The 57,671-nt window shown below is 63.9% G+C and carries 46 protein-coding genes (2 of these 46 only partly in view); 10 read left to right on the top strand and 36 right to left on the bottom strand.

The window, feature by feature from the left end; translation table 11 throughout:
• From KHO27_RS00770 to KHO27_RS00755, 4 genes are all read right to left on the bottom strand, one after another.
• Positions 1–101 carry the 5' portion of an amino acid ABC transporter ATP-binding protein gene (locus KHO27_RS00770; RefSeq protein ID WP_023629378.1) on the bottom strand. It extends 664 nt beyond the left edge of the window, so only the first 101 of its 765 coding nucleotides appear in the window; its start codon is at positions 99–101; its stop codon lies off the left edge, out of view.
• A 10-nt stretch (positions 102–111) separates the two neighbouring features.
• Positions 112–1,209 carry an amino acid ABC transporter permease gene (locus KHO27_RS00765; protein ID WP_110700506.1) on the bottom strand — a complete coding sequence of 366 codons (1,098 nt, stop codon included), beginning with the start codon at positions 1,207–1,209 and terminating at the stop codon, positions 112–114.
• Positions 1,210–1,219: 10 nt separating this feature from the next.
• Positions 1,220–2,398, bottom strand: a complete 1,179-nt coding sequence (locus KHO27_RS00760) for an amino acid ABC transporter permease (RefSeq protein WP_110700508.1) — start codon at positions 2,396–2,398, stop codon at positions 1,220–1,222.
• A gap of 67 nt (positions 2,399–2,465) precedes the next feature.
• Positions 2,466–3,494, bottom strand: a complete 1,029-nt coding sequence (locus tag KHO27_RS00755) for an amino acid ABC transporter substrate-binding protein (protein ID WP_023629381.1) — start codon at positions 3,492–3,494, stop codon at positions 2,466–2,468.
• A gap of 335 nt (positions 3,495–3,829) precedes the next feature.
• On the opposite strand from KHO27_RS00755, the gene KHO27_RS00750 reads away from it, so the two are divergent.
• Together KHO27_RS00750 and rhlB are read left to right on the top strand one after the other, a co-directional pair.
• Positions 3,830–4,486 (top strand): alpha/beta hydrolase, encoded by a 657-nt coding sequence (locus tag KHO27_RS00750; protein WP_110700510.1) that lies wholly within the window; start codon positions 3,830–3,832, stop codon positions 4,484–4,486.
• Between the two features lie 92 nt (positions 4,487–4,578).
• On the top strand, positions 4,579–6,051 hold the full coding sequence (gene rhlB, locus KHO27_RS00745; RefSeq protein WP_110700512.1) for an ATP-dependent RNA helicase RhlB: 1,473 nt from the start codon (positions 4,579–4,581) through the stop codon (positions 6,049–6,051).
• A 124-nt stretch (positions 6,052–6,175) separates the two neighbouring features.
• Here the strand turns inward: rhlB and moaE are convergent, their stop codons facing one another.
• The 8 genes from moaE to KHO27_RS00705 all read right to left on the bottom strand — a co-directional run bounded on the left by moaE (position 6,176) and on the right by KHO27_RS00705 (position 12,381).
• Positions 6,176–6,622, bottom strand: a complete 447-nt coding sequence (gene moaE / locus KHO27_RS00740) for a molybdopterin synthase catalytic subunit MoaE (protein ID WP_139668757.1) — start codon at positions 6,620–6,622, stop codon at positions 6,176–6,178.
• A gap of 2 nt (positions 6,623–6,624) precedes the next feature.
• Positions 6,625–6,870 (bottom strand): molybdopterin converting factor subunit 1, encoded by a 246-nt coding sequence (gene moaD / locus KHO27_RS00735; RefSeq protein ID WP_023629385.1) that lies wholly within the window; start codon positions 6,868–6,870, stop codon positions 6,625–6,627.
• Entirely contained in the window at positions 6,870–7,340 is a 471-nt protein-coding gene (gene moaC / locus KHO27_RS00730) for a cyclic pyranopterin monophosphate synthase MoaC (RefSeq protein WP_046857035.1), read from the bottom strand. Before moaC ends, moaD begins: the two co-directional genes overlap by 1 nt.
• Positions 7,341–7,463: 123 nt before the next feature.
• Positions 7,464–8,858, bottom strand: coding sequence for a PhoH family protein (locus KHO27_RS00725; RefSeq protein WP_102685458.1), 1,395 nt, complete (start codon positions 8,856–8,858; stop codon positions 7,464–7,466).
• A gap of 292 nt (positions 8,859–9,150) precedes the next feature.
• Complete coding sequence (gene phnE, locus KHO27_RS00720) at positions 9,151–9,918, bottom strand: phosphonate ABC transporter, permease protein PhnE (RefSeq protein ID WP_110700515.1); 768 nt, start codon at positions 9,916–9,918, stop codon at positions 9,151–9,153.
• Entirely contained in the window at positions 9,915–10,742 is an 828-nt protein-coding gene (locus tag KHO27_RS00715; RefSeq protein ID WP_214501022.1) for a PhnE/PtxC family ABC transporter permease, read from the bottom strand. The genes phnE and KHO27_RS00715 overlap by 4 nt, the downstream gene beginning before the upstream one ends.
• A complete protein-coding gene (locus KHO27_RS00710; RefSeq protein WP_110700519.1) occupies positions 10,736–11,530 on the bottom strand; it encodes a phosphonate ABC transporter ATP-binding protein in 795 nt (264 codons plus the stop codon). Before KHO27_RS00710 ends, KHO27_RS00715 begins: the two co-directional genes overlap by 7 nt.
• Complete coding sequence (locus KHO27_RS00705) at positions 11,527–12,381, bottom strand: putative selenate ABC transporter substrate-binding protein (RefSeq protein ID WP_214501021.1); 855 nt, start codon at positions 12,379–12,381, stop codon at positions 11,527–11,529. The genes KHO27_RS00710 and KHO27_RS00705 overlap by 4 nt, the downstream gene beginning before the upstream one ends.
• Positions 12,382–12,500: 119 nt before the next feature.
• On the opposite strand from KHO27_RS00705, the gene selD reads away from it, so the two are divergent.
• Positions 12,501–13,535, top strand: coding sequence for a selenide, water dikinase SelD (gene selD / locus KHO27_RS00700; RefSeq protein ID WP_110700523.1), 1,035 nt, complete (start codon positions 12,501–12,503; stop codon positions 13,533–13,535).
• A complete protein-coding gene (gene mnmH, locus KHO27_RS00695) occupies positions 13,535–14,647 on the top strand; it encodes a tRNA 2-selenouridine(34) synthase MnmH (protein WP_214501020.1) in 1,113 nt (370 codons plus the stop codon). Before selD ends, mnmH begins: the two co-directional genes overlap by 1 nt.
• 73 nt (positions 14,648–14,720) lie before the next feature.
• Here the strand turns inward: mnmH and KHO27_RS00690 are convergent, their stop codons facing one another.
• The 4 genes from KHO27_RS00690 to KHO27_RS00675 all read right to left on the bottom strand — a co-directional run bounded on the left by KHO27_RS00690 (position 14,721) and on the right by KHO27_RS00675 (position 17,040).
• The gene (locus tag KHO27_RS00690) at positions 14,721–15,077 is read right to left on the bottom strand and encodes a hypothetical protein (RefSeq protein WP_146603125.1); all 357 of its coding nucleotides are present in this window, start codon (positions 15,075–15,077) and stop codon (positions 14,721–14,723) included.
• Between the two features lie 63 nt (positions 15,078–15,140).
• On the bottom strand, positions 15,141–15,581 hold the full coding sequence (locus tag KHO27_RS00685; RefSeq protein WP_110700527.1) for a Panacea domain-containing protein: 441 nt from the start codon (positions 15,579–15,581) through the stop codon (positions 15,141–15,143).
• A 117-nt stretch (positions 15,582–15,698) separates the two neighbouring features.
• Positions 15,699–16,085 (bottom strand): lysozyme inhibitor LprI family protein, encoded by a 387-nt coding sequence (locus KHO27_RS00680; RefSeq protein ID WP_110700528.1) that lies wholly within the window; start codon positions 16,083–16,085, stop codon positions 15,699–15,701.
• A 34-nt stretch (positions 16,086–16,119) separates the two neighbouring features.
• Positions 16,120–17,040 (bottom strand): LysR family transcriptional regulator, encoded by a 921-nt coding sequence (locus KHO27_RS00675; protein WP_214501019.1) that lies wholly within the window; start codon positions 17,038–17,040, stop codon positions 16,120–16,122.
• Between the two features lie 91 nt (positions 17,041–17,131).
• On the opposite strand from KHO27_RS00675, the gene KHO27_RS00670 reads away from it, so the two are divergent.
• Positions 17,132–17,599 (top strand): DMT family transporter, encoded by a 468-nt coding sequence (locus KHO27_RS00670; RefSeq protein WP_214501018.1) that lies wholly within the window; start codon positions 17,132–17,134, stop codon positions 17,597–17,599.
• 5 nt (positions 17,600–17,604) lie between these two features.
• On the opposite strand, the gene KHO27_RS00665 is transcribed toward KHO27_RS00670, so the two are convergent.
• From KHO27_RS00665 to KHO27_RS00655, 3 genes are all read right to left on the bottom strand, one after another.
• Complete coding sequence (locus KHO27_RS00665) at positions 17,605–18,144, bottom strand: hypothetical protein (RefSeq protein WP_110700535.1); 540 nt, start codon at positions 18,142–18,144, stop codon at positions 17,605–17,607.
• A 117-nt stretch (positions 18,145–18,261) separates the two neighbouring features.
• Positions 18,262–18,801 (bottom strand): hypothetical protein, encoded by a 540-nt coding sequence (locus KHO27_RS00660; protein ID WP_110700537.1) that lies wholly within the window; start codon positions 18,799–18,801, stop codon positions 18,262–18,264.
• A gap of 50 nt (positions 18,802–18,851) precedes the next feature.
• Positions 18,852–19,415: a GNAT family N-acetyltransferase gene (locus KHO27_RS00655; protein WP_110700539.1), complete on the bottom strand. Its 564-nt coding sequence runs from the start codon at positions 19,413–19,415 to the stop codon at positions 18,852–18,854.
• Between the two features lie 352 nt (positions 19,416–19,767).
• Between KHO27_RS00655 and KHO27_RS00650 the strand changes: the two genes are divergently transcribed.
• Positions 19,768–21,081 (top strand): hypothetical protein, encoded by a 1,314-nt coding sequence (locus tag KHO27_RS00650; RefSeq protein WP_214501017.1) that lies wholly within the window; start codon positions 19,768–19,770, stop codon positions 21,079–21,081.
• Between the two features lie 102 nt (positions 21,082–21,183).
• Here KHO27_RS00650 and KHO27_RS00645 read toward each other — a convergent pair whose 3' ends face one another.
• From KHO27_RS00645 to hmpA, 15 genes are all read right to left on the bottom strand, one after another.
• Positions 21,184–21,435: a DUF3077 domain-containing protein gene (locus KHO27_RS00645; protein WP_110700541.1), complete on the bottom strand. Its 252-nt coding sequence runs from the start codon at positions 21,433–21,435 to the stop codon at positions 21,184–21,186.
• The gene (locus KHO27_RS00640) at positions 21,432–21,677 is read right to left on the bottom strand and encodes a hypothetical protein (RefSeq protein WP_214501016.1); all 246 of its coding nucleotides are present in this window, start codon (positions 21,675–21,677) and stop codon (positions 21,432–21,434) included. The genes KHO27_RS00645 and KHO27_RS00640 overlap by 4 nt, the downstream gene beginning before the upstream one ends.
• A 421-nt stretch (positions 21,678–22,098) precedes the next feature.
• Positions 22,099–37,383, bottom strand: coding sequence for an autotransporter-associated beta strand repeat-containing protein (locus tag KHO27_RS00635; RefSeq protein ID WP_250888396.1), 15,285 nt, complete (start codon positions 37,381–37,383; stop codon positions 22,099–22,101).
• A 291-nt stretch (positions 37,384–37,674) separates the two neighbouring features.
• Complete coding sequence (locus KHO27_RS00630) at positions 37,675–38,058, bottom strand: YkgJ family cysteine cluster protein (protein WP_110700545.1); 384 nt, start codon at positions 38,056–38,058, stop codon at positions 37,675–37,677.
• A gap of 200 nt (positions 38,059–38,258) precedes the next feature.
• Entirely contained in the window at positions 38,259–39,467 is a 1,209-nt protein-coding gene (alaC, locus tag KHO27_RS00625; RefSeq protein WP_110700547.1) for an alanine transaminase, read from the bottom strand.
• A 219-nt stretch (positions 39,468–39,686) separates the two neighbouring features.
• Positions 39,687–41,447 carry an isocyanide synthase family protein gene (locus KHO27_RS00620; RefSeq protein ID WP_110700549.1) on the bottom strand — a complete coding sequence of 587 codons (1,761 nt, stop codon included), beginning with the start codon at positions 41,445–41,447 and terminating at the stop codon, positions 39,687–39,689.
• 22 nt (positions 41,448–41,469) lie between these two features.
• Positions 41,470–42,171 carry an HAD family hydrolase gene (locus KHO27_RS00615; RefSeq protein ID WP_214501015.1) on the bottom strand — a complete coding sequence of 234 codons (702 nt, stop codon included), beginning with the start codon at positions 42,169–42,171 and terminating at the stop codon, positions 41,470–41,472.
• A gap of 11 nt (positions 42,172–42,182) precedes the next feature.
• Positions 42,183–43,175, bottom strand: coding sequence for an isocyanide synthase family protein (locus tag KHO27_RS00610; protein ID WP_111531701.1), 993 nt, complete (start codon positions 43,173–43,175; stop codon positions 42,183–42,185).
• A gap of 186 nt (positions 43,176–43,361) precedes the next feature.
• The gene (cyoE, locus tag KHO27_RS00605) at positions 43,362–44,249 is read right to left on the bottom strand and encodes a heme o synthase (protein WP_023629877.1); all 888 of its coding nucleotides are present in this window, start codon (positions 44,247–44,249) and stop codon (positions 43,362–43,364) included.
• A gap of 11 nt (positions 44,250–44,260) precedes the next feature.
• Entirely contained in the window at positions 44,261–44,593 is a 333-nt protein-coding gene (gene cyoD, locus KHO27_RS00600; protein ID WP_023629876.1) for a cytochrome o ubiquinol oxidase subunit IV, read from the bottom strand.
• A complete protein-coding gene (locus tag KHO27_RS00595) occupies positions 44,593–45,216 on the bottom strand; it encodes a cytochrome o ubiquinol oxidase subunit III (protein WP_023629875.1) in 624 nt (207 codons plus the stop codon). Before KHO27_RS00595 ends, cyoD begins: the two co-directional genes overlap by 1 nt.
• A gap of 3 nt (positions 45,217–45,219) precedes the next feature.
• The gene (cyoB, locus tag KHO27_RS00590) at positions 45,220–47,241 is read right to left on the bottom strand and encodes a cytochrome o ubiquinol oxidase subunit I (RefSeq protein WP_102682485.1); all 2,022 of its coding nucleotides are present in this window, start codon (positions 47,239–47,241) and stop codon (positions 45,220–45,222) included.
• A gap of 3 nt (positions 47,242–47,244) precedes the next feature.
• Positions 47,245–48,189, bottom strand: a complete 945-nt coding sequence (gene cyoA / locus KHO27_RS00585; protein ID WP_102682486.1) for a ubiquinol oxidase subunit II — start codon at positions 48,187–48,189, stop codon at positions 47,245–47,247.
• A gap of 560 nt (positions 48,190–48,749) precedes the next feature.
• Positions 48,750–49,256, bottom strand: coding sequence for a disulfide bond formation protein B (locus tag KHO27_RS00580; RefSeq protein WP_023629873.1), 507 nt, complete (start codon positions 49,254–49,256; stop codon positions 48,750–48,752).
• Positions 49,257–49,776: 520 nt separating this feature from the next.
• The gene (gene hmpA / locus KHO27_RS00575) at positions 49,777–50,955 is read right to left on the bottom strand and encodes an NO-inducible flavohemoprotein (RefSeq protein WP_110700557.1); all 1,179 of its coding nucleotides are present in this window, start codon (positions 50,953–50,955) and stop codon (positions 49,777–49,779) included.
• A gap of 154 nt (positions 50,956–51,109) precedes the next feature.
• On the opposite strand from hmpA, the gene norR reads away from it, so the two are divergent.
• Together norR and KHO27_RS00565 are read left to right on the top strand one after the other, a co-directional pair.
• A complete protein-coding gene (gene norR / locus KHO27_RS00570; protein ID WP_102682489.1) occupies positions 51,110–52,660 on the top strand; it encodes a nitric oxide reductase transcriptional regulator NorR in 1,551 nt (516 codons plus the stop codon).
• Between the two features lie 110 nt (positions 52,661–52,770).
• Positions 52,771–53,670 carry a chemotaxis protein gene (locus KHO27_RS00565; protein WP_102682490.1) on the top strand — a complete coding sequence of 300 codons (900 nt, stop codon included), beginning with the start codon at positions 52,771–52,773 and terminating at the stop codon, positions 53,668–53,670.
• A gap of 382 nt (positions 53,671–54,052) precedes the next feature.
• Here KHO27_RS00565 and KHO27_RS00560 read toward each other — a convergent pair whose 3' ends face one another.
• Positions 54,053–55,780 (bottom strand): anti-phage dCTP deaminase, encoded by a 1,728-nt coding sequence (locus tag KHO27_RS00560; protein ID WP_110700561.1) that lies wholly within the window; start codon positions 55,778–55,780, stop codon positions 54,053–54,055.
• 180 nt (positions 55,781–55,960) lie between these two features.
• Between KHO27_RS00560 and KHO27_RS00555 the strand changes: the two genes are divergently transcribed.
• Both KHO27_RS00555 and KHO27_RS00550 read left to right on the top strand, forming a co-directional pair.
• Positions 55,961–56,272: a hypothetical protein gene (locus KHO27_RS00555; protein WP_110700563.1), complete on the top strand. Its 312-nt coding sequence runs from the start codon at positions 55,961–55,963 to the stop codon at positions 56,270–56,272.
• Positions 56,269–57,003: a YkgJ family cysteine cluster protein gene (locus KHO27_RS00550; protein WP_110700565.1), complete on the top strand. Its 735-nt coding sequence runs from the start codon at positions 56,269–56,271 to the stop codon at positions 57,001–57,003. Before KHO27_RS00555 ends, KHO27_RS00550 begins: the two co-directional genes overlap by 4 nt.
• Before the next feature lie 78 nt (positions 57,004–57,081).
• Here the strand turns inward: KHO27_RS00550 and KHO27_RS00545 are convergent, their stop codons facing one another.
• On the bottom strand, positions 57,082–57,671 hold the 3' portion of the coding sequence (locus tag KHO27_RS00545) for a methyl-accepting chemotaxis protein (RefSeq protein WP_373682090.1). The gene runs 517 nt beyond the window's last position; 590 of the gene's 1,107 nt are visible here — the last part of the coding sequence; its start codon lies off the right edge, out of view; the stop codon is at positions 57,082–57,084.

The raw sequence follows: 57,671 nt of genomic DNA, 5'->3' as shown, positions 1-57,671 counted from the left end.
TTGATGTCCTTGAGCACATGGAACTGGCCGTACCACTTGTTCACGCCCTGCATCTGGATGATGCCTTCGGGGCCGGCAGGCTGCTTGATCGCTTCACTCATTTCGAAACTCCTAACGCTTGTGGCCAGTGTCCAGCTTGCGCTCCAGATGCATGGAGTAGCGGGACATACCGAAACAGAAAATCCAGAACACCAGGGCGGCGAACACATAGCCCTCGGTCGCCATGCCCAGCCAGGCCGGGTCGGCTGCGGCCTGCTTGACGCTGTTGAGCAAGTCGAACAGGCCGATGATGATCACCAGGCTGGTGTCCTTGAACAGGGCAATGAAGGTGTTGACGATGCCGGGGATCACCAGCTTGAGCGCCTGGGGCAGGATCACCAGGCCCATCGCCCGCCAGTAGCCCAGGCCCATGGCCGCGGCGGCTTCGTACTGGCCCTTGGGGATGGCCTGCAGGCCACCGCGCACCACCTCGGCGATGTACGCCGACTGGAACAGGATCACGCCAATCATCGCCCGCAGCAGCTTGTCGAAGCTCATGCCTTCGGGCAGGAACAGCGGCAACATCACCGAGGACATGAACAGTACGGTGATCAGTGGCACGCCGCGCCAGAACTCGATGAAGGTCACGCAGACCACCTTCACCGCCGGCATGTTCGAGCGCCGCCCCAGCGCCAGCAGGATGCCCAGTGGCAACGCGCCGACAATACCGACCGTGGCGATCACCAGGGTCAACATCAGGCCGCCCCATTGGCTGGTGGGCACGGTGTCCAGCCCTAGCGTGCCACCGTGCAGCAGGATGTAGGCCAGGATCGGGTACACCACCAGGAAGCCCAGGCCATACACAGCCTTGCGCGGGAAGCGCTTGATGAACAGCGGGGCCGCGCCGAGCACGGCGAGCCACACGGTCAGGTCGACGCGCCAGCGCAGTTCCGTCGGGTAATAGCCGTACATGAACTGGCCGAAGCGCTGCTGGATGAACACCCAGCAGGCCCCCTCCTTGGTGCAGTCGGCGCGGGTGGTGCCGACCCAGTTGGCGTCGATGAACGCCCACTGCACCAGCGGCGGCACGATCAGCCATACCAGGTACAGGGCGAACAGCGTCAGCAAGGTGTTGAGCCAGCTGGAGAACAGGTTGGCCCGCATCCAGGCGAGCACGCCAACGGTCTTCACCGGTGGCGGCATGTCGGGTTTGAAAACATGGGCTGTCACGGAAGGACCCTCACCGTTCGATCAGCGCAATGCGCTTGTTGTACCAGTTCATCAACAGCGAAATGCTGATGCTGATGGCGAGATAGACGCTCATGGTGATGGCGATCACCTCGATGGCCTGGCCGGTCTGGTTGAGCACGGTACCGGCGAACAGCGAGACCATCTCCGGGTAGCCGATGCCGGCAGCCAGCGACGAGTTCTTCGCCAGGTTCAGGTACTGGCTGGTCAGCGGCGGGATGATCACCCGCAACGCCTGGGGGATGATCACCTTGCGCAGCGTCGGGCCTTCGCGCAGGCCCAGTGAACGGGCCGCCTCGGTCTGGCCGTGGCTGACCGAACGGATACCCGAGCGCACGATCTCGGCGATGAACGCTGCGGTGTAGATGGTCAGCGCCAGGGTCAGCGCCAGCAGCTCGGGGATCAGCACCCAACCGCCGACGAAGTTGAAGCCCTTGAGCTGCGGCACTTCCCAGTGCACCGGGCTGCCGAACAGCAACGCGCACACACCGGGGATGCCGATCAGCAGCAGCAGGCCCACCCAGAACTTGTGGAACGGCTGGCCGGTTTCATCGAAACGCTTGTTGGCCAGGCGCACCATCAACACGATGGCGACGATCGCCAGCACCAATGCGATCACGAACGGCCAGAAGCCCTCGGCCATGGCGGCGCCGGGCATGTTCAGGCCACGGTTGCTGATGAAGAAGGTGTCGTCGATATTGATGCTGCCCCGCGGCCCCGGCAGGGTCAGGAACACGGCGAAGTACCAGAACAGGATCTGCAACAGCGGTGGGATATTGCGGAAGGTCTCCACGTACACCGTCGCCAGCTTGCTGATCATCCAGTTCGGCGACAGCCGCGCCACGCCGATGATGAAGCCCAGCAAGGTAGCCAGGATGATGCCGATGAAGGTCACCAGCAGGGTGTTGAGCAGGCCGATGACGAACACCCGGGCGTAGCTGTCCGATTCCACGTAGGGGATCAGGTGCTGGGCGATGCCGAAGCCGGCACTGCGCTCGAGGAAGTCGAAGCCCGAGGTGATGCCCCGGTGCTGCAGGTTGGTCTGGGTGTTATGGAACAGGTACCAGCCCAGGCCCACCACGAAGACCACCGTGAGGATCTGGAACAGCCACGCGCGCACACGTGGATCACTAAGGGAAAACCCTTTCCGTGCGCCGATTTGATTTTGCATGAAGTGCCCCGAAAAGAAGGGATTCGAACGACCCGCGACGGCAGGATGCCGCCGCGGGGTGCAGCCATCAGCGCACAGGTGGCGCGTACTGGATGCCGCCGTTGTTCCACAGGGCATTCATGCCACGGTCGATCTTCAGGTCGGTGCTCTGGCCCAGGTTCTTCTCGAACACTTCGCCATAGTTGCCGACTTGCTTGACGATCTGCACTACCCAGTCCTTGGGCAGCTTGAGGTCCTTGCCGTACTCGCCATCGGCGCCCAGCAGGCGCGCGACGTCAGGGTTCTTGGTGGACTTGGCCTCGGCCTCGACGTTCTTCGAAGTGACCCCTGCTTCTTCCGCGTTGAGCATGGCGAACAGGGTCCACTTGACGATGCTGAACCATTCCTCGTCGCCCTTGCGCACGACGGGGCCCAGGGGCTCCTTGGAGATGGTTTCCGGCAGCACCACGTACTCGGTCGGCGCGGCCAGCTTGGAGCGCTGGGCGAACAGCTGCGACTTGTCCGAGGTCAGCACGTCGCAACGGCCGGACTCCAGCGACTTGGCGCTCTCGTCGGAGGTGTCGAAGGTGATCGGGGTGTACTTCAAGCCATTGGCACGGAAGTAGTCGGAGACGTTCAGTTCGGTAGTGGTGCCGGCCTGGATACAGATGGTCGCGCCGTCGAGCTCCTTGGCGCTGGAAACACCGAGCTTCTTGTTGGCGAGGAAACCGACGCCGTCGTAGTAGGTGACACCGGCGAACACCAGGCCCATGCCGGCATCGCGCGAGCTGGTCCAGGTGGTGTTGCGCGACAGCACGTCGACTTCGCCGGACTGCAGCGCGGTGAAGCGCTCCTTGGCGTTGAGCTGGCTGAACTTGACCTTGGTCGCATCGCCGAACACGGCGGCAGCCACGGCGCGGCACACATCGGCGTCGATGCCGACGATCTTGCCCTGTGCGTCAGGCACGGAGAAGCCGGGAAGACCATCGCTCACGCCACACTGGACGAAGCCCTTCTTCTTCACCGCGTCGAGGGTGGCGCCGGCCTGGGCGAAGCTGGTGGCGCCCAGCGCGGCGGCGGCGGTCAGGACTGCCAGGGTGGTTTTCAACATCTTCATCAACAACCTCCAAATCGCTCTTGTTGTATGAGCCGGAATTGCACCGCACCCTTATGAGGCGCATCCGACCCCTTGTTGGCTTGTTTTTGGGTCAATTGGCGCAATGGGCTGTTCTATGACAGCCTTCGATCCACACGAGGGGTGTTACCGGGACCGGCCCACCTCTTCGCATGACAAGGACATAGCAAAGGGCGTACCACAGTCCACGGCTTAAGCGATAAAGCGGTAGTCAAGTAGGAAAAGTTGTAGAGTTGCGACATCTTTTTCTGGCATTAACCGCCAATGCCTTCTTTTTACGCACTACATCAGTACGCCAGCACTCTTTCGGAGCAGTCATGACCCAACCGCTGATTCTCGAACCGCAGAAAACCGCCGACGCCTGTGTGATCTGGTTGCACGGCCTGGGGGCCGACCGTTACGACTTCCTACCGGTAGCGGAATTCATGCAGGAACGCCTGCTCAGCACCCGTTTCATCATGCCCCAGGCGCCGACGCGCCCGGTAACCATCAACGGCGGCTACCAGATGCCCAGCTGGTACGACATCAAGGCCATGACCCCGGCGCGAGCCATCGACGAAGCGCAACTGGAAGAGTCGGCCGACCAAGTGATCGCCCTTATCAAGGCCGAACAGGCCAAGGGCATCAACTTGTCGCGCATCTTCCTCGCCGGGTTTTCCCAGGGTGGTGCGGTGGTGCTGCACACTGCCTATATAAAGTGGCAGGAAGCGTTGGGCGGGGTCATCGCCCTCTCCACCTACGCGCCAACCTTCAGCGACGCCCAGCAGTTGAGCGCCTGCCAGCAGCGCACGCCGGCTTTGTGCCTGCACGGTGTGCACGACCCGGTGGTGATCCCCTCGATGGGCCGCACGGCGTTCGAGTACCTCAATACCTGGGGTGTGGCCGCCCAGTGGCATGAGTACCCGATGGAGCACGAAGTGGTGGTCGAGGAACTGACGGACATCCACGACTGGCTGAGCCGCCAGTTGCAGTGATTCTGTAGCCCAGCCCGCATTGCACTACGCCGCGCCCGATTCTTGCATTACACTGCCCGGCGTACATTCCTTAACCAGTTGACGAGACGACCGTGCTCAAGGCACTCAAGAAAATATTCGCCAAAGGTGACGCCGCACCGCCCATCGCCGCGTCCCAACCCGAGCCGGCTCCTCAGCCGGCCGCCGCCCAGGCGCCAGAGCGCCAGGTCGGCAAACCCAGGCCAAAGCCTGCGCCCAAGGCCAAGGCCGAGCCACAAGCCGCCGTCCAGGTCGCCCAACCGCCGCGCGCCGAGTCGCCCGCCAAGGACAAACCACGTCGCGAACGCAAGCCCAAACCCCAGGCCAGCCTGTGGAAGCCCGAGGACTTCGTGGTCGAGCCGCAGGAAGGCAAGACGCGTTTCCACGATTTCAAGCTCTCCAATGAGCTGATGCATGCCATCCACGACCTCGGCTTCCCCTATTGCACGCCGATCCAGGCCCAGGTCCTGGGTTACACCCTGCGCGGCCAGGACGCTATCGGCCGGGCCCAGACCGGCACCGGCAAGACCGCCGCGTTCCTGATCTCGATCATCTCGCAGCTGCAGCAGACCCCACCGCCCAAGGAACGCTACATGGGCGAGCCGCGGGCGCTGATCATCGCCCCGACCCGCGAGCTGGTGGTGCAGATCGCCAAGGATGCCCAGGCACTGACCAAGTACACCGGCCTGAACGTGATGAGCTTTGTCGGCGGCATGGACTTCGACAAGCAGCTCAAGTCGCTGGAAGCGCGCCATTGCGACATCCTGGTAGCCACCCCGGGCCGCCTGCTGGACTTCAACCAGCGCGGCGAGGTGCACCTGGACATGGTCGAGGTAATGGTGCTGGACGAGGCCGACCGCATGCTCGACATGGGCTTCATCCCCCAGGTCCGCCAGATCATCCGCCAGACCCCGCCCAAGAGCGAGCGCCAGACCCTGCTGTTCTCCGCCACCTTCACCGACGATGTGATGAACCTGGCCAAGCAGTGGACCACCAACCCGGCCATCGTCGAGATCGAGCCGGAGAACGTCGCCAGCGAAACCGTCGAACAGCACGTCTACGCCGTGGCCGGCAGCGACAAGTACAAGCTGCTGTACAACCTGGTCACGCAGAACAAGTGGGAACGGGTGATGGTGTTCGCCAACCGTAAGGACGAGGTGCGGCGCATCGAGGAAAAGCTGGTGCGTGACGGCATCAACGCCGCCCAGCTCTCGGGCGACGTGCCGCAGCACAAGCGTATCCGCACCCTGGAGAGCTTCCGTGAAGGGCGCATCACCGTGCTGGTCGCCACCGACGTGGCCGGCCGTGGCATCCACATCGACGGCATCAGCCATGTGATCAACTTCACCCTGCCGGAAGACCCGGACGACTACGTGCACCGCATCGGCCGCACCGGTCGCGCCGGCACCAGCGGCGTGTCGATCAGTTTTGCCGGCGAGGACGATTCGTACCAGTTGCCGGCGATCGAAGAGTTGCTGGGGCGCAAGATCAAGTGCGAGATGCCGCCGGACGAGCTGTTGAAGCCCGTGCCGCGCAAGCATCACTGAATGGCTGGATCGGGGCCGCTACGCTGCCCTATCGCCGGCAAGCCGGCTCCCACAGAGATACGCGCTCCTGTGGGAGCCGGCTTGCCGGCGATCCGGGGCGCAGCCCCGGCCAGCGAATAGAGCATCACCAGCGCCCTGCCGCATCCTGGTCGCTCTGCTTGCCTTCCACCCAGCGCGGTCCTTCCTGGGTATTCTCCTTCTTCCAGAACGGCGCCCGGGTCTTCAGGTAGTCCATGATGAAGTTGCAGGCATCGAACGCCGCCTGCCGATGCGCGCTGGCCACGCCGACAAAGACAATCGGCTCGCCCGGTTCCAGGGCGCCGATTCGGTGCAGTACCTCGACCTTGAGCAGCGGCCAGCGCCCTTCGGCCTCGACCACGATCTTGGCCAGGGCCTTCTCGGTCATGCCCGGATAGTGCTCGAGGAACATCCCCGCCACCTCCCGGCCATCGTTGAAGTCGCGCACATAGCCGACAAACCCGACCACCGCGCCCACGCCGACATTGGCGGCGTGCATGGCGTTGACTTCAGCGCCCGGGTCGAAGGCCGCCTCCTGAACGCGCACGGCCATGGTCAACCTCCGGTCACAGGTGGGAAGAACGCGATCTCGTCACCCTCTTCCAATGGCTCATCGAGCCGGCACAGCTCTTCGTTGCGGGCACACATCAGGTTCTGCTCGGCCAGCACCGCGTAGTGCCCACCCTTGCCCGCCAAGGCCTGGCGCACGTCGTCCAGCACCTTGAAGTCACCTTCCAGGCGCTCGGCGTCGATGCCCAGCAACTCACGGTAGCGGGCGAAATACATGACCTTGACCTTCATCACCCCTCCACCTTGTAGTGCCCGCTCTTGCCACCGGTCTTCTCCAGCAGGCGCACCTGCTCGATGACCATGCCTTTGTCCACTGCCTTGCACATGTCGTAGATCGTCAGCGCGGCAACGCTCGCGGCGGTGAGCGCCTCCATTTCGACGCCGGTCTGCCCGGCCAGCTTGCAGCGGGCGACAATGTGCACCACGTCCTCGCCCTCGGCGGCCAGCTCGACCTTGACGCCGGTGAGCATCAGCGGATGGCACAGCGGGATCAGGTCGCTGGTCTTCTTCGCCGCCTGGATGCCGGCGATGCGCGCCACGGCGAACACGTCACCCTTGGGGTGTTGGCCATCGACGATCATGCGCAGGGTGTCCGGCAACATGCGCACCCGTGCCTCGGCAATCGCCTCGCGGGCGGTCACGGCCTTTTCAGTGACGTCGACCATGTTGGCGCGCCCCTGGGAATCAAGATGAGTCAGCACTGCTCTGCTCCTGGGAAGGGATAACAGAGTGTAAACCTGCCGGTCAGCTTTGAGCAGAGGGCAGAACAGCGCATCGCGGGGCCAGCCCGCTCCCACGGTGGGAACGGGCTGGCCGGCGACAGGTTACAGGTGCGACTCGGCGTACTCGGCCAGTACCGAGCGTGGCACACCCTGCAGGGTGATATGAACGCCGTGGGGGAAGTCCTTGAAGCGCTCGGTGAGGTAGGTCAGCCCGGAACTGGTGGCCGACAGGTAAGGGGTGTCGATCTGCGCCAGGTTGCCCAGGCAGACCACCTTCGAGCCGGTCCCGGCACGGGTGATGATGGTCTTGATCTGGTGTGGCGTGAGGTTCTGGCACTCGTCGATGAGGATCAGGCTCTGCTGGAAGCTGCGCCCACGGATGTAGTTCAGCGACTTGAACTGCAGCGGCACCCGCTCGAGGATGTACTCGACACTGCCGTGGGTGCTCTCGTCATCCATGTGCAAGGCTTCGAGGTTGTCGGTGATCGCGCCCAGCCAAGGCTCCATCTTCTCCGCCTCGGTACCCGGCAGGAAGCCGATCTCCTGGTCCAGCCCCTGCACGCTGCGGGTGGCGATGATGCGCCGGTAACGCTTGCTGACCATGGTCTGCTCGATGGCCGCGGCCAGCGCCAGGATGGTCTTGCCCGAGCCCGCCGCGCCGGTCAGGTTGACCAGGTGGATATCCGGGTCGAGCAAGGCGAACAGCGCCAGGCTCTGGTGGATGTCCCGTGGTTTGAGCCCCCAGGCCTCCTGGTGCAGCAGCGGTTCCTGGTGCAGGTCGAGCAGCAGCAGTTCGTCGTTGCGGATGCCCTTGATCCAGCCGACGAAGCCCTGCTCGTCGATGATGAACTCGTTGACGTGCACGGCGGGCAAGTTGTCCGTCAACTGCACCCGATGCCAGGTACGGCCACGCTCCTGGCGCGTGTCGACCTTGCTCACGCGGTCCCAGAACGATCCTGTGACCGAGTGGTAGCCCTTGGACAGCAAGGACACATCGTCGACCAACTGGTCGGTGCTGTAGTCCTCGGCGGCGATCCCGCAGGCACGCGCCTTCAGGCGCATGTTGATGTCCTTGGTCACCAGCACCACGTCGAGGTCCTTGCGCTTGGCGCGCAGGTCCAGCAGCTGGTTGATGATGATGTTGTCGGCGAGGTTCTCGGGGAGCAGGCGGTTGGGCTCGTTGCGCGTGCTCATGAGGATGGACAGGAAGCCCTTGGGCCCGCTCTTGCCGCGCTGGATCGGCACGCCCTGCTCGACATCGCTGGGCGAGGCGTCGCCGAGGGTCTGGTCGATCAGGCGGATGGCCTGGCGACATTCGGCGGCGATGGTCTGTTTACCGGTCTTGAGCTTGTCGAGTTCCTCCAGCACCGTCATCGGTATGGCGACGTGGTGCTCCTCGAAGTTGAGCAGGGCGTTGGGGTCGTGAATCAGGACGTTGGTATCGAGCACATACAGGATTGGCTGGTTGGAGGAAGGGGTGCGTCCTTGGTCATCCATACTCGTTCACCTTATGTGAAAGCCACACGGCGCGAACGGCTGCGCCGCAGAGTGACTGCCGTTCTCCCCGTATCCGCGTCGTTACGGGCGGGAAGCTCACCTGGCAAGGAGGGCGTGGATGACGCCACCTGTGCTGCAGGGTTCGGCTGTCTGGTTCCTTGATACCGCAAAAACCATGACCGGAAAAAGTCTTTTTACGCTCAGGTGAAGTTTATTTTTCGGATTGACGAACAGGGCTTGGCGTGGGCCCGGAGCAGGACTACAGTCAGGGATCAGGTGCCGCGAATTACACTCAGGCGCGCACGAAACGTTGGCGCAAGACATCGCTCAGGGCGTCCACCAGCAACACCAGCACCAGCATGGCGATGATCACCGTGCTGGCCTGGGCCTCCTGGAACAGGCTCAGGGTCGCGTAGAGCATCTGCCCCAGCCCGCCCGCCCCCACGAAGCCCAGCACGCTGGCCATGCGGATGTTGTTCTCCCAGCGATAGAGGCTGTACGCCAGCAGTTGCGGCCACAGATTGGGCAACGTGCCGAAACAGAACGCCACCACTTGGCTGCCACCTTGCAAGCGGATCGCCGCCGCAGGCTCTGGCGGTGCATTTTCCAGCGCCTCGGCGAACAGCCGCCCCAGCACCCCGGCAGTGTGCAGGGCCAGCGCCAGCGTACCGGCATTCGGCCCCAGGCCTGCGGCCAGCACGGTCAGCGCGGCCCAGACCAGTTCCGGAATCGCCCGCAGCGCGTTGAGCAGCAGGCGCGACGCGCCCTGCAACGACCAGCCAAAACGCCCGGCGGCCGGCAACGCCAGCACCATGCCCAACAGCATCGCCAGCAGCGTACCCATACCCGACATCGCCAGTGTTTCCAAGGCGCCCTGCCCTACCGCGCGCAGGTGTGCCAGCGACAGGTCCGGGTGCAGGAAACGCGCCGCGTATTCGCCCATCTGCGCCGGCCCGCCACTGCCGACGACCGCTGCCAGGTCCAGCTCCAGATAAGCAAAAGACGCCAGCACCGCCGCCAGGACCGCGACGATCACCAGCCCATTGATCACCCGGTTCATGCGAGCCTCCCGCGCAGGAAACGGCTGAGCAAGTCGGCCAGCACGACCAGCAACAGGAAAGTCAGCAGCATGCTCGCCACCTCGGCACCGGCAAACATGCGCATCGACAGATCGATCTGCTGGCCCAGTCCACCGGCACCGACGAAGCCCATCACCACCGAAGCGCGCACCGCGCACTCCCAGCGGTACACGGTGTAGGACACCACTTCGCTCGCGGCCTCGGGCAGAGTGCCGTAGAGAAACGCCGACAGGCGGCTGCTGCCGGCCTGCAGCAAGGCATGGGCGGGACGCTGGTCCACCGACTCGAAGATCTCCGCGTAGACCTTGCCGAGCATGCCGCTGTAGGTGATGGCGATAGCCAGCACACCGGCAGTCGGGCCCAGGCCCACGGCGCGGACGAACAACAGTGCCCAGACGATCTCGGGCACGCTGCGCAGGAAAATCAGCACGCCTCGCACCGGCAGGCGCGCAGCCCGGGACCATGGCCCCAGGCGCCCTGCGCTGGAAGCGGCCCGCAACGACAACGCCCGGCTGGCCAGCAGGCTGGCCGGTACCGCCAGCAGCAGTGCCAGGCTCATGCCTGCGGTGGCCACGGCCAGGGTCTGCACCGTGGCGGTGAGCAGCAAATCGAGAAACCCGGCATCGTGGGCCGGGGGCCAGAACGCGCTGACGAAGCCGGCCATCTGCTGACGGTTCTCGGCCTGCAACAGCACGCCGGGGTCAAGCTCACTCAGGTGCAGGCCCGGCCACAGCAGCGCCAGGCCCAGCAGGGTCAGCAGCAAACGAGGCAAGGCAGCAGGATCGCGCTGGTCAGTGCTCAGCATCGCGGGATCTGCACCTGCAGGCTCGCCGTCGCGGTGACAGGCGATGTCAGTTGCTCATTGGCGTACAAGGCGCCGAGCATCGCTTCGCTGACCGCTTGCGCCGGGCAATCGAACGCCACCTGCCCGGCGCGAATGCCGACGATGCGCGGAAAGTGCGCGAGGGCGAGCTCCACCGCGTGCAGGCTGGCGACCAGCGTCACGCCGTGGGCCTGGGCATGACGATTAAGCAACGCCAGGCTGTGATCGGCGAGCACCGGGTCCATGGCCGAGACCGGCTCGTCGGTCAACAGCACTTCAGGTCGCTGGTACAAGACGCGGGCGATGCCGACCCGTTGCAACTGTCCACCCGACAACTGCCCGCACTGGGCAAACAGCTTGTCAGCCATGCCCAGCTCGGCCAGTGCCGCGCGGGCACCGGGTATATCCCCGGGGTGAATCAGGTTGAGCAGCCCGCGCAAGGTGCCCCACTGCCCCAGGCGCCCCGCCAGCACGGCGGTGACCACCCGCTGGCGCGGCGGCAGGGGCGGCGCCTGGTGCACCAGGCCGACCCGTGCGCGCAAGCGCTGGCGGGCGCCGGCAGACAGTGCCCAGGGCTGCTCGCCCAACAACTCCAACCGCCCGCTACTGGGCGGCACGGCAGTGGCCATCAGGTGCAGAAGGCTGGATTTGCCGGCTCCGGACGGACCGATGATCGCCACCCGCTCGCCCTGGCCGATTTGCAGGTCCAGCGCGCTCAAGGCCTGGACCTGGCCATGGCGCACGCTGGCGCCCTGAACACGGATACTCACTTGAGCAGTTCGGCCTTGCGTGCGGCTTCTTCGATACCCTTGTAGTTCTCGGGTTTGGTCTCGATGAAGCGGCTGGCTGCCTGCAGGTCGAGGACCGCCTTGTCCGCAGGCTTGGCCGGATCCAGGGCGAGGAAGGCTTGCTTGATCTTCTCTTTCAGCGCCGGGTCCATTTTGCCGCGCACGGTCCAGTTGTAGTCGTAATACGTCGGTGTGGTGGCGAATACCTTGACCTTGTAGGTATCGACCTTGCCGGCATCGACCAGTTTCTGCCATACGCTGGCGTTGAGTACGCCTGCATCGACCTTACCCGCCGCCACCCAGGCCACGGTGGCGTCGTGGGCACCGGAATAGGCGACGCGGCTGAAGTAGCTCTCAGGCTTGATGTTGTCTTCCTTGAGCATGAAGTAGCGCGGCATCAGGCTGCCGGAGGTGGACGAAATCGAGCCGAAGGCGAAAGTCTTGCCCTTCAGGTCGGCCAGGCTCTTCACGTCAGGGTTGGCGGTGATGAACTTGGAGGTGAACTGGGCATCCTGCTCCCGCTGCACCAATGGCGTGGCGGTCGGGTCCTTCAGGTGCACTTGAACGAAGGTGAAGCCCCCCAGCCAGGCCAGGTCCAGGCGATCGCTGGCCAGCGACTCGACCACCGCGGGGTAGTCGGCGACCGGCACGAACTGCACCTTCATGCCCAACTGCTGCTCGAGGTATTCACCCAGCGGCTCGAACTTGCGCAGCAGTTCGGTCGGTGCTTCATCGGGGATGGCGCTGACGCGCAGGACGTCGGCGGCCTGGGCGACCACGGCGCAGCAGGACAGCGCGAGACCGGCAAACAGTGCCAGGGGGCGTTTGAGCATGGGGGTTCTCCGGTTCAATAGCGGGGCATGGGTCGGTGTCGAATCGCGGGAAGTATAAGAGCCGCAGGCACAAAGGTCAGCTTTGCTACAATCGCGCATCACGAAAAGTCGAGGTGCACATGAGCGAGCCGATTCGTCTGACACAGTACAGCCACGGCGCTGGCTGTGGCTGCAAGATTTCTCCCAAGGTCCTGGATGTGATCCTCGCCGAGAGCGGCACCCAGGCGCTGGACCCGAACCTCTGGGTCGGCAACGCCTCGCGCGACGACGCTGCCGTCTACGCCCTGGATGACGAGCGTGGCGTGGTGTCGACCACCGACTTCTTCATGCCCATCGTCGACGACCCGTACGACTTCGGTCGCATCGCCGCCACCAACGCCATCAGCGACATCTACGCCATGGGCGGCGACCCGCTGATGGCCATCGCCATCCTCGGCTGGCCGATCAACCTATTGCCGCCGGAGGTCGCCCGCGAAGTGATCCGCGGTGGTCGCGCGGTCTGCGCAGAGGCAGGCATCCCACTGGCCGGTGGCCACTCCATCGACGCCCCGGAACCGATCTTCGGCCTGGCCGTGACCGGCGTGGTGAGCAAGCGCAACCTCAAGCGCAACGACACCGCCAGCGTCGGCTGCCGCCTGTACCTGACCAAGCCGCTGGGCATCGGCATCCTCACCACCGCCGAGAAGAAAGCCAAGCTGCGCGAACAGGACCAGGGCCTGGCCCGCGACTGGATGTGCACCCTCAACACACCGGGAAGTCGCTTCGGCAAGCTCGACGGCGTGCAGGCGATGACCGACGTCACCGGCTTCGGCCTGCTCGGCCACCTGGTCGAAGTCGCCGAGGGCAGCGGCCTCACCGCGCGCCTGCAATTCGCTGCGGTGCCGCGCCTGCCCAGCGTCGAACATTACCTGGCCGAGGGCTGCATCCCAGGCGGCACCTTGCGTAACTTCGACAGCTACGGCCACAAGATCGGCACACTGAGCGACGAGCAGAAGCACCTGCTGTGCGACCCGCAGACCAGCGGTGGCCTGCTGGTGGCAGTCAGCCCGCAGGGCGAGGCCGAATTCCTCGCCGTGGCACGGGAGCTCGGGCTCGAACTGGCGCCGATCGGCGAGCTGGTCGAGCGACAGAGCCACGCAGTCGAGGTGATCTGATGCGCCCCGACTGCACCGAGCTGAAACAGCTGTTCCTCGACGACGTGCCGATGATGGACATGCGCGCGCCGATCGAATTCTCCAAGGGCGCTTTCCCCGGCGCCGTCAACCTGCCGCTGATGAACGACCAGGAGCGGCAGAAAGTCGGTACCTGCTACAAGCAGCAGGGTCAGGCCGCCGCCATTGCCTTGGGCCACCAGTTGGTCAACGGCGCGCTCAAAGAGCAGCGCCTGGAGGCCTGGGCGGCATTCACCCAGGCTCATCCCGACGGCTACCTCTACTGCTTCCGTGGCGGGTTGCGCTCACAGATCGTCCAGGGCTGGCTCAAGGAAGCCGGCATCCAGTATCCGAAGGTGGTGGGCGGCTACAAGGCCATGCGCACCTTGCTGCTGGAAACCACCCAGCAAGCGGTGCAGCACTGCCACTTCGTGCTGCTGGGCGGCCTGACCGGCACCGGCAAGACCGACGTGCTGCTCCAGCTGGACAACGTGCTGGACCTGGAAGGCCACGCCAACCACCGTGGCTCCAGCTTCGGCAAGCGCGCCACCGCACAGCCGGCGCAGATCGACTTCGAGAATACGCTGGCCATCGACATCCTGAAGAAACGCGAGCGTGGCATCGACCAGTTCGTGCTCGAGGACGAAGGCCGCGTGGTCGGCAGCTGCGCGGTGCCGCTGGAGCTTTACCAGGGCATGCAACGCTATCCGCTGGTGTGGCTCGAAGACAGCTTCGCGCATCGCGTGGAACGCATCCTGCGCGATTACGTGATCAACCTGTGCGCCGAGTTCATCGCCGTGCACGGTGAAGAGGCCGGCGGCCCGCTGTTCGCCGAACGCATGCGCCAGAGCATGGCCAACATCTACAAGCGCCTGGGCGGCGAGCGCTTCCAGCGGCTGTCGGCGTTGCTCGACCAGGCGCTGGAGGAGCAGTTGCGCAGTGGTGACGTGAGCCTGCACCGAGGGTGGATCGAAGGGCTGCTCAAGGAATACTACGATCCGATGTACGCCTACCAGCGGGCGGCCAAGGCACAGCGGATCGAGTTCGCCGGAGACGGGGTGGAAGTGCGTGAGTACCTGAAGGCCCGGGCACTGCGTGAGCAACGCGGCGCCTGACTCGCAAGCCCGCTCCTACTCCCCTGTTGGAGCGGGCTTGCCCGCCCAACCAAAGGGGTCACTGTACTCCGCGTCAATGCTTGTACAACTTGAACTCACGATCTATCCAGATCACATGAAAAATCCGCCCACTGCGGTACCCCACCATCGCCACCAGGTCGAAAGCCCTGAACGCCAGCAGCCGAACATCTTCAGTGAGGAATGAAGGCAATACAGCCCTGATACTGCCGCGCGAAATCGTCTCCGTACCATAGCCATGGCGATCGAGCTGGCGGATCTCTCGCCACGTGCGCTGACTGATCTGACGCAAGCGCTCGAGCATCCTGGCGCGCTCTGCCTGCTGGCAGTCCTGAATGCACCAACCTGATTGCAGATACTCCAGTGAGAACACCGGGGGGCGCAGGTCCGACTCGTCAGACTCGCCAGCCATGTGGCGTGCCCTTACCTGATTTCCCTGGGCATCTCGCTCCTTGAGCCGCTTACGTACCATCGCTCAGTTCACCAGGTGATTCCTGAAATACCGTTGCATTTCGTCCCGGGGAATCTCCCGGCTGAAAGCGCCCTCCTGATAGTTGTCCCGCCAGGGGTCTTCTTCATGGGTCAGTTGACGGAGCTTCCACGCCGAATACTGCCCATAGACCTCGAAGACCTCCTTGATCAGGCGGGTCTGATCCCTGGAAAAGCAGGTCGGCTCGAACACTGCAGGCATCGGGACCGGGTTCGAGCCATGCTGGCTGAACCGACGGTAGAGGTCGGCCACGACCGGGCCATGCATCCAGGCCTCGATACGCTCTTCGAACAACGGGGCGCCCAGCAAGGCCAGGCTGAAGCCCTGCGCGTAGTAGACGAGCTTCTGCAGCTTCAGGTTCGAGATCTCACCCGTCTCGCCTTCCAGGGTGAGGAAGTAATTGGCGACATCGATGCTTTCAGGCATGTGCTCCTCCCTTGGTGAACGTGCTGTCCATGAGCTGTACAAAAATACAGCCATCAGCGTCGCGGCGATACCCTTCAGCCGACCAGTTCACCCGCCAATCTGTAAGCTGATGCTGCGCTACTGCCCCGGGCTGAGCACCCGTTCCAGCTCCGCCGCCCGGTCCTTGCTCATGTCCATCTCGCACATCGCGCCTTCGATGCGGTAGATGCTGCCGTTGCTGAACTTGCCGTGGAACGCGCAGTTGCCGTCGCGGTACTTCATCCAGGTGCGCTGTACTTCGCGCAGGTCCTTCTGCTGCTGGCTGTCGAGCTTGGCCATGAGCTGCTTGTAGACCCGGTTCAGCCGGTCATCCTGCAACCGGGTTTCGGCCTGGATGCAGGCGCCCATTGCCAGCGTGCTGGAGGCTTTGTCCATGCACTGGGTGTAAGTAGGCGAATAGTCCTCGGCCTGGGCGCCGGCAACGATCAGCAGGGCGGCGGCGCCGACCAGGCAATGCTTGAACATGGGCTTTCCTTTTCGCAAATGAATGCGGCACAGCCTAGCATTCTGCTCCGCCTTCGTTCACGCACAGCGCCTGGATTTGCGCCCGCAGCCAGCGGTGCCCGGCATCGCCGTCGCGCCGCGAGTGCCAGGCCTGGGCGAAGGCGAACGGCGAGATCGCCAGGGGCGGCGCGAACTGGCGCAGGGCCGGGTCCAGGCGAGCACCAACGAGGCTGCGCCGGGCCACGGTGAGCACCAGGTCGGTCCCGGCAATCACACTTTGGGCCACGCCCCAATGCGGCAGGGTCAAGGCGATGCGCCGACGCGCGCCCAAGGTGGCCAGGGCCTGGTCGATCTCGTTGTCGATGCCGGGGCGCACCGCCACCAGCACATGGGGGCGCGCCAGCCACGGGTCCAGCGCCAGGCCGCCGCGGGGCGGCAGGCTGGCGCGGTCGGCCAGGCAGACGAAGGACTCCTCGAACAGCACCTGCTGGGTCATTTCTGTCGGCAACTCCGGAAACACACCCAGCGCCAGGTCCGCCTCGCCGTCGATCAACTGGCCGAGCATCGCCTCGCGGCTGCCCTGGGACACCACCAGGTCGATGCCCGGCGCTTCGCGTCGCAGCAGGCGCATCAACGCTGGCAACACCACACGGGCGCCATAGTCGGACATGGCCAGGCGAAAGGTACGCCGGGCCCGCGCCGGCTCGAAGCCCGGCGTGCCGAGCAATCCGTCGAGTTGCTGCAAAGCCTCCTGCAACGGCGCGTGCAGAGCTTCGGCGCGGGCCGTCAGTTGCAAGCGGCCACCGCGTCGAACCAGCAGCGGATCGGCGAAGATCTCGCGCAACTGCGCCAACGCATGGCTGACCGCCGGCTGGCTGCGGTGCAGGCGCAATGCCGCACGCGAAACATGCTGCTCGCTGAGCAGGGCGTGCAGGGACAGCAGTAGATTGAGGTCGATACGGCGCAAATCATCCATGCCACGAATACAGCCTGTGCAACGTTCGAATTTCCATCATTCAAATGCATAGCGAAGACTGACGCCAGTGTTTTCATCAGGAGTAGACACCATGCCCGCCAGCCTCTTCGCCGCCCTCCCCTTGCTCATCGCCCTGCTTGCCGGGGCCGCCGTGCCGTTTCAGGCGGGCAGCAACGCCGCGCTCGGACGCCTGCTCGGCCATCCGCTGTGGGCGGCCGGTGTTTCTTTGCTGGTCAGCCTGCTGATGCTGGTGCCGGCCCTGCTGCTGATGCGCGCGCCGCTGCCGCAGGTGCAGCAACTGGCCCATGCGCCCTGGTGGGCCTGGTTCGGCGGGGTCGCCGGGGTGCTGTACATCACCGCCGCGCTGGTGCTGACGCCGCGGCTAGGCGCGGCGGGGTTCATCGTCTGCGTGGTGGCCGGGCAGGTGCTGTCGTCGCTGCTGATCGACCAGTTCGGCCTGATGGGACTGCCGGAGCGGCCGGTTAACCTGTTGCGACTGGCGGGGATGGGGATGATCGTGGTCGGGATGATCGTGGTGCAATGGGGGACGGCGCGGTAAGGCCATCACAAGCTTTGCGGCTGCTCCGGCGGCACGATCACCTTGTGCGGCTCGAAACGCAGCGACGGCATCTGCGTACCGGCATACAGCGCCACGCTGAGGGCAGCGATAAGCGCCACATCGAGCCAGCCCCAGCCCGGGACATCCGCTGCTGAACGCGCCTTCCAGCACCACCAGAGCTGCCCCATGCAAAACACCAGGATCGCCAGCAACCACAGGTAGAAGCCCGCGCCAAAACCGGTCACATCCTGGAAGGCGTAGCTCTGGTTGTCCGGCAAGCGGGTGATCGCGAAGCTGCTGGCCGCCAGATACAGCGCCAGCAGGCCGCACCCCAGCGCCAGGCGGCGGAACCGTCGGTGGGCAAGAATCGCCAACGCCAGCAGTGGGTTGGCGAACCACTGGTACAGGCCGAAGGCGATACCCCACGGGCCGTAAAGCAGCATCTGCAATGCCGGTACATGTCGCCCTGCGCCTGTCAGGGCACCATCGAAGGCCAGGCTCAGCAGGTACAGGGCGAGGCTTGTGGTCAGGTAGAAAGCGGGCAAGTCAGGCACCTGGTAAAAGCGGACGAGCTGCGACCTTAACCCAGCCTTTGCCGTCTTTCCAAACCCAAGGCGCGTCTCGCCCTCCGACAAAAAGGCCGCGCAGCCAATCTGGAGAGTTCAGCCTGCCTGTACCTGCTCCATTGGCTCGTCGGAACTGCGAATTTGTACCCCCAGGCTGGGCATCTTGGTCGCCACGTAGATCGTGCTCGTCAGCACCGCGATCAGCAGCACATCGAACCAGCGCCAGCGCGGCATATCCTGGGCCGTCTGCGCCTTGCGGCACCACCACCCCTGCCCCAGGCAGAACAGCAGGATTGCCAGTGTCCACAGGTAGTAGCCGGGGCCGAAACCGGTAAGCGGCAGGAAATCATAGCTGCGGTTGTCCGGCAGCCGCTCGATGCCCAGGCAACTGAGCGCCAGGCCCAGGGCGATCAGGCCAGCGCCAAGCGCCACCCGGCGAAAACGCCGGCGGGCGAGGATTGCCAGCCCCAACAACGGATTGGCAAACCACTGGTACAACCCGAAGGCAATGCCCCATGGGCCCATGAGCAGTATCTGCAACGCCGGCATATGCCCGTCGACGCCCATCAGCAGGCCATCGAAACACAGGCAAAGAAGGAACAGCACAAGGGTGAACATCACATAAAAAGCAGGCACGCGCAGGCTCCATCCAGCAGCGAAAGGCGCGACCATAGCGCAAGCGGGCGTCAGGCGACAGGCGGTTCGAGCAACAGACCGTAAAGCCCCGAGTCAGACAGCTCGCCGGCCACGCACCAGCGGGCGCGCAGGGTGCCCTCCAGGACAAAGCCCTGGCGCTCCAGGGTACGTGCCGAGCCCTGGTTGCGCGGGTCGATTTCCGCCTCCAGGCGGCGCAGGTGCAGGGTGTGGGCCAGGTAGTCGATGAAGCAGGTCAGCGCTTCGTCCATGTAGCCCCGGCCCTGGGCGGACTTGGCCAGGCAGTAGCCGACTTCGCCCCGGCGCGAGGCCTCTTCGAGGTTGAACAGCTGGACCATGCCGATCAGCTCTCCGTTGTCACGGCGGTACATGCCCAGCTTGAGCAACTGGCCGGCGGCATACGCCTCGCGGTCGGCGGCCAGGGCGCTCTCGGCCTCGGCCAGGGTCTGCCAGGGGGCGTGGTACCAGTAACGCATGACCTCGGGGTCGGCCATGATGGTCAGCCACTGCTGCGCGTCGCCATGACGCATGGGGCGCAACTGCAGGCGTGGGCTGTCGAGGCACAGGTCGCTGGGGAAACTGCGGGGGTCGGGCACGCCGGGACTCCTGTCCGGTGGTGGGGAGGATGACAGTCTAGCGTCAGTGGATACCCGGACGCACGCGTGCGAGATAGGCCGAAAGGATTGGTGGATAACGAAAGTTATCCACTCATGCACTCAATAGCGCCTGCCTCGATGGGTCCACCAATATCTGAGACCCTGGCATCGGTAACATTGAATATCCCCCTGCGAAGCAGATTTCATAACCGGTGCCTGACCTAGCATTTCTACCAGGTGGCAGACATAAGGGACTATGTTACATGTAGGGACGTGCGGGCACAGTCAGGTTTACATACACCTGCGCGACGTAGGCAATCATTGAACCGCACTATCCTACTTGGAAACGGCCATGTCTATTGAAAAAAACACCCCCCAATCCCTGGAAAAACCTGAGATAGAAGAAGCGCCCAGCGGAAAGCTAAACTGGTACGACCTGAACGGCAAAAATTTCAATACCATCATTAGAGACCTACCCTCCGACGCCGTCGACAAAGAACTGAAACTGACATGGCTGGGCACCACCGCTGACGGAGATGAGCTAGATCCCGAATACAAAAAGCATCCCGTACAATGGCCTGATATCTTCAACGGTCTCAAGATTGAACTGGAAAATGACCTCGCAAAGGCTGTAGTGGGCGGGAGCGCAGTAATTGATTATGAAATCGCACCTGACCTCAAGTCCCCTTCACTGAACATCACTGTAATCGATGGTACACCTGTCACACCCGAACCAGAGCTCAAATCTCCTGAAGTCATAGAAGCCATTGATTCAGCATTGAGTCCTGATAGAGTGGGAGAAGATGGAGCAACGGTACTGATCAAGACAGTAGCGCCTATCGTGGAAGGTGATCAGATCTTACTTGCAATCATCGCAACCAATGGTGATGGAACACCGATTGAACTCGAACCACCAGCTGAAGCAGCGGGAGCACAACATACAGTGTTCAGTATTGCCAAGGGCCTGGTCGAAGCGATCGCCGGAGGCTCGCTAACACTCCGCTATACAGTAAACGGAGAAACCTCACCAACCTTGGAGTTAAGCGTCGATTATGGAATCATTCCTCCAAAACTTGAAGGTAAACTACCTCCACAGCCAGGCGCCCCCATCAAGATAATCGTGCCAAAATACACAGGCATGAACGGAGACAAGATAGCGATATCTATTGATCTACCACACCTGAGCTATCGTTCATCGCAAGAAGAAGCCAGCGAACTGGAAGACCAGACAGTTGAGATACCCTTTGGCATTTTCATATCCTCCCTGAGCACGACTGCAATCGTTCATTACCATGTCAGCCGCCAGATAGATGAGAACAATGAAAAGGCGTGGACCTCAATTCCACTGAATGTACAGATAATTGGCCACGACATAACCATGGCACCGCCAGTCTACCTGTCATTCGCAGACATCGCCCCCAGGTATAATTTGTCCTACCATGGCATAGCTGTAGGCAGTATAGTTCAAGTCTATTGGCATGCAGAGGGCAGAGAGCTAAGGCAAGCAGAGCTCACAATTGATCATGATGGGGACTTTCACTATGTACCCATTCCCAGAGACTGGCTGACTTCGGATAAAAGTAGAACCGTCTGTGGTAATTTTTCCATTCTTCAGGATGATGGTACTTCAAGAAAGTTCTCGCCCGGCGTGGTTTTCCAGGCATAAATCAGGGTGCGCTTCATATCGTCAAATACACTCCACACGCGTTCTGGGCTTGCTGAAACGCCCCTGTCGACGGCTGACGCTGCGCCTCGACAAGGGCATCTTTCACTTGCTGCGATTCAGACCCAGTTCCATATCATCAATCAGCCCCTTGGCCAACCCACTGAGAATCCGTGCGGCACTGCCGGCCATGAGATCCCCTTCCATTTCCGCTTCGGTGGTGAAATGCGCCACGCAGCCGAGCAGCACCGACAAGTCGCTGAAGGCGTGGTCGAACGGGATGCCGGGCTGGATACAGAAGATCTCGAGGCAGGTGGTCTTGCCTTGGGTCGGGCCGTGCTTGTGCTCGTCGCTCATACCGGCGCCCCCTTGGCCCGGGCGTGGCGGACCAGCGCGATGACCAGTTGCCCGAGGATCTCGACGCTGTCCATCATCACGTCGAGGCGCGCGTCGCGCTGGCAGACGGTGTAGGCGTGGACGGTGTCGCTGAGGGTGTGCATCAGCTTATTGGCGTGGGCCATGGCTTCCTCGGGGTCGAGGTCAGCGATGATGGTGACGAAGGGGATTGGATAGGGTGGATCAGGTACTAGTTTTTTCATAGTTGTTACTCTGGAAAGGGTTTCTAGAGCAACCACCAGCATCCTTCTCACAGACAAGGGTGGCAGCCGTACGCGAGGTGAGAAGACCGTGTCCAGACACCACGGCCAGACCGAAGTCTGCGCGCGCACGGCTGCCATAACAGGCAACCTGGATCTGGACATGGACGGGCTTCTCACACCCGGTCGCCAAATGTGACGACCCAGTGACGGTACCCCTGATGTATTTCCCGGCCAATTCAGAGCCTTCCGGCAGGCGCGTAGGATAGGTCCGAAGCGCTGACTGACTGAAGGATTTGGTTTCAATTTCGGAAAAATCTTACGCATGCAGAAACGTATCGCGGGGCAAGCCCGCCCCCACGAGACTTGATCGTGGGAGCGGGCTTGCCCCGCGATGGGCCACACGACGGCCCTGCAAGCTACATCAGAACCCCATGCTGAAGCTCACCACCACGCCATGGTCGCGGTTTTCGCTGGACAGCTGCCCGGAGTAGCCGACCCCGAGCTTGCCGCTCGCGCCCACCGACAGGTCCACCCCGGCCTCGACCACCGCCGCGTCCTTGGCAATCGGCACACCCTCGGTGCTGAAACCGTCGCCGCCACCGATGAAGCGCAGATCGGCATCGGGCTTGTCGTCACCGAACGCATGGCGCCAGCCCACCGACAACCGCGGCGTGATGGTGCTGCCGTTGTCGAGCAGGATGCGCTTGCCAGCGCGCACGCCAAGGGTGGAGAAGGTCACATCCTGGTCGACCTTGCCCTCCAGCCGCCCTGCCCCGCCCTTCTCATGGGCGGTGTCGCTGTCGTAGTTGACATAGGCCAGCCCGGCGAACGGCTCCAGGGCAATGCCGCCGGCATCGATGGCGTAACCCACCTCACCGAACACCTGGGCGCTGCGCGCCTTGTACTTGGCCTTGAGGCGGTCGTCGTAGCTGCCCACGGTGACATCGCGCTTGGTGTCGATGTCGTGCCAGCTGTAGGCCACGCCCAGGCGAGCAGCGAAGGCATCCAGCTGGTAGCCGAGGTAGGTGGTGAGGTGGTAGCTGTCCACCGTGGCGTCGGAGCGGCGACGGTGCGCGTCGATGCTCGAGCGGGTGTAGCCGGCGGCGGCGCCCACTTTCCACTCATCGTCCAGCGCACGGTCCACACCGAGCATGAAGCCCGACAGGTCGCGGTCGACGCTGGCATGGCTGCTGCTGCCGTCGTAGGTGCCCCAGCCGCCGATGGCGCGGATCCAGCCCACGGCCTGGCCCTGGCAGCCTTCGCTGGTCAGTTGCTGGTTGGCGGTCGGCGCCAGGGTGCGACGTGGGTCGTCCTGGTGGGTGCAGTCGGCCTGGCGCAGGCGGTCATTGACCGCGTCGCGGACGTAGCGCGAGTCCTCGATCAACACGGTCGCGGTGCTGGCGTGGATCTCGCCGGACAGGCTGTCGAACGCCGCCTGGGCGCCCTGGCGGTCCAACGGCAGCAGGTTGTTGACCAGTTCGGCCGGCGCCCCGGCACTGGCCAGCGCGGTGGCCACGCCACGCTGGTTGCCAGTGGCGGCGACATCGGCGAAGGAGTTGCCGTTGCGGCTGACCGACAGGGTCACCTGGTTGGCACCGTAGTCCAGCGAGCTGTTGAGGAACGCCGAGTTGGCCAGGTTGGTGGTGGCGAAGGTGCCGTTTACCCCGCCCGCGGCGCTGACCACGGTGTACTGGCCGTTGCCACTGGCCAGGTTGGCGACCATCAGGCTGCCGCCGAGGTTGGCGGTGCCGCCCACATTCAGGTAGTTCACCGGCGAGGTACCGAGGTCGATCACCAGGGTGCCGGTGGCGCCGTTGGTGAAGTTGCCCGACACGTTGAGGTTGCCGGCAGGCCCTGGCAGCACGGTGCCGTTGTTGGTCAGCCCGGCGACGGTGCCGTTGCCGGTCAGCGCGGCGCCGTTGGCCACCGTGACCTGGGCTGCGAGGTTGCTGCCCGGATTGGCGGCATCGCCTACCTGGAGCACGCCCTGGTTGACGTTGAAGGCGCCGCTGAATGGTTGGTTGCCGGTCAGCAGCAAGGTACCGCCGCCCTGTTTGGTGGTGGTGCCGGTACCGCTGAGGGTGCCGTTGAAGGTGCCATTGCTGCCTTGGGCGAAGACCAGGTTGGCGTTGTTGAGGATGCTGCCCTGCAGGCTGGTGGTGTTGCCGACCAGGGTACCGCCACTGACGGTGGTGCCACCGCTGTAGGTGTTGGCGCCCGAGAGGATCAGAGTGCCAGCGTCGAGTTTCTCGATGCCGCCGCTACCGACCAGCGGCACGCTGACGGTGGCGGTGCCGCCAGCGTTGACACGCACCGGCGCCAAGCTGCCATCGCTACCGTTGACCGGCGTCAGGCTACCCCCAGCACCCGGCACGACCTGATAGCCGTTGCTGAGGAACTGCAAGCCCTCGAACGACTGGTTGCCCACCACGGTGACGGTGCCCGGAGTACCGCCGAAGACCGCGTAGCCACCACTCCAACCTTCGTTGCTGGTGCCGCTGGCGTTGGTCCAACCGGTGTTCGGCCCCCAGGTACCACTGCCGCCGCCGATGCTGCCATCGGGGTTGGTCTTGCCGCCATTCCAGAACTGCAGCTCTTCGCCGTAGTTCTGCACCACCAGGTTGATCTGGTTGGCGATAGCGGTCTGCAGGCTCAGGTCACCCAGGACCACGCTGCCCGGAATGGCACCGAACACCAGGCCGTTGTCGGTGAGCGTGCCGCCGTAGCTGAACAGTTGGTAGACACCGGTACCGAAGCCACCGGCATCGGTAATGTTCAGCGTGCCGTCCAGCACCAGGTTGCCGTTGACCTTGACCACGGTGGTGGAGGCCGCCGGGGCGCCGAGGCTGAAGTCCAGGGCGCTGCCCGACGCCAGGTCGAGGCTGCCGACAGTGAGCGGCGTGGCGCTCTGGCCGGCAGCCAGGGTGGCGCCATTGGCGATCTGCACGGCGCCGCCGTAGGTACCGCTGCCGCCCAGGCGGGCGCCGGTGGCGACCTGCACGGTGGCACTGTCGAGGCGGCCATTGACCAGCAGGCTGCCGGCATTGACCTGGGTCGCGCCGGTCAGGCCATTGATGCCGGTCAGCAGCAGTTCGCCGGTGCCGTTCTTGGTCAGGGTGCCAGTACCGGTGAGGTTGCCGGTGTAGCTGCCATTGGCGTTCTGCTCGAAGGTCAGGGCTGCGTTGTTGAGGATCGCGCCTTGCAGGCTGGTGGTATTGCCCACCACGCCGCCTGCGTTGATCTGGGTGCCGCCGCTGTAGGTGTTGGCACCGTTCAGCGTCAACAGGCCAGCGCCATTCTTGATCAGCCCACCGGTACCGCTGACCACGCCGTTGAGGGTCAGGGCGTTGCTGCCGGCGATGGCCAGTGCACCGTTGAGCACGGCATTGTTGGCCAAGGTCACGGCGCTGTTGCTGTCCAGCGTGGTGCCGCCTGCGGCCGTCAGGGCGCCACTGCCCAGCGCGCTATCGTTGCCTAGCACCAGGGTGCCGCCGTTGAGGGCGGTACCGCCGCTGTAGCCATTGGCAGCGTTGAGCACCAGGGTGCCGCCGTCTTGCTTGGCGACGCTGCCGGTGCCGTTGAGGGCGACGTTGAGGGTGGAGGTGGCGCCGCTGTCGACCCGCAGGTTGGTGGTGCCGTTGCCCAGCAGTTCACCGGCCGTCCCCGCATTGAGCACATAGCCGTCGGTGACGAACTGCAGGCCGGTGATGCTGTGGCTGCCGTTCACGGTGACAGTGCCGGGGGCGCCCTGGAACACGGCGAAGGTATCGTTCCAGGTGCCGTTGAGCACGCCGTTGGCGTCGGTCCAGTTAGTGTTGGTGGCATCCCAGACGCCGCTGCCGCCCTCGATCACGCCGTTGGCCACGGTCTGGCTGCCGTCCCAGAACAACACGTTGCTGGCGCCACCGACCACCAGGTTGACCTGGTTGGCGACGGCGGTCTGCACCGTCAGGTCGGTGACCGGCACCGGCGTGGTACCAAAGCTCATGCCATTGTTGGTGAGGCTGCCGCCGTAGGCGAACAGGCGGTACACGCCGGCGCCGAAGCCGCCGATGTCTGTGACATTGAGGGTGCCACCCAGGGTCAAGTCGTTGGCCACGTTGACCAGTGGGGTGCCATCAGCCGACGGTGCCCCGAGCGAAGCGTTGAAGTTGGCGCCGCTGTCGAGCACCAGGTTGCCGGCGTTCAGGGTGCTGCCGCCGATGGCCGCCAGGTTGCCGCCGTTAGCCACGGTCACCGAACCACCGAGGCTGCCGACGCCGCTGAGGCTGGCGCCGCTGGCCACGTTGACCGTGCCGCTGGCCAGCGAGCCATCCACCTTCAGCCCGCCGCCCTGCACGTTGGTAGTGCCGGTGTGGCTGTTGGCGCTGTTCAGTGCCAGGGTGCCGCTGCCGAGTTTGTTCAGGGTGCCGCTGCCGCTGATGTTGCCGCCGAACACGCCGCCCTCGACCGTCAGGCTGTTGCCGGCGGCGATCTGGATCGCGCCGCTACCGCCGATTTCGCCCAGCGTGGTGTTGCCGTCGAGGTTGAGGCTGGCGCCACTGCTGACATTCAGCTCGCTCTGGGTGCCGAGGGCGGTGGTGCCGACGGTGCTCAGGCTGCCGGACAGGATATTGAGGATGCCGCTGAAGGTGTTGTTGCCCGACAGCGTCAGGTCAGCCAGGCCGCTCTTGTTCAGTTCACCGGCGCCGCTGAGCACGCCGGCCAGGTGCAGGTCATTGCTGCCCAGCACGTTGAGCACGCCGCTGACATTGACCGGATTGGCCAAGGTGACGGCACTGGCGCTGTCGAGGTTGGCGTTACCGGTGACATCCAGGCCGCCGCTGCCAAGGGCGGCATCATTGCCAACCACCAAGGTGCCGGCCTGCAGCTCGGTACCACCGCTGTAGGTGTTGGCGCCCATCAGCGCGAAGCGGGCGAGGCCGGCCTTGAGCAGGCGGCCGCTGCCGCCGACGGTGCCGCCGAGGGTCAGGTCGTTGCTGCCCAGGATCGTCAGGTCACCGGTGGCATTGACGCTGTTGGCCAAGGTCACGGCCTGGCTGCTGTCCAGGCTGGTGCCGGCCACGGTATTCAGGCTGCCGCTGCCCAGCGCGGTATTGGAACCCAGCACCAGGGTGCCGCCATTGAGCGCAGTGTTGCCGGCATAGGTGTTGTTGCCGGCCAGCGCCAGCCGGGCGCTGCCAGCCTTGACCAGGCCACCGGCGCCGCCGATGTTGCCGCCCAGCGTCAGGTCGTTGCTACCGGCGATGTTCAACGGCCCCGCCAGGGTGATGGCATTGCCCAGCGCGACCGAGGCGTTGCTGTCGAGGGTGGTACCCGCCGCAGTTTCAAGCGCACCGTTGCCCAGGGCCGTGTTGCTGCCGACGATCAAAGTGCCGCCACTGAGCACGGTACCGCCGCTGTAGCTGTTGTTGCCGTTGAGCACCAGGGTACCGCTGTCGAGCTTGTTGAGCTTGCCGACGCCGGTCAGGCCGATATCAAGGGTCGCCGTGGCACCCGGGTCGACCCGCACGCTGGTGTCGCCACTCGTGCCGTTGATCAGGTCGAGCACACCGGCGGTGCCGGCCAGCAGGCGGTAGCCATCGCTGACGAACTGCAGGCCGTTGACCGTCTGGCTGCCGTCGACGGTGACATCGCCGGCTGTACCCTGGAACACCGCGAAGGTGCTGCCCCAAGTGGTGTTGGTCAGGCCGTTGAGGTCAGTCCAGTTGGTATTGCCGGCATTCCACACGCCGACACCGCCGTCTACCTGACCGTTGGGCACGTTCTGGCTGCCATCCCAGAATTGGATATTGAGCCCCGCAGCGCTGACCAGCAGGTTGACCTGGTTGGCCAGGGCGGTCTGCAAGGTCACGTCGCCCAGGCCCACGCCCAGCGGCAGGCTGCCGAAGTCCAGGCCGTTGTCGGTGAGGGCGCCGGTGTAGTCGAAGACGCGGTACACCCCGTTGCCGAAGCCGCCGATGCTGCTGACATTGAGCGTGCCGTCGAGGGTCAGGTTGCCACCGACGTTGAACAGCGCGGTGGCGCCAGTGGACGGCGAGCCGAGGCCGATATCGACGATCGAACCGCTGTTGAGCACCAGGCTGCCGAGGCCCAGGGTCGCGCCGCTCTGCCCGGCCAGGTGGCCGCCGTTGTCGATCACCACCGAGGCATTGGCGGTGCCGCTGCCGGTAAGGGTCGCACCGCTGGCCACGGTCAGCAGGTTGCTGCCCAAGGTGCCGTCGACTTTCAAGGTACCGGCGTTGACCTGGGTATTGTCGGCCAGGTTGCTGCTACCGGTCAGGGTCAGGGTACCGCTGCCGACCTTGGTCAGGCCGCCCAAGCCATTGAGGGCGCCAGCGAAGGTGCTGCTGAGGTTGTTGCCGCCCAGGCTCAGGACGCTGCCGACGCCAACATCGACCAGGCCACTGCCGGTCAGGCTGCCAAGGCTGGCATTGCCATTAAGGTTGAGCTGGCCGCTGGCGCCGACATTGAGGGTGTCGACGTTGGCCAGCACATCGCTACCGAGCGTGGTGAGGGAACCTGCCTGGATGTCGACGTTGCCAGTGAAGGTCTTGACGCCGACCAGGGTAAGGTCGTCGACACCGGTCTTGACCAGATTGCCGCTGCCGCCGAGGTCGCCGCTGAGGATCAGCGCATTTGCGGTTTCAACAGTCAGGTTGGCGCCGTTGCTCAGGGCTACGGTGTTGCCCAAAGCCATGGCCGAGCTGTTGGCCAGGGTGGCATCGGCGGTGACCGCCAGGGTGCCGGTGCCCAGTGCGCCGCTGCTGCCCAGGGTCAGGCGCCCGGCGTTGAGCTGGGTGCCGCCCTGGTAGCCGTTGTTGCCATTGAGGGTCAGGTTGCCGCTGCCGTTCTTGGTCAGGCCTGCCGTGCCGTTGATCACGCCGTTGAGGGTCAGGTCATTGCCGCCATCGACGGTCAGGCCAGCGTTGAGGGTGACGTTGTTGGCCAGGGTGGTGCTGGCGCCGCTGCTGAGGGACGAGGCCCCGGCGACGGTCAGGGCGCCCTGCCCCAGCGCGTTGTCGTTGCCGACCACCAGCCGGCCGGCACCGAGGGTGGTGCCGCCCAGGTAGCTGTTGGCGCCGTTGAGGACCAGGGTGCTGGTACCGGCCTTGTTCAGGCCGCCGACGCCATCCACCACGCCGGTGAGGGTCAGGTCGGCGCTGCCCGGCAGGTTGAGGGTGCCGCCCAGGTGCACGTTGTTGGCCAGGGTGACGCCCGCACCGCCGGCATCGAGGCTGGTGTTGGCGCCGGTGCTGAGGTCGCCGCTACCCAGCGCGGTGTTGCTGCCGACCACCAGGGAGCCGTCATTGAGGGTGGTGCCGCCGCTGTAGGTGTTGTTGCCGTTGAGGGTCAGGCTGGCGGCACCGTTCTTGACCAGGCCGTTGTTGCCGGAGACCACGCCATTGAGGGTCAGCGCCTGGCTGCCGCCGAGGGTCAGGTTGCCACCGGCGAGGTTGACAGCATTGGCCAGTACCAGCGCCTGGCTGGCGTCGAGGCCGGCGGCGCCGTTGACGGTCAAGGCCCCGCTGCCCAACGCGCCGGCATTGCCCAGCAGCAGGCTGCCGGCCTGCAGCGAGGTGCCGCCGGCGTAGGTGTTGCTGCCATTGAGCACCAACTGCCCGGCACCCAGCTTGTTCAGCGCCCCGGCACCGCTGATCACACCGTCAAGGGTCAGGGTCTGGGCATTGTTGATAGCCAATGTGGCAGCGGCGCCGAGGCCAATGGCATTGGCCAGTTGCAGCGCCCCGGTGGTGGCCAGGGTACTGTTGCCGGTCACCGACAGGCTACCCGTGCCCAGCGCGGTGTTGTTGCCCAGCGTCAGGGTGCCAGCGCCCAGCGTGGTGCTGCCTTGATAGGTGTTGGCAGCGCCGAGGGTCAGGTTGCCGGTACCGGTCTTGGTCAGGCCGCCGGTACCGCTGATCACGCCGTTCAATGTCAGGTCGTTGGTGCCGGTCAGGCCCAGGGTGTCGTTGAGCGTCACCTGGTTGGCCAGGGTCAAGGCACCCGTGGTGGCCAGGTTGCTGGCGCCGCCGACGACAAGGTTGCCGGTACCCAGGGCCTGGTTGTTGCCCAGGGTAAGCGTGCCGGCATTGAGGGTCACGCCGCCAATCAAGGTGTTGGCGCCACTGAGGGTGAGGTTGCCGGCGCCGTTCTTGGTCAGGCTGCCGGCCCCCGTGACCAGCCCGCCCAGGCCCAGGTCGTTGCTGCCGGCGATGGTGAGGTTGCCCCCCAGGTTGATGGTGTTGCCGATGTTGAGTGCCGAGGCGCTGTCCAGTGTGCTCCCGGCAGCCGCGTTGAGCTGGCCGAGGCCGAGGGCGCTGGCGCTGCCGAGCACCAGGGTGCCGGCATTGAGATTGGTGTTGCCCAGATGGCCATTGGTGCCGTTCAGGGTCAGGGTGCCGCTGCCGGTCTTGGTCAGGCCGCCGACGCCGCTGACGTTGCCGCCCAGGGTCAGGTTTTGCGCCCCGGCGACGGTCAGGTTGCCGGCCAGGTTGACCTGGTTGGCCAGGGTGACGTTGGCATTGCTGCTGAGGGTGGTGCCGGCGGCTGCGTTCAGGGCACCCGTGCCCAGCGCAGTGTTGCTGCCTACCACAAGGGTGCCACCGTTCAGGCTGGTAATGCCCTGCTGACTGTTGCTGCCGTTGAGGGTGAGCGTACCGGCACCAGCCTTGATCAGGTCACCGGTGCCGCTGAGCGCGCCGTTGAGGGTGAGGTCGTTGCTCCCCGGCAGGGTGAGGTTGGCGTTCAGGGCGACGGTGTTGCCAAGCGCCAGGTTACCGGTGGCGTCCAGGCTTGAGGCGCCGGTAACGGTCAGGCCCCCAGTGCCCAGCGCCTGGGCGTTGCCCAGGGTCAGGGTACCGGCACCCAGGCTGGTGCCGCCGCTGTAGGTGTTGGCATTGCCCAGGGTCAGGTTGGCACCGCCGTTCTTGTTCAGGCTGCCAATCCCCGAGACCACGCCGGACAGGCCCAGATCGGCGGAACCGGCGACAGTCAGGGCACCGCTGAGGCTGAAGGCGTTGCCGAGGGTGACAGCTGTATTGCTGTCCAGGATAGTGCCGTTGGCGGTGCTGACCGTGCCTGTACCGAAGGCAGTGTTGTTGCCGACCACCACCGTGCCGCCATTGAACAGGGTGCCGCCGGTATAGCTGTTGGCCCCATTGAGCACCAGCGTGCCGCTGTCGAGCTTGGCCAGTTGGCCGCTGCCAGAGAGGCCAACGTTGAGGGTCGCGGTGACGCCCGGATCGACGCGCAAGGCAAAGGCGCCGTTGCTGCCGTTGACCAGGTCCAGGCCACCGGCGCCGATCAGGCGATAGCCGTTGGTGACGAACTGCAGGCCGGTGGCGGCCTGGGTGCCGACCACGGTGACATCGCCCGCGGTGCCCTGGAAGACCGCGAAGTCGCTGGCCCAACTGCCATTGAGCACGCCGTTGACATCAGTCCAGTTGGTGTTCCCCCCGTTCCACGTACCGGTCCCGCCGTCGATCACGCCATTGGGCACGCTCTGCGCCCCATCCCAGAACTGCACGGTGCCGGTGGCGCCGCCGACCAGCAGGTTGACCTGACTGCCGATGGATGTCTGCACCTGTAGGTCGCCGGGCAACACGACACCCGGCACGTTGCCGATCAGCAGGCCGTTGTCCACCAACCCGCCCGTGTAGTCGAACAGCCGATAGATACCGGTGCCGAAGCCGCCTAGGTCGGTGACGTTAAGGGTACCGTCCAGGGTCAGATTGCCATTGACGCTGACCACTGCGGTGCCGCCGGTGGCCGGCGATGCCAGGCCAAAGTCGAGGATCGAACCGCTGTGCAGGGTCAGCGCACCAGTGCTGAGGGTCGCGCCGCTGTTGGCCAGCAGGTGCGCGCCGTTGGCAATGTCGACTGCGCCCAGCAGGCTGCCGGTACCACCGAGGCTGGCGCCGCTGTTGACCTGCACGCTGGGGCTGGCCAGCGAGCCCGTGACGTTGAGCAGGCCGGCATTGACCGTGGTATTGCCGCCGAGCACGTTGACGCCGGACAGTTCGAAGCTGCCAGTACCGGTCTTGATCAGCCCGCCACTGCCCGCCAGGGCACCACTGAACACACTGTTGAGGTTGTTGCCGCCCAGGGTCAGGTCACCGCCGCCGGCGATGTTCACCGTACCGGCCCCGCTCAGGCCACCGATGGTGGCGCTGGCACCGAGATTGAGGCTGGTGCCGGCGCCGACGCTGACCGCCGAGGTATTGCCCAGGGCCGTGTTGCCGACCGTGGTGATGCTGCCGCCAAGCAGGTCGATGGCGCCGCTGAACGTGTTGTTGCCGCTGAGTGTCAGGCCGGAAACGCCGTTCTTGATCAACCCGCCGGTGCCACTGAGCACACCGCCCAGGGTCAGGTTGTTGCTGCCGCCCAGGGTCAGGTTGGCGCCGAGGTTAACGTCGTTGCCCAGGGTCATCGCCACGCTGTTGGCCAGCGTCGAGGCGCCGCCGACGTTCAATGCGCCGGTGCCCAGCGCCGCAGCGTTGGCCAAGGTCAGGGTGCCGGCATTGAGGTTCAGGCCACCGCTGAAGGTGTTTGCGCCGCTCAGGGTCAGATTGCTGCTGCCGTTCTTGGTCAAGGCCCCGGCACCGCTGATCACACCGCCCAAGGTCGTGGTGTTGCTGCCTGGCAGGGTCAGGGTGGCGCCGTTGCCAAGGGCGATGGCGTTGCCGAGGTTGAGGGTAGCGCTGGAGTCGAGGCTGGCATTGCCACCCACGCTCAAGGCGCCGCCGCCGATGGCGTTGTTGTTGCCCAGGATCAGAGTGCCGGCATTGAGGGTGGTGCCGCCATTGTAGGTGTTGTTGCCGTTGAGGGTCAGCACGGCGCTGCCGTTCTTGACCAGTGCACCGCTGCCGCTGATAAGGCCGCCGAGGGTGGTGGCGTTGCTGCCCAGCACGGTCAGGGTGTTGCCACCCAGGCTGATGCCGTTGGTCACGGCGACGGCGGTACTGGCGTCGAGATTGGCGTTGCCGCCCACGGTCAGGGCGCCGATGCCCAGCGCGGTGTTGCTGCCCAGGGTCAGCGTGCCGGCATTGAGCTGGGTACCGTTGGTGTAGAGGTTGTTGCCGCTCAGGGTCAGGTTGGCGGTGCCGTTCTTGACCAGCGAACCGATGCCGCTGACCACGCCGCTCAGGCCCAGGTCGGCGCTGCCATCGATGGTCAACGGGCCGGCGATGTTCACGTCGTTGGCCAGGCTTACCGCCGTATTGGCATCCAGGTGGGTACCGGCCAGGGTATTGAGGGTACCGGTGCCCAACGCAGTGTTGCTGCCGACCACCAGCGTACCGGCGTTCAGGCGGGTGATGCCGCTGTTGCTGTTGTTGCCGGTCAGGGTCAGGGTGGTGCCGCCATTCTTGGTGATGCCGCCGGCACCGGCGATGACGCCGCTCAGGGTCAAATCGTTGCTGCCGGGCAGGATGAAGTTGCCCGCCAGGTTGAGCGCGTTGCCAAGGTTCAGCCCGGCCACACTGGTGTCCAGCGTGGTGTTGTTGGCGGCGTTGAGCGCGCCGGTGCCCAGTGCCGTGTTGCTGCCGACCACCAGGGTGCCGGCGTTGAGGGTGGTGGCGCCGCTGTGGGTGTTGTTGCCGCTCAGGGTCAGGGTGGCGCTGCCGTTCTTGACCAGGCCGCCAGTGCCGCTGAGGGTGCCGGCCAGGGTGAGGTTGCTGGTGGTCGGCAGGGTCAGGTCGGCACCGAGGTTAACGGCGTTGTTCAGGGTCATCGCCGTCGAGTTGGCGAGGGTCGATGCGCCACCGACCGTCAACGCGCCGGTTCCCAACGCGGCGGCGCTGGCCAGGGTCAAGGTACCGGCATTGAGGGTGAGGCCGCCGCTGAAGGTGTTGGCGCCGCTCAGGGTCAGGTTGGTGGCGCCGTTCTTGACCAGTGCGCCGGTGCCGCTGATCACCCCACCCAAGGTGGTGGTGTTGCTGCCTGGCAGGGTCAGGGTGTTGCCGGCGAGGTTGATGGCATTGCCCAGGTTCAAGGTGCCGCTGCCGTCGAGGCTGGCATTGCCGCCCAGGGTCAGGCCGCCAGTGCCCAGGGCATTGCTGTTGCCCAGGGTCAGCAGCCCGGCGTTCAGGGTGGTGCCGCCGCTGAAGGTGTTGTTGCCATTGAGCGTAAGGCCGGCACTGCCGCTCTTGACCAGGGCGCCGGTGCCGCTGATCTGCCCGGTCAGGGTGGTGGCGTTGCTGCCCAGCACGGTCAGGGTGTTGCCACCCAAGCTGATGCTGTTGGTCGCCGAGACGGCGGTACTGGTGTCCAGGTTGGCGTTGCCGCCCAAGCTCAGGCTGCCGATGCCCAGTGCGGTGTTGCTGCCGAGAACCAAGGTACCGGCATTGAGCTGGGTGCCGTTGGTGAAGGTGTTGCTGCCACTGAGGGTAAGGCTGGCGTTGCCGTTCTTGACCAGCGAACCGATGCCGCTGATCACGCCGCTCAGCCCGAGGTTGGCAGTGCCGTCGATGGTCAGGGGGCCGGCGGCAATGACGTCGTTGGCCAGGCTGACCGCGGTGCTGGCGTCCAGGTGAGTCCCCACGGCGGTGTTGAGGATGCCGGTACCCAACGCCGTGTTGCTGCCGACCACCAGGGTGCCGCCATTGAGGAAGGTGGAGCCGCTGTGGGTGTTGGCGCCGGTCAAGGTCAGGGTGGTATTGCCGGCCTTGCTCAGGCCACCACTGCCGGCGATGACGCCACTCAAGGTCAGGTCGTTGCTGCCGGGCAGGTTGAGGTTGCCGGCCAGGTTCAGGCCGTTGCCGATGTTCAGCCCGGCGACGCTGGTGTCGAGGGTGGTGTTGGCCGCGGCGTTGAGCACGCCGGTGCCTAGCGCGGTGTTACTGCCCAACACCAGGGTGCCTGCGTTGAGCGCGGTGGCGCCGCTGTGGGTGTTGTTGCCGCTGAGGGTCAGGCTGGCGCTGCCGTTCTTGACCAGGCCACCGGTACCGCTGAGGGTCCCGGCCAGGTTGAGGTTGTTGGCGCCTGTCAGGGTCAGGTTGCCGCCCAGGTTGACGGCGTTACCCAAGGTCATCGCTGCGGTGTTGGCCAGCGTCGATGCGCCGCCCACGGTCAGGGCGCCGGTACCGAGCGCCGTGGCGCTGGCCAGGGTCAGGGTGCCGGCGTTAAGGGTGAGACCACCGCTGAAGGTGTTGGCGCCACCCAGGGTCAGGTTGGTGCTGCCGTTCTTGACCAGCGCGCCGGTGCCACTGATCACACCGCCCAGGGTGGTTGCGCTGGTACCAGGCAAGGTCAGGGTGTTGCCGGCCAGGTCGATGGCGTTGCCGAGGTTCACCGCCACGCCGGCATCCAGGCTGGCATTACCGCCCAAGGTGAGGCCGCCGGTGCCCAGGGCGTTGTTGTTGCCAACGGTGAGGACACCGCTGTTGAGGGTCGTGCCGCCGCTGAAGGTGTTGCTGCCGTTGAGGGTCAACCCGGCGCTGCCGTTCTTGACCAGCGCACCGGTGCCGCTGATCACGCCGCCCAGCGTAGTGCTGCTGGTGCCCAGCAGGTTCAGGGTATTGGCGCCAAGGTTGACAGCGTTGCCCAGGCTCACGGCGGTGCTGGCATCCAGGCTGGCGTTGCCGCCGAGGGTAAGGGCGCCGGTGCCCAGGGCGTTGCTGTTGCCGACGGTGAGCTTGCCGGTATTGAGGGTGAGGCCGCCACTGAAGGTGTTATTGCCGTTCAGCGCCAGGTCCCCTGCCCCGCTCTTGACCAGCGCACCGGTACCGCTGATCACGCCACCCAGGGTGGTGGCGCTGGTGCCGAGCAGGTTCAGGGTGTTGGCGCCAAGGCTGATGGCGTTGCCCAGGCTTACCGCGCTGCTGGCATCGAGGCTGGCGTTGCCACCCAGGGTCAGCGCGCCAGTGCCAAGCGCACTGCTGTTGCCGACGGTAAGCTTGCCACCCGCCAGGCTGGTACCGCCGCTGTAGGTATTTACGCCATTGAGGGTGAGGTCAGCGGCGCCCGCCTTGGCCAGCGCACCGGTGCCGCTGATGATGCCACCCAAGGTGGTGGCATTCGTGCCAGCGAGGGTGAGCGTGCCTGCGCTCAGGTCAATCGCGTTGCCCAGGTTGAGCGCCGAGGCACTGTCCAGGATGCTGCTGGCGGTCACCGTCAGGGCGCCGCTGCCCAACGCCGTGTCGCTACCCAAGGTAAGCGTTCCGCCGCCCAGGGAGGTGCCGCCACTGAAGGTATTGAGGCCATTGAGCGTCAGGCTGCCGGTGCCGCTCTTGACCAGCGAGCCGGTGCCGCTGAGTACGCCGCCAAGGGTCAGTGCGTTGCTGCCGGGCAGGGTCAAGGCCGCGTTCAGCGCCACCGCATTGTTCAACACCAGCGGCACGCTGCCTTGCAGGCTGCCGGCGCCACTGACGGTCAGCCCGCCGCTGCCGAGTGCCGTGGCGCTGGTCAGGTTGAGGCCGCCAGCGGCCAGGGTGGTACCGCCACTGTAGGTGTTGCTGGCGCCAAGGGTGAGCAGCCCGGCACCGGTCTTGGTCAAGCCGCCGACACCCGAGACCACGCCGTTGAGGGCCATGTCGGTGGCGCCACCCACGTTCAGGCCGGCATTCAAGGTCAGCGCGTTGTTCAGGCCCAGGCCTGCCACCGTGCCCGCGAGACCACCGCCATTCACCGTGATGCCACCGGTGCCGAAGGCGCTGGCGTTGTCGAAGTTGAGCAAGCCACCGTTGAGGGTGGTCTGGGTGGTGCCGTTAAGCAATTGCCCGATCAGCGACCAGGTACCGCTGTCGACGATCAGGCGGTTGAAGTTGATGTAGTTCGAGGCGTTGATGGTGCCGCTGCCACTGGTGCCGCTGCCGCCACCGATGGCGTTCTGCAGCGCCAGGGTGTTGGTGCCGCCGGCACCGCCGTCGACCACCCCTGCAGGCGCAAAGGCCAGGTTGGGGTTACTGGTGACCAGCAGCGAAACACCGACGCCGGCTCCCGCGCTGAGGCTGGAGCCGGTGATGGCGTTGAAGCGGTTGGTACTGCCCGCGCCCATGGACAGGCTGCCGGTCAGGCTCCCGGCGTTGGTGAAGGTGTTGCCGGCTGCCGACGCCTGAAATGCTGTACGACCGAGCACGGTGCCGGTGTTGGTGAAGTTTACCGACCCGCCCCCGCTCACGGCGATGACCGGGGTGTCCTCGCTCAGGATCGTCAAGCTAGCCAACGCCGAGGAGCCGATGCTGCCGGCGTTACTGATGGTGGTGACGCCACCGGCAGCGTTACGCACGTCCAGGGCCATGCCAGTGAGGTTCAACAGGCTGGCGCCGAGGACGGCGCCGGTACCGCGAATTACACCCGTGGCATTGTTGGTGATGTTGATGGTACTGGCAGTGCTGGTGTTGCCGATCACGGCGCCGGTGGACTGGATGCTCAGGATCCCCAGCAACGACGGGTTGACGGTACCGGAGTTGTTCAACGTGATGTTGTTGCCGGTAAGCGACAGCGCGGTGCCGCCCACGCCCAAAAGCACGCCCAGCGAGGCACCGGTGTTGACGTTGACGGTAAGGCCGCTGCCACTGTTGGAATAGCTCGGCGCGAGCGGGTTGGCCGCGCCGCTGCAGGTCACCGTGGAACCGGCCAGGCTGCAGGCGGCCAGCGCCTGTTCACCGTGCAGACCAAAGGCCATGGCCGTCACGGCCAGGCTGACGGCCAGCGACAGTTGGGAGAAACGGGCGGGCGAACGGGGGGCGGCGCGACTGTCCACGGAGAGCTCCTTCGTGGATCAGGCGATTCAGTCCTTGAAAGCGTGCACAGCGGGTTGGGCAAGAGCAGTGACACACGCGGCGGCCGAAACACCTGATCTATGGCTACGAATATCCTTTGAAGGAATGTGTAGCCGCTCAGGGGCGGGCGGTTTGGCGTCGAAGCCGGTCAAATGGTGTTAATACTTTGTCGAGGCGGCACGTGTTTCGCGGGTTTCAGCGATGCATTCATTGGATCCAACCGACGAACGGTAGTGCCTGCTCCGCGACGAGCAGGCTTGACCCGAGCAGGTTCAGGCGACCTCCGCCCCGTCATCCGGCCAATGCGGCTCGTTGGCGCCCGGCGGCGTCAGCGGTGGCAGGCCATAGGCTGCCCGAGCGTCGTCACAGCTCGGATTGTGCACGCCGTTCTCCCACGACGCCTCAAACTCGCGGCAGGGGCTGGAGCGATTCGCGTAGATGGAGCACGCCACCTGCGTGCCGATCTCGCCACCGAGACTGACGCAACGGCAGGGCTTGGCGTCGGTGCCAATCATGGCGACGCGGGTCGGGTTGATCTGCACAACCAGGTCGTCGGGCACCAGGCCACCGGCGGACTGGCACTCACCCCAGAAGAAGGACACACGAAAGTAGCCGCAGCAGGCGCCGCAGGTCATGCAAGGGTTCTGTTCGGACATGATGGCCAGGGAGGGAGGTTGTTGTTATCGGGGCGGGCGCCCGCGGCGCTATTTGTAATCCAGGCGCGGGCGGCTGAGAAGAGGGGGAATGAAAAAAAGATCGCCGCTGATCGGCGCAAACGCATCGCGGGGCAAGCCCGCTCCCACAAACGTATCCCGCCTGTGGGAACGGGCTTGCCCCGCGATCTGCAACGAGCTGTTTACTTGCTGGTCAAACCATCGGCGCGGAACATCTGGCGGATCCCGCGAATAGCCTGGCGGATACGGTCCTGGTTCTCGATCAGGGCAAAGCGCACATGATCATCGCCGTAGTCACCAAAGCCGATCCCCGGCGACACACAGACCTTGGCCTCGGCCAGCAGCTTCTTCGCGAACTCCAGCGAACCCAGGTGAGCGTACTGCTCAGGGATCTTCGCCCACACGTACATCGACGCCTTGGGGTTCTCGACCATCCAGCCCAGCTCGTGCAGCCCCTTGACCAGCAGGTTGCGGCGCTGGCGGTACTGCTCGGCGATATCGCGCACGCATTGCTGGTCGCCTTCCAGGGCGGCGATGGCAGCCACCTGCAGCGGGGTGAAGGTGCCGTAGTCGTGGTAGCTCTTGATCCGCGCCAGGGCGCTGACCAGCTCAGGGTTGCCGACCATGAAGCCGATCCGCCAACCGGCCATGTTGTAGCTCTTGGACAGGGTGAAGAACTCGACCGCGATGTCCTTGGCCCCCGGCACCTGCATGATCGACGGCGCCTTCCAGCCGTCGTAGACGATGTCGGCGTAAGCCAGGTCGTGCACCACCAGCACATCGTACTGCTTGGCCAGGGCCACCACCCGTTCGAAGAAGTCCAGCTCCACGCACTGCGCGGTGGGGTTGGACGGGAAGCCGAGGATCATCATCTTCGGCTTGGGGATCGATTCGCGGATCGCCCGTTCCAACTCGTTGAAGAAGTCCACGCCCGGTACCAACGGCACCGAGCGTACCTGGGCGCCGGCGATCACCGCACCGTAGATGTGGATCGGGTAGCTGGGGTTGGGCACCAGGACCGTGTCGCCGTGGTCGAGGGTGCCGAGCATCAGGTGCGCCAGGCCTTCCTTCGAGCCGATGGTGACAATGGCTTCGCTTTCCGGGTCGATGTCGACCTCGTAGCGTTCCTTGTACCAGTTGGAGATGGCGCGGCGCAGGCGCGGGATGCCACGGGAGGTGGAATAGCCATGGGTGTCTTCGCGCTGGGCGACCTGCACCAGCTTCTCGACGATGTGCGGCGGGGTGGCGCCATCGGGGTTGCCCATGCTCAGGTCGATGATGTCCTCGCCACGGCGGCGGGCGGCCATCTTGAGCTCGGCAGTAATGTTGAAGACGTAAGGGGGGAGACGATCGATGCGCGCAAAGCGGCGCGGCGAACCTGGGTTGGCCATGTGTTCCTCGAGAGACGTAAGCGCCCGGAACCGTCCGAGCGACGCTGGCCGCTGCGGCGGCCGACAAACAACATAATCCCGCCACGATCACTTCGTAAAGGATAATTTCCTGTTTTATTAGATTTTTTCAGCCACTTCATTTGAAAAAAACGCAATTACAGAATCCGCCTCAGCAGGCGGTGCTTGCCGAAACACCGGCAAGCACCGCCGTCAAAGGGCTCAGTAGACCTGCACCCGCCACAGTTCGCGCGCGGCCGAGGCCGCGCTCATCGGCAGGCGCCCGTGCAAGGTCTGGTAGTTGTCGATCAGCACCAGGTCACCCGCCTGCCACTCATGGGCAATCAGGCATTCGGGGTCGTAGACCAGTTCGTCGAGCTGGCTGATCAATGCCTGCTGGAAGTCCTCGTCGTGCCCCTGCACCTTCTGTTCGAGGGTCTGTAACGACGACTGGCAGCCCTCCTGGTAGCGCAGTACCCGCTCGCCATTGCGCGGATCGAGGTCGACCAGCGAGTAGCTGCGCGGCGAACCGCCGAAATAGGTCATGCGCGTGTAGTAGGTCAAATCGATGCCCTGCCACTGGCGGGCGGTGCGCAGGCCCACCTTGCGCAAGGCGTTGCGGCTGTCGACGACCGTGGTCTGCCCTTCCCCCGGCTGTGGCGGCGTCTTGCAATACAGCATGAAGGTGTGGGCGCAGAACTTGGGATCGCGCTGCACCAGCGGATCGCTGTCGGGCAGCATGTTGAGGTCCCAGTGCAAGGGCGTCTTCTCCAGTGAATGCACCACGCCTTGGGGCTGGTCGGCCGGCTTGACCACATGTACCTCACCAAAGGACCAACGGTAGATGGTGCCGAAACGCTCGCAGTCGGCGGCGAATGCCTGCTGGTCGGTGAATTCACAGCCTCTGAGGCAGACAAAACCGAAACTGCGCACCAGTGCCTGCAAGGTCTCGGTGGACAGTCGCTGGAAACCCAGCCCCAGCGGGTCGCTGACCAGCAACCCGAACAAGGGGAGCTTCTGCAATGTGAAGTTGAAGCCCTCAAGCGCCTCGCCCGCTGTTTCATGGAACAGCCATGGCTGCCCCTGCCAGGTCACCAGCACATGCCGCGCGGGGTCGATCTGCGCGCGGCTGCGCAGGGTCTGGCGACCGTCCAGCTGGCGCACCGGCACTGCATGCCAGGGGCTGGCTACATGATCGAGCCCCTCGGCCAGGGCTACGGTGAACTTGGGGCCGGCGTTGTCGTACTGGTGCACCGACAAGCGCACGTGCCCGGGGAAAAACCGCTCGACCGCCGCATTCAAGGCCTGGCCGCGCAGCATCATCTGGTAGGCCTTGTAGCTGATCTGGCGCAGGTGCTCGTCTTCGTCCTGCCCGGCCTGACGGCATAGGCGCAGGTCGTTGTAGAGGTGGCTGCACAACTTGTCGTGGGTCCGGCCCAGGGCCTCGTCGTGCTGGCACTGCTCGATCAGCGCTTCGACGTTCTTCCACGGCAGGCGGGCCTGCTTGATCAGGGTGGCGCGCAGGGCCTCGGCACTGCTGGCCTGGGGGAACAGGTCTTCCATGCTCACCCAGCGGATGCAATGGGTCGTGCACAGGGTGCGCAGCGCCTGGTTGTAGGCGCGGCGCACGTCGTCCGGCACGCCGACGATATCGTTGAAGGTGGTGCCGTCGCTGAGGATTGCGATCTCGCAGCCAGGGGCGTGGAGCTCGGCGAGTTCCTGGGCGAGGCGGTCGAGGCGCTCGATGGCGATCACCTCGCCATGATCGGGCAGCACGCCAAAGGTCTTGTCGTGATCATTCGGCGACTTGCACGGGAAACCCGGCAACACCATGCGCAGGGGCTCGCCGCTGTCGAAGCAGCGCGCCAGGTCGCGGGCCAGGTGCGCCCTGCCCGCTTGGTCGAAGCGGTCGTCCTGAGCCTTGAGCAGGTAACCGTCCAGCACCTGGCCGACGGCATCCATCCAGCTGTCTTTGTCTTGCATGTCGTATCTTCCTTGAGAACGGCTACAGCGAACCGATTGGCGTTGCGGATTGGCTTGCACAGTGGCGCAGTTGCTCCGGGTGCAAGGCCCGGAGCAGCTGCAAGGGTTGCTGGCAATGGAACTGTGGCCGCTGCTCGAGCAACGCTTGCCACTCGCCGTAGCCCCAACCGACGGCGGCGGCGGGCATGCCGGCGGCCTTGGCGGTCAACAGGTCGATGGGGGTATCGCCGACAAACAGGCAGTGGCCGGGGTCGATGCCCAACCGCTCGGCAGCCTGCAGCGCGATGTCCGGTGCCGGCTTGAGCCGCTCGCCGGGGCGATGACCGAACACTGCGGCAAATCGCTGCGCGGGCAGCAGCCCTTGCACGACACGCTCGGCGAGGGTCTGGGCCTTGTTGGTGACGAGGGCCATGGGCAGCCCTTTGCCGGCAATCCTCTCGATCAGGCCGATACAACCTGGGAATACTCGGGAACGCCGGACCAGGTTGTCGTGATAGCAGCTGCTGTAGTCGTCATGCAGGCGTTGGCATTGCTCGGCGTCGAGGCCGACGGCGGCCCTTTCGAGCATCGCCGCCACACCGCCGCCGATCATGCCGCGCACCTCCTCCGGCTGCAGCGTGCGCAGCCCATACAGGCTCAGCACATGATTCAGGCACCAGGCGATATCAGGCAGGGTATCGACCAGGGTGCCGTCCAGGTCGAACAGAACCGCGCGTATGTCCATTGGCGCCACCCTCACTGCGCGCTGGCGTAGTGGCAAGGCCGGCCACGGCGGAATACCAGCCGGCTGTAACGCTCATCGACATTGCTGCGCCGGTCGAGGGTCACCACGCCACGGCGCTTGATCGCCACCGAATGCCAGGGGGTGCGCCACAGGTCGCTGGTCGGCACCAGGCGGATGCCGATCTTGCTCGACACCGCCAACTGCGGGTGGATCGACAGGCGCAGGCAATGCGGATAGCGCGCTTGCAGCAACGCACTCCAGGCCTCGCTACGCTGGATCACCCGCTGGGAGGCGGGCTTGGCCGCCTTCTTCACCGCGTTCATGCTCATGCCTTCGAACTCCGCCAGCCCGGCGTAGTCCTCGGCGAGGAAACGATGGATGCCGCAGTACATCAGCCGCATGTGCTCCTCGTCCTCGAAGCGCTGCTGCAGGGCGCGCAGCGACTGGCCATGCTCGATCATCAGCTCTTCGCGCATGGAGTCCAGGCAGCCCAGCTGCGGATAGGCATCCTTGAGGTCGAACAAGGTGAAACGGCCGGGATAGTGCTGGCCGGCATAGCGCTGGATATCGTCGGTATAGGCCTGGACATGGGCATCGGGCACCCGTACCAGGTCGGCGAAGACATAGCCGTCCGAGCAGATGTGAATGACTGCACCGGGGGCATGCAGTGCGCGGATTTCCTCAGCCAGGCGATTCAGCTCGTCGATGGCATGGTGCTCTGCCAGGTCCGGGAGCGGGCCGAGGGTCTTCTGGCGGTTGGGCGACTTGCCGGGGAAGGCCGGGAGGACCATCTCCACAGGCAGGCCGCGCTCGACGGCCTGCAGCACCTTGGGCAGGTGCGGGGCGAGCACGGCATCGTCCAGCGCGTCATCCTGCCCGGGGGCCAGGCTGCGCCGACGAAACAGGCATTCGAGGATGGCCAGCGCGGTAGCGGTACTGGCAGAGGCATGGCGTTGGCGCAGCGAAGCCGCGCACGCCGAAGGAGCGGAGCTCGATTCGGTCATGGAACAGTCCTTGTCATGTGGATCGATCCGAATGGATCGCGGCCTACCCTGGCCTGCAGGTCGTCCTGACCTACGGCGCATAACATCCGGTAAAGGGCATGGCGCTGTCAACTGCCCTTCGAATGAATTTTCCGAGGCAAAAAAAACGCCCCGGCAAGCCGGGGCGTCTTGTGCAGCTGGGGTGTTTCAGCGTGCGTAGGTCATCAGCACGTCGGCCGCGGTCTGGCTGTCCACGCCCATCATCACGCTCAGGGCGGTGACGGTGAGGATGGAGAAGCCGAATACCTTGCGCGCCCACTTGCTGTCGTCCTCGGCCTTGTAGCCGCCCCAGGCCATGTACAGCCAGTACAGGCCCATGGCGGCCGCCACGGCGAGATAACCCAGGCCGGCGTAGCCGCCGAGGGTCAGCATCAGGGTGGCGAGCACAAAGGCCAGCACGTACAGCACGATCTGCTTCTTCGCCGCGAGGATACCGCGCGCCACCGGCAGGACCGGGATGTTGGCGGCGCTGTAGTCCTTGAAGCGGAAGATGGCGATGGCAAAGCTGTGCGGCATCTGCCACAGGCTGAACATCACCAGCAGCGTGAACGCGGCCAGGTCGAAGCTGTTGCTCACCGCGCAGTAGCCGATCACCGGAGGCATGGCACCGGACAGGCTGCCGACCAGGGTGCCGTGCACCGATTTGCGCTTGAGCCACAGGCTGTAGAAGCCGACGTAGACCACGAAGCCAACCAGGGCGCAGAACGCCGACAGCGGGTTGGCCTGGACATACAGCAAGCTGAAACCTGCCACCCCGAGCAGGGTGGCGTAGATCAGCGCCAGGGGCAGCGACATGCCGCCCTGGACCATGACGCGGTTCTTGGTGCGCTCCATCTTGTGGTCGATGTCACGGTCGATGCAGTTGTTGAACACGCATCCGGACGCGACCACCAGGGACGTACCGATCACCACCGCCAGGAACAGGGCGAAATCCACATGCCCCTTGGCGGCAAGGAAGAAACCGCCTGCCACGGAAAGCACGTTACCGAAAATGATCCCCGGTTTGGTGATTTGGATAAAGTGCTTCACGGACATGCAGTCTTACCTCACTTGGCCAGCATTTCGAAGTGGATGCTGAACATGATCCACAGCGACAGGCCGACCAGCAGTGCAATTACCAGAACGGTGAACAGGAACGTCGACACGTTGGAGCGCTGCTCTTTCGAGCGGTCCATGTGCAGGAAGTACACGAGGTGCACCACCACCTGGATGACGGCCATGGCCACCACGATCAGGACGGTCAGGTTCTTCGGCAGGCTTGGGTACATCACCAGGCCGAACGGGATCGCGGTCAGGATGATCGACAGTACAAAGCCGATCATGTAGGACTTCACGCTACCGTGATTGCCTTCGTGATGAGTGTCGTGTGCGCTAGCCATTACAGAACCCCCAGCAGGTAGACGACGGTGAACACGCAGATCCAGACCACGTCGAGGAAGTGCCAGAACAGGCTCAGGCAGCTCATGCGGGTCTTGGCGGTCGGCGTGATGCCGTGCTTGTTGATCTGGTACATCATGATTGCCATCCAGATCAGACCGGCAGTCACGTGCAGGCCGTGGGTACCGACCAGCGCGAAGAACGCCGACAGGAAGCCACTGCGCTGCGGGCCGTAGCCTTCGGCGATCAGGTGATGGAACTCATAGATTTCCATCGCGATGAAGCCTGCACCGAACAGGAAGGTCACAGCCAACCAGCCCAGTACACCTGCCTTGTTGCCGGCGAACATCTTCAGCATGGCGAAGCCGAAGGTGATCGAGGACAGCAGCAGGAACGCGGTTTCGACCAGCACGAAGTCGAGCTGGAAGATGTCGTGACCCGACGGGCCGCCGGCGAAACCGCCGGACAGCACCGCGTAGGTGGCGAAGAGCGACGCAAACAGGATGCAGTCGGTCATCAGGTACAGCCAGAAACCGAGTACGGTCATCTGGCCCGAGTCGTGGTGGTGGTCATCGTGCGCATGGTCATGACCATGCGCACCACCGTGGATTACTTGACTGGACATTGATTACACCCGTTCAAACGATTCGACACGTGCGCCGCCAGCAGGCAGTGCACCAGCGTTGGCCAGCGCTTTCATGCGCTCGCCTTCGATGCGCGCCACTTCTTCGGCCGGCACCATGTAGCCCTGGTCGTCACGCGCGGCGTGGCGAACGAAGACAGCGATGGTCGCAACCAGGCTCGCACCCACCAGCCACCAGATGTGCCAGATGAAGGCGAAGCCGAACACGGTCAGCAACAGACCCATGAACAGACCGGTGGAGGTGTTGCTCGGCATGTGGATCGCTTCGTACTTGGCCGGAGCCTTGTAGGCGGCGCCGGCTTGCTTGGCTTCGTGCCAGGCGTCCAGGCCAACGTGCTCAGGCATGTGGGCGAAGTTGTAGAACGGAGGTGGCGACGAAGTCGACCATTCCAGGGTACGGCCGCCCCATGGGTCGCCGGTGACGTCCATGTTGTCCTTGCGATCGCGAACCGAGACGTAGATCTGGATCAGCTGGCAGGCGATACCGAACAGGATCAGCACGGCGCCGACCACGGCTACGTACAGGTAGGGTTCCCACAGCGGGTTGTCGGAGTGGTTCAGACGACGGGTCATGCCCATGAAGCCCAGGGCGTACAGCGGCATGAACGCTACGTAGAAGCCGGAGATCCAGAACCAGAAGGCAGCCTTGCCCCACTTCTCGTTCAGGGTGAAACCGAAGGCTTTCGGGAACCAGAAGGCGAAGCCGGCGATGTAGCCGAATACCGCGCCACCGATGATCACGTTGTGGAAGTGGGCGATCACGAACAGGCTGTTGTGCAGAACGAAGTCGGCACCTGGAACAGCCAGCAGAACGCCGGTCATGCCACCGATGGAGAAGGTGACCATGAAGCCCAGGGTCCACATGATCGGCGCGGTGAAGCGCAGACGGCCCTGGTAGATGGTGAACAGCCAGTTGAACAGCTTCACACCGGTCGGAATGGAGATCAGCATCGTCGCCAGGCCGAAGAAGGTGTTGACGCTGGCGCCGGCACCCATGGTGAAGAAGTGGTGCAGCCAGACCGCAAAGCCGAGGATGGCGATCGCGCCCGATGCGTAGATCATCGAGTGGTGACCGAACAGGCGCTTGCCTGCGAAGGTCGAGGTGACTTCCGAGAACACGCCGAAGGCCGGCAGGATCAGGATGTAGACCTCAGGGTGACCCCACGCCCAGAACAGGTTGACGTACATCATCGGGTTCCCACCAAGCTCGTTGGTGAAAATGTGGAAGTCCAGATAACGGTCAACAGTCAGCAGTGCGAGTGCGGCGGTGAGGATCGGGAACGAAGCGACGATCAGCACGTTGGCCCAGGTGCAGGTCCAGGTGAAGATCGGCATGTCCATCAGCTTCATGCCAGGGGCGCGCATCTTCATCACGGTGACGAGGAAGTTCACGCCGGTAAGCGTCGTACCCAGACCTGATAGCTGTAGCGCCCAGATGTAGTAGTCGACACCCACCCCAGGGCTGTACTGGATACCCGCGAGCGGCGGATAGGCAACCCAGCCGGTCTTGGCGAATTCACCAACACCCAGCGAAATGTTGACCAGCAGCACGCCTGCCAGCAGCAGGTAGAAGCTCAGGGAGTTCAGGAACGGGAAGGCAACGTCACGTGCACCGATCTGCAGAGGAACCGCAAGGTTCATCAGGCCGGTGAAGAACGGCATCGCCATGAAGATGATCATGATCACACCGTGGGCGGTGAAGATCTGGTCATAGTGTTCAGGCGGCAGGTAGCCTTCGGAGCCACCGGTGGCGGCGGCCAGCTGGGTACGCATCATGATCGCGTCGGCGAAGCCGCGCAGCAGCATGACCATAGCGACGATGATGTACATCACGCCGATTTTCTTGTGGTCGACCGTGGTCAGCCACTCGGTCCACAAGTAGGTCCACTTGCGGAAATAGGTGATGGCACCAACGACAGCGAGACCACCGAGCGCGATCATGGCAAGCGTCACCATGACTATCGGCTCGTGATACGGTATCGCCTCCAGAGTTAATTTACCGAACATCTCTTACTCCTCTGCACCGGCAGCTGGTTGCATACTCGATTCCACACCCTTGGTAGTGGCCAGGTCTTTGCTGCCTGCTTCTTCGTGGTTCGGACGACCGCGGTTCATGCCTTCGTACTTGTCGACGATGCGCTGGAACTGGTCAGCCGGAGCCTCGCTGTACAGCGCGACTGGGTTGTTTTCGCTTGCTTTGGCCAAGGCGTCGTATTCGGCCTGGTCCAGTTTCTTCGGCGAAGCCTTCACTTCAGCGACCCATGCATCGAAGTCGGCTTGCGAAGTGGCGGTTGCCTTGAATTTCATACCGGTGAAGCCGGCGCCGCTGTAGTTGGCGGAGATACCGTCGAACTCACCGTTCTCGTTGGCGATCAGGTGCAGTTTGGTGGTCATGCCAGCCATGGCGTAGATCTGGCCACCCAGGCCCGGGATGAAGAAGGAGTTCATCACGGCGTCGGAGGTCACGCGGAAGTTGACCGGGGTGTTGGCCGGGAAGACGATCTTGTTGACCGTGGCGATGCCCTGTTCCGGGTAGATGAACAGCCATTTCCAGTCCAGCGCGACCACGTCGATCTGCACCGGCTTCACATCGGAATCCAGTGGACGGTACGGGTCCAGCTTGTGGGTGGAGTGGTAGGTGAAGTAACCCAGGGCGATGATGATCAGGATCGGGATGATCCACACCGCGGCCTCGATCTTGGTCGAGTGCGACCAGTCGGGGGTGTAGGTGGCGGCCTTGTTGGACGCGCGATACTTCCAGGCGAACGCCAGGGTCATGATGATCACGGGCACGACCACCAGCAGCATCAGGCCGGTGGCGATCAGGATCAGGTTCTTCTGCTCAATGCCGACCTGGCCCTTCGGATCGAGCAGGGTCCAGTTGCACCCACTGAGTAAAAGCATGCCTAAAAAGGGCAATATGCCAAACAGTCTGGGGTAACGCTTTTTACTCATCTCACGACCTCTAGATCAGCTTGCTTCAATGCAATTTGTGTTTTGGTAGCCAACACTTCGTCCTGCCAAGTGCGGCAATTGGCGCCCGTACTCGCCCCTGCCAGGGATCCGACTGCTGGATCTTGGCGTCAAGCGGTTTGGCGGTGCTTATGGTTTCGTAGGCAACAGGCCTGTACTTCAGACCAAGTCCATTTGGTGCGGGAAAACGCGGAGGGGTGTCCGCCCGGTATCGCCGTTGGGCGAAACTTGTCGAAGTCAGCAAATGGAAAGCGCTGCGGCTCCCATCAATCCTGCGACTCGCAAGCAGTGCCGAACGGAAATTGGGGGCGATTGTAGATAGGTCGCCCCACGATGACTATGACTTATTGAGCAACAGTCTTTTACAGAATGCGTAACAATACTGGTCAAAAAATCAACTTCGCGACAGTTTGTCGCACCCCGCGCAGTAGCCCTGAAACCCTTGCCGCGCAAGGGCTGGTGGCTGACCTGGATCAATCATCGGGGGCCCTTTGCAGCTTATCTCGCCGCGCAATAGACCCAGGTCAATTCGGGACTTTGGTCTAAGCGCGGCGACGGTTTCGGTAGATGCCCAGGGGCACCAGCACCGCCGTCAGCACGAACGCCACCAGCGCCCATTGCGCGAGGGACAGGCCGAGGATCGGCGGGTAGGGCGTGGAACAGAACCCATCGACCTGGAACGCCAGCGGCCAGAGCTTGGCCAGCGGCAGGTCGTCGACGATGGGCTGCAAGGTGTCGATACCGCAGCTGACCATGGGGTTGGCGAGTATATACACATGGTTGCCGGCGGCAACGATGCCACCGATTGCGCTGAGCACCACCAGCGCCTCGAAGAAGGTCAGGCTGCGGCGCCCGGGCATGGCGGCGGCGATGAAGGCGAAGATCGCGATGAACAGCAGGGCATAGCGCTGCAGGATGCACAGCGGGCAAGGTGCCTCGCCCAGCACCACCTGCATGTACAGGGCGCCGCCGATCAGCGCCAGGCAGATCACGCCGAGGAGCACCAGAAAGCGCCGTTCCCGATTCAGGCGCGATGAGAGTTCGTTCATTGCCGATTCCTTCGATGGAGAGTGACAGCGCGGGCTGCCCGAGGGGCGCCCAGTCTACACGCTGGAGATGACCTTTGAATGCATCGAGCGGGGGCGTGCGCGGCTATCCACTGATGACCTAGGACCGAGCGGGTCGGTTTCGGTTCACTGACGCGCGTGAAAAATGCGCCAGCCCAGGTGCCGGGCAGGAGCAGGCCCCTCGACACCTGGGAGTGAAGGATACAGTGATTAAAGGAGGATTAAAGATGAAAGCGGGTGTAACCGCGTTCACCGCTTCCTTATATAGAAGATCGGTTAGGCCCAATCGCTGCGGTTCGGCGCTCGGCCAGGCCGACAGCACCGAATGTCATCGTCCGCTTCGTTCTCGATTACCCACGGCCGGGAGCATCCTTGTGCTGGCGGCCCGACAGAACGCCGAACCGCAGCGATTGGGATGAAGTCCATCGCGGGGCAAGCCCGCTCCCACGCCGCCATCCTCGGCTTCGTGGGAGCGGGCTTGCCCCGCGATGGGCTCAGCGCTTCACTCCAAAGCCGCCGCAGGCCCGAAGAACTCATAGCGGCTCTGCCCTTCCGGCACACCCAAGCCCTTGAGCTGACGCTTGATCGCCGCCATGAAGCCCTTGGGTCCGAGGAAGTAGGCGTCGATATCGCGCTCACGCGGCAGCCATTCGGCCAGCAGGTCCTGGTCCAGCAGGCCCACTGCGTCGGCAGCCTGGCTGCCATCCTCCTCGGCGTAGCAGTAGAAGCGCTTGAGTTGCGGGTGACGCGCCGCCAGGCCATCGATCCAGTCGCGGAAGGCATGCACCGCGCCGTTGCGCGCGCAATGGATGAAGTGCACCGGGCGTTCGGTCTCGAGGGCCGCCTCAAGCATGGCCAGGGTCGGGGTGATACCCACACCGCCGCTGATCAGCACCAGCGGCTTGTCGCTGGCGACCAGGGTGAAGTCACCGGAAGGCGGGAACAGTTGCAGGGTATCGCCGACCATCAAGCCATCATGCAGGTAGTTGGAGACCTTGCCGCCCGCCTCGCGTTTGACGCTGATGCGGTACTGCTCACCGTCGCACAGGGCCGACAGCGAATAGTTGCGACGCTGCTCGTGGCCATCGATTTCCAGCTTCAGGCCGATGTACTGGCCCGGCTCGGCCTTGAGCACCGGCTTGCCATCGACCGGCGCGAAGTAGAACGAGACGATTTCGCGGCTTTCCTGCTCGCGGCGCACCAGGCGGAATTCGCGGGTGCCGCGCCAGCCGCCGGCAGCCTCTTCCTTCTGCTTGTACAGGTTCTCCTCGGCGCCGATGAGGATGTCGGCAAGCTGGCCATAGGCCGCCGCCCAGGCAGCGATCACCTCGGCCGTGGCGATCTCCTTGCCCAGCACTTCCTCGATGGCGCGCAGCAGGCAGCTGCCGACGATCGGGTAGTGTTCAGGGAGAATCTGCAGGGCGACGTGCTTGTTGATGATCTGGCCTACCAGGCCGCCCAACTGCTCGAGCTGGTCGATATGCCGGGCGTACATCAGCACGCCGTTGGCCAGGGCACGCGGCTGGTCGCCGCTGGCCTGATGGGCCTGGTTGAACAGCGGACGTACCTCGGGGTACTCGCTGAGCATCATCTTGTAGAAGTGGGTGGTCAGGGCCTCGCCACCGCTTTCCAGCAGGGGCACGGTGGCTTTGATGATTGCACGTTGTTCGGCATTGAGCATTACGACAACTCCTGAGCCTGAGGCTTCGAATGGTTGCGTAGACCATTTCAGCAATCGTGCCAACTTTGATCGTCAGTAAAACCGGGGGTTTTCATTGATCGATGTCAAAAGGACACACTCAGGCGTATAGTCATTCCGACCAACAGGAGTCCATATGACTGCAAAGCCCCTGCTCACTGCCCTCCTCCCTCTGGTAAGCGACTTGTCCCGCGACCTCCCCGACCAGGAACGCTACCGCCGGCTGCTGCAGGCCATGCGCGATCTGCTGCCATGCGATGCCGCGGCGCTGCTGCGCCTGGACGGCGAATGGCTGGTACCGCTAGCGGTGGATGGCTTGTCGGCGGACACCCTGGGCCGACGCTTCCGGGTCAGCGAGCACCCGCGCTTCCAGGCCCTGCTCAGCCGCCCCGAGCCCACCCGTTTCCCTAGCGACAGCCCGCTGCCCGACCCTTACGACGGCCTGGTCGACGCCGCCCATGTGGATCTCGAGGTGCACGACTGCATGGGCTGCCCGCTGATGGTCGACGAACGCCCGTGGGGCCTGCTGACCCTCGACGCGCTCACCGCCGGCCAGTTCCAGAGCCTCGAACTCGACGCCCTGCAGGCCTTCGCCAGCCTGGCCGCCGCCACGGTAACCGTGGCCGAGCGCATCGAGCACCTGGCCCTGCGCGCCGAAGATGAACACCAGCGCGCCGAGGTGTATCGCCAGGCCAGCGGCCAGGACCGCGAACTGATCGGCCAGAGCAAGGCACACAAGCGCCTGGTCGAGGAGATCCGCCTGGTCGGCGGTAGCGACCTGACCGTGCTGATCACCGGCGAGACCGGCGTCGGCAAGGAACTGGTGGCCCAGGCCCTGCACCATGCCAGCCAGCGTGCCGGCAAGCCGATGGTCAGCCTCAACTGCGCCGCGCTGCCCGACACCTTGGTGGAGAGTGAACTGTTCGGCCATGTGCGCGGCGCCTTTACCGGCGCCCATGGTGAACGCCGCGGCAAGTTCGAGCTGGCCAACGGCGGCACATTGTTCCTCGACGAGGTCGGCGAGCTGCCGCTGGCGGTGCAGGCCAAGTTGCTGCGGGTGTTGCAGAGCGGGCAGTTGCAACGCCTGGGTTCGGACCGCGACCATCAGGTCGATGTACGCCTGATCGCCGCGACCAACCGCGACCTGGCCGAAGAGGTGCGCAATGGCAACTTCCGCGCCGACTTCTACCACCGGTTGAGCGTCTACCCGCTGCAAGTTCCGCCCCTGCGCGAGCGAGGCCGCGACGTGCTGTTGCTGGCGGGCTTTTTCCTCGAACAGAACCGCGCGCGCCTGGGGCTGGGGAGCCTGCGGCTGTCCACCGACGCCCAGGCCGCCCTGCTGGCGTACGGCTGGCCGGGCAACGTGCGCGAACTGGAACACCTGATCGGTCGCTCGGCGCTCAAGGCATTGGGGCAGCACGGACGGCGGCCGAAGATCCTCACCCTGGAAGCGGCGGACCTCGACCTGCGCAACGTGGCGCCGAGCATACTGGCAGAAACCGAGGCACCGTCGGCTGACGCGCCGCTGCCCGAGGGGGGGCTGCGCGAGGCGGTGGATGATTATCAGCGGCAGATCGTCGAAGCATGTCTGGATCGTCACCAGGACAACTGGGCAGCCGCAGCCCGGGAGCTGGGGCTGGATCGGGCCAACCTGAGCCGGTTGGCCAAGCGCTTGGGGCTGCGCTGATGGGGCTGCGAAGCAGCCCCATACAGAGCGAATAGCAAACTAAGCTAAAGCCTGGCGCCAGAAAGCCGATAACCCGGCATCCTCCCCCTCATTCATAGCGAAGGTTGTCCATGGCCACGCAAAAAGCCCGCGCGGACTCGCTGTCCCTGCTGCTGTTCACCCTGCGCAGCGGCAAACTGATGGCAATCAACCTGCTCAAGGTCAGCGAGATCATCCCCTGCCCGCCGCTGACCAAACTGCCGGAGTCCCACCCGCACGTCAAAGGCGTCGCCACCCTGCGTGGCAACTCGCTGTCGGTGATCGACCTGTCCCGCGCCATCGGCGAAATGCCCCTGGCCGACCCCGACGGCGGCTGCCTGATCGTCACCGAGATCAGCCGCTCGCGCCAGGGCCTGCACGTGCAAGCGGTGAGCCGCATCGTCCATTGCCTGAGCACCGACATCAAACCGCCACCCTACGGCTCGGGCAACCGCTCGTTCATTACCGGCGTCACCCGGGTCGACAACACCCTGGTGCAGGTGCTGGATATCGAGAAGGTCATCCACGGCATCGCCCCGCCGCCCCACGAACCGCACCCGGGGGAAGTCAGCGAAGAAGATGCAAGCCTGCTGGCCGCCGCCAACATCCTGGTGGTGGACGACAGCCAGGTCGCGTTGCAGCAGTCGGTGCACACCCTGCGCAACCTTGGCATCGAGTGCCACACCGCGCGCAGCGCCAAGGATGCGATCAATGTGCTGCTGGAGCTGCAAGGCACCGACAGAGAGATCAACATCATCGTCTCGGACATCGAGATGTCCGAGATGGACGGCTTCGCCTTCACCCGCACCTTGCGTGAAACCCCGGACTTCCAGCACCTGTACATCCTGCTGCACACCTCGCTGGACAGCGCGATGAGCGGTGACAAGGCCAAGCTGGCCGGGGCCAATGCCATTCTCACCAAGTTCTCCTCGCCGGAGCTGACCAACTGCCTGGTAACGGCGGCGCGGGCGGTGGTGTTCGAGGAGCGCTGAAAGCCAGAAAGTGAAGAGCCATGCGAGTGTCCTGTCTCGGAAATACGTTCTCTTTTGGCGAGTGGCTTGTGTGTTCGGGCAAGGCGCCGCGACGAGTCATAGCAGGGCTATGGCGAGGAGTGGCAACGCAGGCCGGGCGCCCAAGACGCCGCCAAAAGTGAACAGCTTATTTCCGAGACAGGACACTCGTGCACGGCTCTTGAAGATTCAGCGGCTATTCGTCGACTGAGGGCGGGTCTGCGAAGCTTCCCTGAAAACGACTGGCTCTCGGTTCGGTGCCTTTACAGCCTCTCGCTTCCAGGCCGGCCATTGCTGGACCTTTTCGCGGCACTCATCGAGGTAGCGAAGAAATTCCTCTTTACTTCCGCTCATCGGAATCACCTTATAAGTACGTTGACAAAGTGTGCCCAGCCATATATTCGCGATCGATGTATGAGCAAGGCTGCATCTGGGTTCGCAATTTAGCATTTGCTTCACTCCAGTCAACCGCTTGCCCATCCTCGGTCTTACGTATGACAGCGTAGCCACTACCCAGATTCACGGAAAACAGATCAAAGAAACTTCTTGGCCCAACACCTATGAAGGCGTCAAAAAACACCCCTTTACGCGAACGCTCCAGAGAAATCGAGTCCGAATGAAATTTCTGCGCCTTACTCTTTGGATAGGGCTCGACATACACCACACGATCAACACCAGCGGCGATGATGTGCTTTGCGCAGTTATGGCAAGGGTAGGTGGTACAATACAACGTGCTATCGACCGCACTTACCCCCATCCGGGAAGATGACAACAGCGCTTCCATTTCCGCATGGACAACCCGGCCATACTCGGTTATATCTTTTATTCCACTATTTTTTATCAAGGGCGCCACTTCATCCCGACAGTGCTCGGGGAGTGAACGGATGATGTTTTCTATTATTTCCTTTTTTTGCATGGCATTTGAATCCTCGCCTCGCTTGTAGTCCCTTCCATCCTCCTCATCCACAATTTCATGTGCATCGTTCCTGGTCGGCCAGTACAGGCCGCCGCCTGCCTTGGGTACATCGTTAGCCCCTGTTGCGATGATACAGTCGTGCTTGGTCAATACAGCACCGACCTGCCGTGACAGGTCGGCCGACCTCAGTGAAGCAGAGAAGGCCATGAACATCGCATACTCATCGAAAGTGGGGGTGACATACGGCTTGCCGAACAACAAATCCAGAATGCGCCAGATCTGATTCTTCAGGGCATCTAAATTTCCATCATAGCTGACAAAGAAGTCAGACAAATGGTAAGTGTCTCGAGTGTGCTGCCCGTGTGGTTCTTTTTCGTTTTCATCCCGTGAGATCAGATCCGCCGCCTGCTCCTTGGTCAACCGTAGGTCGTCGAGAAGATAACGGCTTCTACGCTCATGGTCCGCATGCACGCCGATCAAGAAAAACCCCCCGGCATAAATCTTCCGTAATCGCTGCACCTCAAACGGCGTTTTCAATGAATTTATCAGATAGGCATTTCTGCCCGGCTCCGCCTTGCTTTCCTGGTATCTCAATTGGCTGATGGCGACAGCAGCGCCTAATGCCAATATCGAATTATCCCCCGACACCTCCCTTAATCGATTACCCTCACGCATGTACATGTCAATACGCTCAACGCGATTCTCGGTCTGCGGAACATCGCCGATCTTTGTAATGACATCAGTGGATATACGTATGCAATGGGCGGTATAGCGAAACGCCTTGAGCCGATCTTCGACAATTTGGCAGACCACTTTTAGGTCCGTTCCCAGTGCCCCGACGAATCCCAGAACCAACTCGGAATCCGCATAGGAATCATCCAGGAATGACATATTCATGAATTCAGGAGCGTGTGCAAGATTCTCCATGATAGGCCTGGCATCGGGCATGGCTTCACCGTCCTGTGACAGCATGCCTCTTACCAACTGCTCAAGCTCCAGGGAGGACTCCGGCTGCCCCTGGAAACCCAATTCACCCGTGCCCGGATACCATGACATCACGCCACCACTATGGGTGCGAAACTCATACTGGTTAGGGTTAAGTTCCTTCCATGTTCCAACCTGCGCCAACAGTTCCAGGCGCTCCTTCAGTTGCGCGAATGATCCCTCGAAACGCATTCCATGACCTCACAGTTGCCCTTTGGCTTTCGAATCCATACAGGTATAGCCACGAATCATCCTCTTTCCAGCGCGGGTAATGGTTGCTAATAAAGTTTCTGCTTTCAGCTAAATACGTAAGAAAAATCGCAATTTGCGTTGCGTTCATGGGAAGGCATAATTCCCTCTCTTGTTGAGGTCATGCCCATGCTACGTTCGATACTGCTTAGCCTTTCGCTGCTTACCGTTTACGCCCAAGCCTCTACGCCCCATGCCTGGAGCGACCAACGCCAGCACATGCTCAAGGCCTGTCTGGGCGCCAGCCAGCTCAAGGATGCCCACGCCCTGGGCAAACCCGCCGAGTTCGACGACCAGGTCGGTTACAGCGCGCTGCTGCTCGAGGGCACCTACCCCCAGAAGCACATGCAGAATCGCACCGGTACGGAGCTGTGCCTCTATGACCGCCAACGCCAGCAAGCCTTCACCACGGAATGGGAAGCCGGCAAGCGATGAGCGACAGTATTCGCTTCGCCTGCACCGGCTGCGGCAAATGCTGCACGGGCCATCATGTGCCGCTGACGCTTGCCGAGGCCCGGCAGTGGGCGATCTCTGGTGGTCAGGTGGTGGTGCTGATCGAAGGTTTTCTCGCCGATGGCCCTGGCATGCCGACGGACCAGCGCGAGCATGTGCTGCGCCGTTCGCACCCGGTGCCATGCGGTGACGCGCAGTTGCAGGTCTCGGTGACCTTCGCCGCGTTCAATCCAGGGCGCTGCCGCAACCTTGATGACAACGACCTGTGCGGTATCTATGAAAGCCGCCCGCTGGTCTGTCGTATCTACCCGGCGGAGATCAACCCGCACCTGCCGCTGCGCCCGGAAAACAAGGACTGCCCGCCCGAAGCCTGGACGCAAGGGCCGGAACTGATTCACGGCAACCTGCCGGTGGATGAGGCGCTGCGTGCCCTGATCGAGGCCTCACGCCAGGCCGATCGCGACGATATCGCGGCCAAGGTGGCGATCTGTCAGGCGCTGGGGATGACCACCAGCGCTCTGAAGGGCAATGGATTTACTGCCTGGCTGCCGGACATGGCGGCGTTTGCCTCGGTGCTGGAGCAGGCGCCGCGGGCGGTCGATGGACCGTGGGCTGTGCATGTGCAGGACGAGGCGCTTGCGGCCGGTCTGCAGGAACATCGGCTACAGGTGACGGGCGAAGCGCCGGCCTACTATGCGTTCATCGGTTTCTAGATAGATCCAATCGCGGGGCAAGCCCACGCCAAGTACCAAGGTGCCCCGCGATAAGGCCGGCACAGACAACTCAGTCAGTCACTGACAACGCCGCCAGAACTCATCCGCCAGTCGCCGCAGGTCCTTGGCCAGGTCCGCCACGTCACTGGCACTGCTGTGGCTGCGCTGTCCGACGCTGACCGTCGCCTCACTGGCCTGGCGGATGCTGTTGATGTTGCGGTTGATGTTCTCGCTGACCTGGCTCTGCTGCTCCACCGCCGCAGCGATCTGCAGGCTCATCTCGTTGATCTGGTTGACCCGCACGCTGATGCTGTCCAGCGCGTCGCTGGCCAGTTGCGCCTGCTCGACGCTGTGCCCGGCATGCGCGCTGCTCTGCTGCATCACCTGCACCGCCGCGCGAGCCCCATCCTGCAGGGCGCCGATCATGCGCTGGATATCGTGGGTCGACTGCGCGGTGCGCTGGGCCAGGCCACGCACCTCGTCTGCGACCACCGCGAACCCCCGCCCCTGGTCACCCGCCCGCGCCGCCTCGATGGCGGCGTTGAGCGCCAGCAGGTTAGTCTGCTCGGCAATGCCACGGATCACATCAAGCACCCCGGAAATCTCGCTGCTGTGGTTTTCCAGTTGCTGGATTACCTCGCTGGCCTCCACCAGCGAGCCCGCCAGGT

This window comes from Pseudomonas sp. RC3H12 (assembly GCF_018596375.1).
Lineage (GTDB): Bacteria > Pseudomonadota > Gammaproteobacteria > Pseudomonadales > Pseudomonadaceae > Aquipseudomonas.
Note: the sequence above shows the minus strand (reverse complement) of the source record. Positions and strands in the feature narration are given on the sequence as shown.

Excerpts from the sequence above, each read along its gene's own strand:
- KHO27_RS00760 (WP_110700508.1), bottom strand. The coding sequence starts at position 2,398 with ATGCAAAATCAAATCGGCGCACGGAAAGGGTTTTCCCTTAGTGATCCA.
- KHO27_RS00755 (WP_023629381.1), bottom strand. The coding sequence starts at position 3,494 with ATGAAGATGTTGAAAACCACCCTGGCAGTCCTGACCGCCGCCGCCGCG.
- KHO27_RS00750 (WP_110700510.1), top strand. The coding sequence starts at position 3,830 with ATGACCCAACCGCTGATTCTCGAACCGCAGAAAACCGCCGACGCCTGT.
- moaE (WP_139668757.1), bottom strand. The coding sequence starts at position 6,622 with ATGGCCGTGCGCGTTCAGGAGGCGGCCTTCGACCCGGGCGCTGAAGTC.
- moaD (WP_023629385.1), bottom strand. The coding sequence starts at position 6,870 with ATGAAGGTCAAGGTCATGTATTTCGCCCGCTACCGTGAGTTGCTGGGC.
- KHO27_RS00725 (WP_102685458.1), bottom strand. The coding sequence starts at position 8,858 with ATGGATGACCAAGGACGCACCCCTTCCTCCAACCAGCCAATCCTGTAT.
- phnE (WP_110700515.1), bottom strand. The coding sequence starts at position 9,918 with ATGAACCGGGTGATCAATGGGCTGGTGATCGTCGCGGTCCTGGCGGCG.
- KHO27_RS00715 (WP_214501022.1), bottom strand. The coding sequence starts at position 10,742 with ATGCTGAGCACTGACCAGCGCGATCCTGCTGCCTTGCCTCGTTTGCTG.
- KHO27_RS00705 (WP_214501021.1), bottom strand. The coding sequence starts at position 12,381 with ATGCTCAAACGCCCCCTGGCACTGTTTGCCGGTCTCGCGCTGTCCTGC.
- selD (WP_110700523.1), top strand. The coding sequence starts at position 12,501 with ATGAGCGAGCCGATTCGTCTGACACAGTACAGCCACGGCGCTGGCTGT.
- mnmH (WP_214501020.1), top strand. The coding sequence starts at position 13,535 with ATGCGCCCCGACTGCACCGAGCTGAAACAGCTGTTCCTCGACGACGTG.
- KHO27_RS00690 (WP_146603125.1), bottom strand. The coding sequence starts at position 15,077 with ATGGCTGGCGAGTCTGACGAGTCGGACCTGCGCCCCCCGGTGTTCTCA.
- KHO27_RS00685 (WP_110700527.1), bottom strand. The coding sequence starts at position 15,581 with ATGCCTGAAAGCATCGATGTCGCCAATTACTTCCTCACCCTGGAAGGC.
- KHO27_RS00680 (WP_110700528.1), bottom strand. The coding sequence starts at position 16,085 with ATGTTCAAGCATTGCCTGGTCGGCGCCGCCGCCCTGCTGATCGTTGCC.
- KHO27_RS00675 (WP_214501019.1), bottom strand. The coding sequence starts at position 17,040 with ATGGATGATTTGCGCCGTATCGACCTCAATCTACTGCTGTCCCTGCAC.
- KHO27_RS00670 (WP_214501018.1), top strand. The coding sequence starts at position 17,132 with ATGCCCGCCAGCCTCTTCGCCGCCCTCCCCTTGCTCATCGCCCTGCTT.
- KHO27_RS00650 (WP_214501017.1), top strand. The coding sequence starts at position 19,768 with ATGTCTATTGAAAAAAACACCCCCCAATCCCTGGAAAAACCTGAGATA.
- KHO27_RS00645 (WP_110700541.1), bottom strand. The coding sequence starts at position 21,435 with ATGAGCGACGAGCACAAGCACGGCCCGACCCAAGGCAAGACCACCTGC.
- KHO27_RS00640 (WP_214501016.1), bottom strand. The coding sequence starts at position 21,677 with ATGAAAAAACTAGTACCTGATCCACCCTATCCAATCCCCTTCGTCACC.
- KHO27_RS00630 (WP_110700545.1), bottom strand. The coding sequence starts at position 38,058 with ATGTCCGAACAGAACCCTTGCATGACCTGCGGCGCCTGCTGCGGCTAC.
- alaC (WP_110700547.1), bottom strand. The coding sequence starts at position 39,467 with ATGGCCAACCCAGGTTCGCCGCGCCGCTTTGCGCGCATCGATCGTCTC.
- KHO27_RS00620 (WP_110700549.1), bottom strand. The coding sequence starts at position 41,447 with ATGCAAGACAAAGACAGCTGGATGGATGCCGTCGGCCAGGTGCTGGAC.
- KHO27_RS00615 (WP_214501015.1), bottom strand. The coding sequence starts at position 42,171 with ATGGACATACGCGCGGTTCTGTTCGACCTGGACGGCACCCTGGTCGAT.
- KHO27_RS00610 (WP_111531701.1), bottom strand. The coding sequence starts at position 43,175 with ATGACCGAATCGAGCTCCGCTCCTTCGGCGTGCGCGGCTTCGCTGCGC.
- cyoE (WP_023629877.1), bottom strand. The coding sequence starts at position 44,249 with ATGTCCGTGAAGCACTTTATCCAAATCACCAAACCGGGGATCATTTTC.
- cyoD (WP_023629876.1), bottom strand. The coding sequence starts at position 44,593 with ATGGCTAGCGCACACGACACTCATCACGAAGGCAATCACGGTAGCGTG.
- KHO27_RS00595 (WP_023629875.1), bottom strand. The coding sequence starts at position 45,216 with ATGTCCAGTCAAGTAATCCACGGTGGTGCGCATGGTCATGACCATGCG.
- cyoB (WP_102682485.1), bottom strand. The coding sequence starts at position 47,241 with ATGTTCGGTAAATTAACTCTGGAGGCGATACCGTATCACGAGCCGATA.
- cyoA (WP_102682486.1), bottom strand. The coding sequence starts at position 48,189 with ATGAGTAAAAAGCGTTACCCCAGACTGTTTGGCATATTGCCCTTTTTA.
- KHO27_RS00580 (WP_023629873.1), bottom strand. The coding sequence starts at position 49,256 with ATGAACGAACTCTCATCGCGCCTGAATCGGGAACGGCGCTTTCTGGTG.
- hmpA (WP_110700557.1), bottom strand. The coding sequence starts at position 50,955 with ATGCTCAATGCCGAACAACGTGCAATCATCAAAGCCACCGTGCCCCTG.
- norR (WP_102682489.1), top strand. The coding sequence starts at position 51,110 with ATGACTGCAAAGCCCCTGCTCACTGCCCTCCTCCCTCTGGTAAGCGAC.
- KHO27_RS00565 (WP_102682490.1), top strand. The coding sequence starts at position 52,771 with ATGGCCACGCAAAAAGCCCGCGCGGACTCGCTGTCCCTGCTGCTGTTC.
- KHO27_RS00560 (WP_110700561.1), bottom strand. The coding sequence starts at position 55,780 with ATGCGTTTCGAGGGATCATTCGCGCAACTGAAGGAGCGCCTGGAACTG.
- KHO27_RS00555 (WP_110700563.1), top strand. The coding sequence starts at position 55,961 with ATGCCCATGCTACGTTCGATACTGCTTAGCCTTTCGCTGCTTACCGTT.
- KHO27_RS00550 (WP_110700565.1), top strand. The coding sequence starts at position 56,269 with ATGAGCGACAGTATTCGCTTCGCCTGCACCGGCTGCGGCAAATGCTGC.